Source organism: Nostoc sp. CMAA1605 (genome assembly GCF_021596505.1).
Lineage (GTDB): Bacteria > Cyanobacteriota > Cyanobacteriia > Cyanobacteriales > Nostocaceae > Trichormus.
Genome location: NZ_PJIZ01000064.1, coordinates 1 through 51,609, shown reverse-complemented (window position 1 = coordinate 51,609; position 51,609 = coordinate 1). Strand labels below are relative to the sequence as shown.

32 protein-coding genes and 1 pseudogene are annotated in these 51,609 nt (G+C 41.6%); 15 read left to right on the top strand and 18 right to left on the bottom strand.

The genetic code is table 11. From position 1 onward, the window contains the following. The first annotated feature begins 195 nt into the window (after positions 1 to 195). Positions 196 to 6,081, top strand: coding sequence for a translocation/assembly module TamB domain-containing protein (locus CV014_RS19935; RefSeq protein WP_236143615.1), 5,886 nt, complete (start codon positions 196 to 198; stop codon positions 6,079 to 6,081). A 272-nt stretch (positions 6,082 to 6,353) separates the two neighbouring features. On the opposite strand, the gene CV014_RS19930 is transcribed toward CV014_RS19935, so the two are convergent. Next, positions 6,354 to 8,372: a vWA domain-containing protein gene (locus tag CV014_RS19930; protein WP_236143614.1), complete on the bottom strand. Its 2,019-nt coding sequence runs from the start codon at positions 8,370 to 8,372 to the stop codon at positions 6,354 to 6,356. A gap of 204 nt (positions 8,373 to 8,576) precedes the next feature. On the opposite strand from CV014_RS19930, the gene CV014_RS19925 reads away from it, so the two are divergent. Then, the gene (locus CV014_RS19925; protein WP_236143613.1) at positions 8,577 to 10,079 is read left to right on the top strand and encodes a bifunctional metallophosphatase/5'-nucleotidase; all 1,503 of its coding nucleotides are present in this window, start codon (positions 8,577 to 8,579) and stop codon (positions 10,077 to 10,079) included. A gap of 18 nt (positions 10,080 to 10,097) precedes the next feature. Here CV014_RS19925 and CV014_RS19920 read toward each other — a convergent pair whose 3' ends face one another. Both CV014_RS19920 and CV014_RS19915 read right to left on the bottom strand, forming a co-directional pair. After that, a complete protein-coding gene (locus CV014_RS19920; RefSeq protein ID WP_236143612.1) occupies positions 10,098 to 10,622 on the bottom strand; it encodes a GAF domain-containing protein in 525 nt (174 codons plus the stop codon). Positions 10,623 to 10,806: 184 nt separating this feature from the next. Beyond that, the gene (locus tag CV014_RS19915; protein WP_236143611.1) at positions 10,807 to 11,007 is read right to left on the bottom strand and encodes a hypothetical protein; all 201 of its coding nucleotides are present in this window, start codon (positions 11,005 to 11,007) and stop codon (positions 10,807 to 10,809) included. Positions 11,008 to 11,222: 215 nt separating this feature from the next. On the opposite strand from CV014_RS19915, the gene CV014_RS19910 reads away from it, so the two are divergent. Next, complete coding sequence (locus CV014_RS19910) at positions 11,223 to 11,480, top strand: hypothetical protein (RefSeq protein WP_103138755.1); 258 nt, start codon at positions 11,223 to 11,225, stop codon at positions 11,478 to 11,480. A gap of 265 nt (positions 11,481 to 11,745) precedes the next feature. On the opposite strand, the gene mgtE is transcribed toward CV014_RS19910, so the two are convergent. Beyond that, a complete protein-coding gene (mgtE, locus tag CV014_RS19905) occupies positions 11,746 to 13,146 on the bottom strand; it encodes a magnesium transporter (RefSeq protein WP_236143610.1) in 1,401 nt (466 codons plus the stop codon). A gap of 1,098 nt (positions 13,147 to 14,244) precedes the next feature. Between mgtE and CV014_RS19900 the strand changes: the two genes are divergently transcribed. The 3 genes from CV014_RS19900 (at position 14,245) to sppA (ending at position 17,936) form a co-directional block, all read left to right on the top strand. Further along, positions 14,245 to 14,844, top strand: coding sequence for a hypothetical protein (locus CV014_RS19900; protein ID WP_236143609.1), 600 nt, complete (start codon positions 14,245 to 14,247; stop codon positions 14,842 to 14,844). Positions 14,845 to 14,946: 102 nt separating this feature from the next. Next, positions 14,947 to 15,999: a type 2 isopentenyl-diphosphate Delta-isomerase gene (gene fni, locus CV014_RS19895; RefSeq protein WP_236143619.1), complete on the top strand. Its 1,053-nt coding sequence runs from the start codon at positions 14,947 to 14,949 to the stop codon at positions 15,997 to 15,999. Between the two features lie 101 nt (positions 16,000 to 16,100). Beyond that, positions 16,101 to 17,936 carry a signal peptide peptidase SppA gene (gene sppA / locus CV014_RS19890; RefSeq protein ID WP_236143608.1) on the top strand — a complete coding sequence of 612 codons (1,836 nt, stop codon included), beginning with the start codon at positions 16,101 to 16,103 and terminating at the stop codon, positions 17,934 to 17,936. 123 nt (positions 17,937 to 18,059) lie between these two features. On the opposite strand, the gene CV014_RS19885 is transcribed toward sppA, so the two are convergent. Together CV014_RS19885 and CV014_RS19880 are read right to left on the bottom strand one after the other, a co-directional pair. Next, positions 18,060 to 18,686, bottom strand: a complete 627-nt coding sequence (locus CV014_RS19885) for an FkbM family methyltransferase (RefSeq protein WP_442946927.1) — start codon at positions 18,684 to 18,686, stop codon at positions 18,060 to 18,062. Between the two features lie 229 nt (positions 18,687 to 18,915). Next, positions 18,916 to 19,467, bottom strand: a complete 552-nt coding sequence (locus CV014_RS19880) for a cupin domain-containing protein (RefSeq protein ID WP_236143607.1) — start codon at positions 19,465 to 19,467, stop codon at positions 18,916 to 18,918. Between the two features lie 177 nt (positions 19,468 to 19,644). Here CV014_RS19880 and CV014_RS19875 point away from each other — a divergent pair, with 177 nt between their 5' ends. Continuing rightward, positions 19,645 to 21,090, top strand: coding sequence for a deoxyribodipyrimidine photo-lyase, 8-HDF type (locus CV014_RS19875; RefSeq protein ID WP_236143606.1), 1,446 nt, complete (start codon positions 19,645 to 19,647; stop codon positions 21,088 to 21,090). A gap of 138 nt (positions 21,091 to 21,228) precedes the next feature. Here the strand turns inward: CV014_RS19875 and CV014_RS19870 are convergent, their stop codons facing one another. Beyond that, positions 21,229 to 21,906, bottom strand: coding sequence for a sterol desaturase family protein (locus CV014_RS19870; protein WP_236143605.1), 678 nt, complete (start codon positions 21,904 to 21,906; stop codon positions 21,229 to 21,231). Positions 21,907 to 22,405: 499 nt separating this feature from the next. Beyond that, positions 22,406 to 23,389, bottom strand: a complete 984-nt coding sequence (locus tag CV014_RS19865) for a class I SAM-dependent methyltransferase (protein ID WP_236143604.1) — start codon at positions 23,387 to 23,389, stop codon at positions 22,406 to 22,408. A gap of 412 nt (positions 23,390 to 23,801) precedes the next feature. Here CV014_RS19865 and CV014_RS19860 point away from each other — a divergent pair, with 412 nt between their 5' ends. Beyond that, positions 23,802 to 27,872, top strand: a complete 4,071-nt coding sequence (locus tag CV014_RS19860; RefSeq protein WP_236143603.1) for a DUF2157 domain-containing protein — start codon at positions 23,802 to 23,804, stop codon at positions 27,870 to 27,872. Between the two features lie 276 nt (positions 27,873 to 28,148). Here CV014_RS19860 and CV014_RS19855 read toward each other — a convergent pair whose 3' ends face one another. After that, complete coding sequence (locus tag CV014_RS19855) at positions 28,149 to 30,803, bottom strand: two-partner secretion domain-containing protein (RefSeq protein ID WP_236143602.1); 2,655 nt, start codon at positions 30,801 to 30,803, stop codon at positions 28,149 to 28,151. A gap of 192 nt (positions 30,804 to 30,995) precedes the next feature. Here CV014_RS19855 and CV014_RS19850 point away from each other — a divergent pair, with 192 nt between their 5' ends. Then, positions 30,996 to 31,319, top strand: a complete 324-nt coding sequence (locus CV014_RS19850) for a low molecular weight protein tyrosine phosphatase family protein (RefSeq protein WP_236143601.1) — start codon at positions 30,996 to 30,998, stop codon at positions 31,317 to 31,319. 146 nt (positions 31,320 to 31,465) lie between these two features. Here the strand turns inward: CV014_RS19850 and CV014_RS19845 are convergent, their stop codons facing one another. Then, the gene (locus CV014_RS19845) at positions 31,466 to 31,909 is read right to left on the bottom strand and encodes a hypothetical protein (RefSeq protein WP_236143600.1); all 444 of its coding nucleotides are present in this window, start codon (positions 31,907 to 31,909) and stop codon (positions 31,466 to 31,468) included. Positions 31,910 to 32,143: 234 nt separating this feature from the next. Continuing rightward, positions 32,144 to 34,702, bottom strand: coding sequence for a penicillin acylase family protein (locus tag CV014_RS19840; protein ID WP_442946926.1), 2,559 nt, complete (start codon positions 34,700 to 34,702; stop codon positions 32,144 to 32,146). Positions 34,703 to 35,177: 475 nt separating this feature from the next. On the opposite strand from CV014_RS19840, the gene CV014_RS19835 reads away from it, so the two are divergent. After that, entirely contained in the window at positions 35,178 to 38,285 is a 3,108-nt protein-coding gene (locus CV014_RS19835) for a plasmid replication protein, CyRepA1 family (protein ID WP_236143599.1), read from the top strand. Positions 38,286 to 38,515: 230 nt separating this feature from the next. Continuing rightward, positions 38,516 to 39,191 (top strand): annotated as a pseudogene (locus tag CV014_RS19830) (rhomboid family intramembrane serine protease). Positions 39,192 to 39,489: 298 nt separating this feature from the next. Here CV014_RS19830 and CV014_RS19825 read toward each other — a convergent pair. The 3 genes from CV014_RS19825 to CV014_RS19815 form a co-directional block, all read right to left on the bottom strand. After that, on the bottom strand, positions 39,490 to 41,667 hold the full coding sequence (locus CV014_RS19825) for a GumC family protein (RefSeq protein WP_236143598.1): 2,178 nt from the start codon (positions 41,665 to 41,667) through the stop codon (positions 39,490 to 39,492). 159 nt (positions 41,668 to 41,826) lie between these two features. Beyond that, positions 41,827 to 43,158 (bottom strand): polysaccharide biosynthesis/export family protein, encoded by a 1,332-nt coding sequence (locus CV014_RS19820; RefSeq protein WP_236143597.1) that lies wholly within the window; start codon positions 43,156 to 43,158, stop codon positions 41,827 to 41,829. Between the two features lie 61 nt (positions 43,159 to 43,219). Next, positions 43,220 to 43,951: a cyanoexosortase B system-associated protein gene (locus CV014_RS19815; RefSeq protein WP_236143596.1), complete on the bottom strand. Its 732-nt coding sequence runs from the start codon at positions 43,949 to 43,951 to the stop codon at positions 43,220 to 43,222. A 75-nt stretch (positions 43,952 to 44,026) separates the two neighbouring features. On the opposite strand from CV014_RS19815, the gene CV014_RS19810 reads away from it, so the two are divergent. Next, complete coding sequence (locus tag CV014_RS19810; RefSeq protein WP_236143595.1) at positions 44,027 to 44,188, top strand: hypothetical protein; 162 nt, start codon at positions 44,027 to 44,029, stop codon at positions 44,186 to 44,188. A 21-nt stretch (positions 44,189 to 44,209) separates the two neighbouring features. Here CV014_RS19810 and crtB read toward each other — a convergent pair whose 3' ends face one another. Further along, positions 44,210 to 45,118: a cyanoexosortase B gene (crtB, locus tag CV014_RS19805; RefSeq protein WP_236143594.1), complete on the bottom strand. Its 909-nt coding sequence runs from the start codon at positions 45,116 to 45,118 to the stop codon at positions 44,210 to 44,212. Positions 45,119 to 45,265: 147 nt separating this feature from the next. Then, positions 45,266 to 46,423 (bottom strand): DegT/DnrJ/EryC1/StrS family aminotransferase, encoded by a 1,158-nt coding sequence (locus CV014_RS19800; RefSeq protein ID WP_236143593.1) that lies wholly within the window; start codon positions 46,421 to 46,423, stop codon positions 45,266 to 45,268. A gap of 750 nt (positions 46,424 to 47,173) precedes the next feature. On the opposite strand from CV014_RS19800, the gene CV014_RS19795 reads away from it, so the two are divergent. The 3 genes from CV014_RS19795 to CV014_RS19785 all read left to right on the top strand — a co-directional run bounded on the left by CV014_RS19795 (position 47,174) and on the right by CV014_RS19785 (position 50,751). Further along, positions 47,174 to 48,730, top strand: coding sequence for a GAF domain-containing sensor histidine kinase (locus tag CV014_RS19795; RefSeq protein ID WP_236143616.1), 1,557 nt, complete (start codon positions 47,174 to 47,176; stop codon positions 48,728 to 48,730). Positions 48,731 to 48,977: 247 nt separating this feature from the next. Next, positions 48,978 to 50,399, top strand: a complete 1,422-nt coding sequence (locus CV014_RS19790) for an IctB family putative bicarbonate transporter (protein ID WP_236143592.1) — start codon at positions 48,978 to 48,980, stop codon at positions 50,397 to 50,399. Positions 50,400 to 50,589: 190 nt separating this feature from the next. Next, the gene (locus CV014_RS19785; protein ID WP_236143591.1) at positions 50,590 to 50,751 is read left to right on the top strand and encodes a hypothetical protein; all 162 of its coding nucleotides are present in this window, start codon (positions 50,590 to 50,592) and stop codon (positions 50,749 to 50,751) included. On the opposite strand, the gene CV014_RS19780 is transcribed toward CV014_RS19785, so the two are convergent. Beyond that, positions 50,735 to 51,019 (bottom strand): WGxxGxxG family protein, encoded by a 285-nt coding sequence (locus CV014_RS19780; protein WP_236143590.1) that lies wholly within the window; start codon positions 51,017 to 51,019, stop codon positions 50,735 to 50,737. The genes CV014_RS19785 and CV014_RS19780 overlap by 17 nt on opposite strands. A 322-nt stretch (positions 51,020 to 51,341) precedes the next feature. After that, on the bottom strand, positions 51,342 to 51,609 hold a 268-nt coding region (gene smpB, locus CV014_RS19775), incomplete at its 5' end, for an SsrA-binding protein (protein WP_236143589.1).

The following is a 51,609-nucleotide window of genomic DNA, read 5'->3' as shown; positions in this document are numbered from 1 at the left end:
GACTAATGACTAATGACTAATGACTAATGACTAATGACTAATGACTAATGACTAATGACTAATGACTAATGACTACTACGCATTCATCCGAATGCCAAAGGATGAGATTGGTTTGTATCTTGGTATTGGCGTAGTAATATGCCCATAGTGCTAGTAGTGTGCCTACCACGTTCAGGAAAAGAGAAGTGAAGCCACATGAGTAATTCTTCCCATCAAGATCATCAGTCCGGTAATTCTGACCGCCAGCGTCTATGGCTGCGGGTTTTGAAACGTGGTGGTATTACCTTGGGCGGTATCTTACTGCTAGGTTTAGTCGGCGGTGCTTGGCGATTATGGGTTTTTGTACAGAATGAATTAACGCCTTTAGCAGAAAAAAGTCTGACCAATACGCTAAACCGTCCCGTAAAATTGGGTAAAGTTAGTCAATTTTCCCTGACAGGTGTAAATTTTGCGGCTTCTTCTATCCCCCCTACAGCCACAGACCCCGATAAGGCGGAAGTCGATGCGGTGGAAGTTACTTTTAATCCTTGGCTGTTAATTTTTAATCGTCAACTAAAACTAGATGTTACCTTAGTTAGTCCTGATGCTTACATTGAACAGGATAATCAAGGGCGTTGGATTACTACAACCTTAGCTCCTCCAGGAGAGGCGGGAGCAATTAAAACTGAATTAAGTACATTGCGTCTGCGGAATGGCAATTTGGTACTGTTACCCCAGAAGAAAGAAGCAGGGGAGCAGGGGAGCAGGGGAGCAGGGGAGAATGTTTCTATTTCTCCCATCGCTTTTTCGCAACTTTTGGGATCTGCCCAATTTTTAGAAAATAACCAATTGGTGAAATTTGCAGTCCAAGGTCAGGCGGAGACTGGCGGTAACATTACCTTGGCTGGGGATGTGCGTCCTAAGACTTTGGTGGCGAATATACAGGTGCAAGCAGAAAAAATGCTGGCTGCACACGTTACCCAATTGATAAAATTACCCCTGGAATTACAAACAGGTCGGGTGAATGGTGATTTAAAAGTTCAACTCGCGCCAGAACAGAAGCCTTTACTGTATGGTAGTGCTGATTTAGAAGGGGTGACGCTGCAAATTCCCCGCGTACCACAACCGTTTATTAATAGCCAAGGTAGTATTTATTTTCAGGGAACAGAAATTAAACTCGAAAATCTCACTACTAACTACGGCAAAATTCCCCTAGTGGCGGCGGGAATTATTGATAGTATTAAAGGCTTTAAGTTAGCTGGGCGCATTAATGGGGTGAGTGTCGCTACAGCCCAAGAAACTTTAAAATTAAAACTGCCTGTACCTGTGGCTGGACAATTACAGGCGAAATTACAGGTGGTGGGGGATGTTGATAACCCCGTTCTTTTAGGTAGTGTCACCACTGTGAAAACTGCCCAAATTGATAAGATTAATTTTAAAAGAGTTAGTAGTAACTTTGCATTCAACACCCAGGATGCTTTGATCAAGTTGGAAGACGTTCTGGGAGAAACTACAGTCGGTGGTGAGATTAGAGGTGGTGGGATTATTCAGTTAGGAAAAAATCCCCAACTCGATTTGAGTTTTGCTGCCAATCAAGTAGCTGGAGACGCGATCGCTAAACTCTATAATCCTAATGTGGCTATAAAAATCGGCAGTGTTAACGCTACAGCCAGGGTGACGGGTACACCTACAAATACCCAAACTTTCGTCCAATTTGCCGCACCACAGGCAGTTTATCCTACCACGGGGGAAGTGATAGTTGGTGCTAATCGTAACATTAATTTTCGCAATGTGGTGGCGCGGGTAGGTGGGGGGACAATTCAAGGGAGTGGGAGTTTTGTCAATCAGCGTTGGCAAGCTGTCGCCCAAGCTTCCAGGGTGAGTTTACAACCCTTCGTCAACCCCAATCAATTGCAAAATATCTCTTTGGCGGGGACAGAATTAAACGGTCGTTTCCTTCTGGCGGGGACGGCTGAACCTTTCCAAATCGTCAATATTCGTTCCCAAGATGCGGGGGTGCAGATTGGTGGTGGTAGGATTGCGATCGCGAGTATTCAATTACAAGACAAAAACTTCACCGCCCGTTTCATCGCTAATAATGTCCGTCTGGGTAACGTCCTCAAAAATTCTCCCCCAGCTTTAGCTAACCCCCTAGATGGCACATTTCAAATCGCCGGCAATCGAGAAAATTTGAATCTGAAAACTTTCCAAGGCAGTGGGGAAGCCCGTTTACGCGTAGGTAATGGCACAATTACCGCCGCCAATATTCAACTTGCTAACGGTCGTTATCAAACCCAAGTGCAAGCGAATAATGTTCCTGTGCAACGTTTAGCGGCTGTACCCCTACAAGGTAATTTAACCGGACAATTAAATGTCGCCGGTAGTATAGATTCCTTCAGTCCCAATACCATCCAAGCCAGTGGACAAGCCAAAATTAATGTCGGTAACGGTACAATTACCGCCGCTAACATTCAACTGGCTAACGGTCGTTATCAAACCCAAATCCAAGCCAACAGCGTCCCTGTGCAACGTTTGGCAAAAGTGCCACTCCAAGGCGATTTAACAGGACAGTTAAACGTCTCTGGCAGTGTCAATTCCTTCAGTCCTAAAACCATCCAAGCCAGTGGACAAGCCAGCATCAATGTTGGTCAAGGTAAAATTACCGCCGCTAATATCCAACTGGCTAACGGTCGTTATCAAACCCAAATCCAAGCTGATAACGTCCCTGTGCAACGCTTGGCTACTGTCCCGCCCCAATTTCAAGGTAATTTAACTGGTCAATTAAATGTTGCTGGTAGTGTAGATTCCTTCAGTCTCAACAGCATCCAAGCCAGAGGTCAAGGACAGTTAAATGTCGCAGGTGGTCAAGTTACAGCGTCTAATATTCAACTGACTAATGGTCGTTATCAAACCGTAGTTGCAGCGACAGGTGTACAGTTAAACCGCTTTAATCAACAACTGCGGGGACAATTAGGAGGACAACTGCAATTAGCAGGAAATCTCGGTTCCACGAGATTAGCAGATATCGAAGCTGCGGGTCAGGTGCAGTTATCCCAAGGTTTACCAGGACTAGAACGCCCCTTAGTCGCTTCCCTGGCTTGGAATGGCGAACAGTTGACAATTCAGCAAGCCACTGCGCCAGGCTTAAATGTGAGTGGACAAATAGCCGCCAACGCCAATAGACCAGGTATCCCAGAAATTACCGCCTTAAATCTCAACGTCCAAGCCCAAGACTTTAATTTACAACAGTTACCTGTGACTTTACCCAATCAGGTAGCGGTGGCAGGTAGGTTAGATTTTAACGGTCGGGTGACTGGGAAATTACCGTTACCGAATGTAGCCGGACAACTGGCCTTAAAAGATTTAGCAGTCCAGGGTATTGCCTTTGAACCTGTACTTAAGGGTAGTGTGCAGTCAGCCCAGGGACAGGGTTTAAATTTAGACTTGAGAGGCAATAATGACCGCATCGCTTTAAATCTCAACGGCAATAATCGCCCCGAATCCTTCCTGGTAAAATGGCAGCAAGCCTCAGCCCAAGGTCAAGTTAAAGGGGATAACTGGAGTGTGCAAGTGGCTAGCTTCCCCTTACAAATCTTGAATGTATCACCGCCGCCAAATCTGCGTTTGGGTGCAGGGAAACTGGCAGGCAATTTAACAGGAGATATCCAATTTAATCAAAGCACATTTGCGACTAGTGCCAACTTAGCGATCGCCAAACCAGAAATCGGCAGAATTAAAGGCGATCGCTTGGCAGCTCAATTCCGTTATAGTGATGGCACAGCTAGCATTACCAGTAGTGAATTTATTAAAGGCAATAGTCGTTACGCCCTCACTGGCAATATTGCCCCAACTGCCCAAGGGCCAAGAATCCAAGGTAAACTCAACGTTAGCCAAGGCAATATCCAAGACGTACTCACTGTAGCCCAAATTTTTGACATCCAAGATTTGCAAAACAACGGTTCGCCGCCTAGTTACGGTAGTGCAGCCGACCTCAATACCGCACCCCAAGGCTTACCTAATCGTCCTTTACTTGACCAAATCGAACGCCTAGCCCAAATTAATCGCCTCATAGCTGACCGAGAAGAACAACGCACCGCTTCCCCAGTTCCCGAATTAGCAGATTTACAGGGAACCTTTAGCGGCGATGTGGCTTTAGATACGGGTACGCCAGAAGGTTTATCAGTTCAATTCAATTTAAATGGACAGAACTTTACTTGGGGTAAAGAAGACGAAGAGAACCGTTTCTATCGTGCTGACAAAATTATTGCCGAAGGTAGCTTTGCCAATGGGGTATTACAAGTACGACCATTACGCATTGAATCAGCTAATAGTCTTGTGGCCTTTGCTGGTAACATTGGCGGCTCAGACCAGTCAGGACAATTACGGGTGAATAATTTCCCCATAGAGGTGCTGAATAACTTTGTCAGACTGCCCATTGGCATCACTGGCAATCTGAGTGGTACGGCAGCTTTAGCAGGTAGTATTGGCAACCCCCAAGCTAGGGGAGAACTGCAAATTACAGAAGGTAAACTCAACGACAAAGCCATAGAATCAGCCAACGCCAGTTTTAGTTATGCCAACGGTCGCCTGAATTTTGGTAGTATCGTTGCCATCGCGGGGCCGCAACCAGTGAACATCAATGGCAGTATCCCCTATAAATTGCCCTTCGCCACCACAAATCCCGATAGTGACCAAATTAGCTTAGATGTGAAGGTGCAGAACGAAGGATTGGCACTATTAAACCTGTTAACCAACCAAATCGCCTTTGAAGAAGGCGCAGGTGAAATTGATTTAACAGTCAGAGGAACTAGACAAAAACCCATATTAAATGGGATTGCCACCGTCAATGATGCCACTTTCTCAGCTCAAGCTTTACCAGGGAAAGTCAGACGTGTCACCGGTAAAATTCAATTCGATTTTGACCGTGTTTTAGTAGAAAGTCTCCAAGGTCGATTTAGCCGTGGCCAAGTCGCCGCCGCAGGGGAAATACCCATTTTTAACACCGAACTGGCAATTAATAATCCCCTCACCGTAGAACTAGAGCAATTAAACTTAAACCTGAAGGGATTGTATCAAGGCGGGGCTAGTGGCAACTTACAAATTACAGGTTCAGCCCTCAAACCAGCGATTGGCGGTAAAATCAGCCTCTATGATGGTCAAGTCTTGCTAGCAGAATCTACCAACGCCCAGCAGCAGCAAAATAATAACGCTGGTATATCACTCACCAAACTCAACAAGCAAGACAAACAAGAAGTAAATAGTGCAGGGGCGATCGCGCGCTTTAATAATTTAGAACTAGAATTAGGCAAAAACCTGCAAATTACCCGTCCACCTATCTTAAGTTTCCGCGCCACAGGTAACTTGATTGTCAGTGGTACTTTCGCTGATCCCATTCCCGTAGGCACTATCCAATTAAAAGACGGTGGCGTAAACCTATTCACCACCCAATTTAAACTAGCTAGCGGTTATAAACATACCGCCACCTTTAGAGCCAATCAACCCCGCGACCCCGATTTAGATGTACAACTATTTGCGAAAGTTCTGGATGTCGTCCAAGACAGTAACTTTAGTGATAGTAGATTAAGTCCCACCGGTTTAGCGGCATTAGAAACCGTGCGGGTAGAAGCTAACGTCAAAGGACAAGCCAGCAAACTCGACCAAAGCCTAGAATTAAGAAGCAGTCCCTCCCGCAGCGAAAACGAAATTGTCGCCTTATTGGGTGGTGGATTTGTCACCGCCCAAGGAGGCGGTGATAGTACCCTGGGTATTATTAATATTGCCGGTTCAGCAGTATTTAATAATTTCCAGTCTGCCTTTAACCAAATCGGTACAGCCTTCGGGTTAAGTGAACTGAGGATATTCCCCACAGTCATTTCTGATAATCCCGAAGCCGGTAAAAGTGGTTCTTCTATTGAATTAGCAGCCGAAGCCGGCGTGGATCTTTCCACCAAATTGTCAATTTCTAGTATTAAGATTTTGACAGCCAATGACCCCTTCCAATGGGGGATTAATTACCGCATTAACGATAAAATTCGGGTGCGTGCTTCCACTAATTTAGAAGATGATAGCCGGGCTGTAATTGAGTATCAAAATAGGTTTTGATGGGCATTGGGAATAGGGCATGGGGCATTGGGCATTGGAGTAAAATCTACCTTGTTACCCAGTCCCCAATCCTCAGTTATACCAATTCACTAAAATTCTGATACAGATCCAAACCCAGAAACTCTTGTCAAGTCGGGATTTATCAATTGCGTTAGCGTACCACTCCGTGGAAGCAAGCTACGTGTAGCGTCTCGTAGAGAAGCGGGACGAAGTCCATTGCGAATTGCGAATTGCGTTAGCGTAGCGGGACGTTAGTCCATTGCGAATTGGTATTACTTCTCCAGCGCAATAGTATTAGCTTGTTCCACTAAACGAATAAACTCACGCCGATAGCCTTCCTTATCTTCTCCGACTGCTGGTGTGGCTAATTTCATCACCAAATTATAGTTAGCATTCCCTTTATACTCAGAGTCACGCAACACCATACCAAAGGCAGCTATGGCAGATGCAAATCTGAAGTTGGTAGACGGTGTTTGAGTGCTTTGCAAATCACTATCTTGGATAGTTTGGGTGATTAATTGACTGGTGTTGGCTTGGGGCAATTTATAGCGCAGTTTCACTTGCATTAATTCATTCGCGCCAATATCAGGGGTAGTTGCACCAGGACGCTGATATCGTAGGGGGTCTATTTGTGGTAATTTCACATCGCTGGTGATGCCTGTGGGAATGATTTCATAAAGTGCGGTGACAGAATGCCCAGCCCCAATTTCTCCTGCATCTTTGCGGTCGTCGTTAAAGTCTTGGTTTTGCAAAAGGCGGTTTTCATAACCAATTAAGCGATAGGCCTGCACTTTTGCGGGATTGAACTCTACTTGAATTTTCACATCCTTGGCAATGGTAAACAAAGTTTGCCGCAGATCATTGACTAAAACTTTTTTGGCTTCTAATAAAGTATCAATGTAGGCATAGTTGCCGTTACCCCGATCCGCTAACTGCTCCATTTTTGAGTCTTTATAGTTACCAGTACCAAATCCCAATACCGTGAGATAAATTCCCTGGTCTCGTTTCTGTTCAATTAATCGTGTGAGTTCGGCATCACTAGAAACCCCGACGTTAAAATCGCCATCGGTAGCTAAAATTACTCTGTTATTTCCTGATTTGAGGAAGTTCTGTTTGGCTATCTTGTATGCCAACTCAATACCTTGACCCCCAGCAGTAGAACCTCCAGCTTGCAAACGGTCAATTGCTGCCAAAATTTTGGCTTTTTGACTGCCAGGAGTAGCTGGTAAGACTAATCCAGCATTGCCAGCGTAGACTACTAAACTGACTTTATCTTCAGGGCGCAGTTGATTCACAAGCAATTTCAGGGACTGCTGTACCAAGGGTAATTTGTCTGGTTGATCCATCGAACCGGAGACATCAATCAAAAATACTAAGTTGCTGGGTGGTAAAGTGGCACTGGTATGGCGTTTACCTTGCAAACCCACTAGTACCAACTTGTGCTGAGAATTCCAGGGGGCATTAGCCACTTCCGTAGTCACAGAAAAAGGGCGATCGCCTTGCGGTTGGGGATAATTATAAGGAAAATAATTAATTAGTTCCTCAACTCGCACTGCATCTTTAGGTGGTAATGTCCCCTGGGTAAGAAATCGACGGATATTGCTGTAGGATGCTGTATCTACATCAATGGAAAAGGTGGAAAGGGGTTCATTATTGACGCGATGAAAGGGATTATCATCAATGCGGTTGTAACTTTCTGTGTTGAATTGGCTATTGGGCTGAGATTCAGCAGTAACTGTGCCGGAATAGGATGTATTGGAACGGTTAACAGGTTGATTTTGAGGAGGCACACTAGGAAGTGCCAACTTTGGTTTGCTAGCTGGAGTCAGCTTTCTAGTTGTTGGACTTGGGGTAATGCTATGATCTTCTACTAATTCATCTGGCTTAACTTTGAGAACTGCTAACTCTGGTGCGAATTGTGCCTGTAAGCGTTGTAGGGTTTGGATATCGACTGGGCTAACGGCGTTGGGGTTATTTGCAGTCAACTCTTGGCTGCGATTTATACAGGCATTTAAGACTGTGGCAAATTCTGTGCGAGTTATAGCAACTTTGCCAAAGTTTTGTACAGAGACAACACAACTATACTTTTGAACTAATGCCTTGAGTGCTTGATAGTCGGGGTGACGCGGAAGAATCGAGGTATTTGAGCTAATTCTGGGAGGAGTTAGATTTGCTGGTAGGGCGACAGTAACAGACTGACGAGCGATCGCCATTCCTACTGATGGTATTAATAATAATAGTGTAGCAATACTAACTTTTTGCCAAACTGGAGACGGAATGCGGCTAGACATGACTAACTCCTCACACTGAATTTTTGCTGTTACATCTGCTGTTGTTCATTACTTAGAATATTCCTCAGCAGCCTCTACTGTGGTCGTCGTTACAGTTTTGGTAACTATCACTGATACAAAAATCAACATTCTTTTCTGATGGCAAGAGCTAGACGAATTATGAGTACAATCAATTCCGTAGATTAATGGTTTTGCAAGCTAAATATGAAACTTATTTATTTTGGTTGCAGTGTAGTTTTACAAATATTGACGACAGTAACTTTAGCTACCCCAGGGCTGGCGGAAATTGTCAAAATTAACCTGTTGCAACTTAACGATGTCTACGAAATTACGCCAGTGGAAGGAGGAACGCGCGGAGGTTTAGCCCGTGTCGCCACCTTGAGACAACAACTTTACCAAGATAACCCCCGCACCTACACAGTCTTAGCCGGAGATTTTCTGAGTCCTTCGGCTTTGGGAACTGCGAAAATCAACGGTACGCCCCTAGCAGGTCAGCAAATGGTGGCTGTGATGAATACCTTGGGTGTGGATTATGTGACTTTTGGTAATCACGAATTTGACCTACCAGAAAACCTGTTTTATCAAAGATTGCGAGAGTCACGGTTTCGTTGGGTATCGAGTAATGTTTCTGATAGCGCAGGCCGACCCTTTAAAGGTGTTCCCCGGACAATAGTATTTAATGTCAAAGGCGATCGCGGGGCTGTAGTTAGGGTAGGATTAATCGGTGTTACCCTCAACAGCAATCAACCAAAGTACGTCAGTTATACAGATCCCATTGCCACAGCTAAACAGCAGGTAAATAGCCTCAAAGGTAAAGTTGATATTATCGTAGCTTTGACCCATCTATCAATTGCCAGCGATCGCCAACTAGCGGAAACTGTACCAGAAATAGACGTAATTCTGGGTGGTCATGAACATGAAAATATTCAACAATGGCGGGGTCGAGATTTTACACCGATTTTTAAAGCCGATGCCAATGCACGTACAGTTTATGTTCATCAATTGAATTACGATACTGTCAAAAAAAGTCTGGTAATTAACTCTCGCTTAGTCCCTATCACAGATCAGATTCCTGAAGAACCAAAAACAGCAAAGGTAGTGCAAGGGTGGCTAGAAAAAGGTTATCAAGCCTTTATTGCCAATGGCTTTGACCCCAGTCAAGTAATTACTCAACTCACATTTGCTTTAGATGGATTAGAATCCAGTGTTCGTAATAAATCGACGAATTTGACAGAGTTAATTGCTGAGGCGATGTTAAAAGAAGTACCTGACGCAGATTTAGCCGTGTTTAATGGCGGTTCAATTCGCATTGATGATGTCATACCACCAGGCCCCATCACCCAATACGACATAATTCGCATCTTGCCTTTTGGCGGTAAAGTTGTGGCTGTAGAGATGAATGGCGAACTTTTACAAAAAGTATTAAATCAAGGAAAAGCTAATCAAGGGACTGGTGGTTATTTGCAAACAGCTAAAATTAGTCAGGAAGCAAATTCCAATAATTGGTTAATTCAAGGTCAACCACTTGACCCCAAACGCACCTACAAAATCGCCATTACTGACTTTTTAATTAGTGGTAAAGAAAAAGGATTAGACTTTTTAAATCTCAAGCAGCCAGGAATAAAATTAATTGCAGAAAAGCGCGATATTCGTTTTGCTGTAATTGACCAATTAAAACTTCCAAAGGCAACAGAAACATCACCATAGATAAATTTAGAGTGATTTTTATTTTGTCATATAGGTGATGACTAAGGGTGTTAATTCATTTTCCAATTGAGTCATAATAGCATGGTCAAAATCTGACCAAATTCGCTTGTGACCGAAGACACTAGGCTGTAAAATCCCCCAAAGTTGACCATCTTGGCACAGGTGAGCATGAATTAACGCCCGATGTCCCAGATTTTCCCGCTCAAACTCTTTATTTACCACTTTCGGACTAGCAGTTTCTACATCTTCAACGTAAATGGAAGCCTCATTCCGCAGTGCTGCGGCAAACAAAGGGTCTTCTTGGGGTAATGATGACGGCTCTAACTTCCATGCCGATTCTGTAATATCGGGAATATTTTGATGTTTTCGCCAGCAATAGGCGATTTTAGCAAATCGAGTTTGAGGATTTCTCAAGTACAAAAAACAGCGATCGCATTCTAACACTTCTCCAATCACTGGCAAGATTGCCGGAAAAATAGCCTCTGGCTCAGTGTATTTTTCTAAAATATTTTGTATGCTTCTTGGCAAGGCTAAGTCAGTCATGACAAGGCACGCCTTAAGGGACTCACAACTTAAAAAATATACTATCACTGTGTAGGCAGAGGGGCAGGGAGCAGGGGGAAAAATAACAATGTCTTATATCGGAAATTGGATAATTTATTTTCTGGAAGTCCCTAAATTAGTATTTTCTTGTTCTGATGAAGTGTTCTTTGAACTTTGAGACATATTAATGATCATCTCTTTTCGTTTCAGTTGGCGGATGTGTAATCTCTCCCTCACTGTAACCAAGGTCATACATACTAGCAGCTTGAGCATCTTGTTCTGGTGGTACTTTAGACTTGCCCGCCCAAGCATCAGATTTCCCTACGTTAAACCAATCTTCATCAGTCATCCCAGATATCAATCTGTTTTTTGTTGTTTTGTTCATAATTTATAATCTTCGCACCAAGTTTGAATAACATCCTGTATCCAGGGAAAGAACATCACAGAAATAAAATATGATTCCTATAGCTTCATCAAGAAAACTCAAGATTAATACACCTAAAGATGGTATTTTTGTCTGTCAACAGAAGGATGATTTCATTTTGTTGTGTTGCTAACTTAACTAAAAGACAACACAAACAAAGTTAACGAAAAAAGTCTATGGCATCTGCAAAACCATTGCATGGAACCGACTTAGTAGATTGTGCTAGGGCAAATGCCAAGCAAGGAATTGAGACTGCGGCCTATCAATGCGGTTACGGGGAAGATATTAACACCTTCGCACGCGAACTTCGACAAGCCTGCGAGCAAATGAATTTACAAGTTAAAGAATTGAGCGAATTAATTACCGAACAAGACAAAATCCTGAAAATGGGTACCGGTGAAATTATCGCTCCAGATACACCCTCGGAACTGTAGAAGTTGAGGTGACATGGAACAGGTAACGGAGGCAGGGGGAGCAGGGGGAGCAGGGGAGGCAGGGGAGGCAGGGGAGGCAGGGGAGGCAGGGGGAGCAGGGGAGGCAGGGGAGGCAGGGGAGGCAGGGGAGGCAGGGGAGGCAGGGGGAGCAGGGGAGGCAGGGGAGGCAGGGGAGGCAGGGGAGGCAGAGAAGAAACACTAATGACTCAGCACCGGCTAAACGCCGCGCTACCGCTAACAGCACTCAGCACTCACCACTCACCACTCACAACTGTAAAATTACTCGTGCCAAGTTGAAGTAAATTAACACACCCAAAACGTCAACTGCTGTAGTAATAAACGGTGCAGACATCAAGGCTGGATCTAAACGCAAGAAGCGAAACAAAAATGGCAGTGCTGAACCGGAAACAGAAGCTAAAACAGAAATAGCTACTAAACTACTACCAACAGCGATCGCAACTTCTAATCGTCCTTGTAAAAAGTAAGCCCAGATTGTAGCAATACTACCTAACATAACACCCAGCAATGCACCGGCGATCGCTTCCCGCCCAATCACTTGCAAAGTCCCTAAGCTTCTGATTTCGTCAGTGTTCATCCCCCGAATTACCACTGTTGAAGATTGCGCGCCGACGTTACCACCAGTACCAGTCAGTAGGGGAATAAACGCCGTTAATGTGACAACTTTAGTCAAAATATCTTCTTGAGATTTAATAATCGTACCTGTAACTGTATTGGTAATTAATAAGACAAATAACCATAAAACTCGCTTACGGGCTACTTGCATTAAATCCATCTGAAAATAGTTATCACCACTAGATTGCACACCACCACCCACAGCGTAGATATCTTCCGTAGTTTCTTGTTGCAAAATATCAATGACATCATCAACCGTGACGATACCTACTAAACGTTCTTCCTTGTCTACTACTGGTACAGCTAAAAAATCATATCTTTGAATTAATCTAGCTACTTCTTCTTGGTCTGTATCAGTGTGAATACTAATGACATCACGAGTCATGATATCGCCAATCATCTGTTCTGGTTGAGAGGTGACTAACTCCCGCAAAGACACAATCCCCGTTAAACTTCTGGCTGCATCAGTCACGTAGAGATAGTAAATCATCTCACTGGCATTAGCGAGACTGCGTATCCGTTCTAAGGCTTGAGATACCGTAAAATTATCTTTCAGGGCGATAAATTCCAGAGTCATGATGCGTCCAGCCGTACCAGATTCATAACCCAAAAGTAAAGCCGTAGCTTGGCGTTCAACGGGACTGAGTTGTTCTAATAGCCGATTGACTACTTTCGCTGGTAACTCATCAAATAACCTAGCACGGTCATCGGAGGACATCTGATCAACAATATCGCGGACTTCTTGGCTTTTCAATTCCTCAATTAATCGTTCTTGAACGCTGTAGTCCAGATATTCATAAACTTCTATCGCCTCACTCTTTGAAAGTAGACGAAACGCCAAAGCGTGCATCGCTTCTGGTAAACCTTCAATCGCCTCGGCTATATCCGCAGGCTGCACAGGTATGAGAATAGATTTAGCTGCTTGCAAATCTCCTGCTTCCAATAGCATTCGCAGCTGAGTCCTGACTAAATCGCGCAATTCTCTACGTGAAACGTCCTGAAGAGCAGAGTTTAAGTTGTTCGTTTCCGTCACTTTCCACTTTCCTCGACCAATATTAACAAAGTTGCTGCCCCTAGTCTAAGGGATAGTAGGAGGCGTAGAGTTAAACTTGTTGTGATTTTTTCTACTTTCACCAACGCACAGATCAAACCATATCGCCAACACCAATTTGAGTTTCTAGGATTAGTAACTATAATTACTTTAAGACTAGGTTAAGAATCAGATTTAATTTGGTTATATTTAATGATTATTAAATTTTCTGATAGTAGAAATCATATTTGGTTTTTGCGAAGTTAGGTATACCTTTATTTCTTATTCCTTAACTACGCCATTAACATATGTGAATTCAATTGGCATCGCTAGTATTTTAATTCAGAGAAAATGCTGTTCCGGCAGTCCCTAAATAATTCGTGAGCTACAAGACACCCGACTTCTTTGAGAAGTCGAGGATCTGGACAACAAAATCATCATCGTTCAGGAAAAATGTATTACACCATAGATGGATGACTTTATATTTTAGAAAGGTAAAGATATAAAGTTACGTCATATTTTGGGTGAAATAAGTCTACGGTGTCAACATGAATCATTTAACTCACTAAATCTGATTGAAGAATGGAGACTTTAATAAATAATGCTCTTCAAAAATTATCTATCATCAGGATATAAATAACCAGAAAATAACTAATTATTAGAATTCAAATACTAATTTGAAGCCTCTGATTTATCTTGTCTAGATAAAAATTAACCCTAACATAAAGATGCTCATAGACAGTTAAGTACATCCTATTTTATGGTGTATAATATTATTGGCAGTCAAAATGTACCTTTGTTGTTAAATCAGTAAAATTTCTGAACAATACAGGGAGAGCAAACAAATAATATGGTCTAAAAATAACGATTACGGGAATATACCAATTTTCTCAAGCTCACCAGTGCAGTCATGATTCAAGAAAAACACAAACTTTAATATAGCGAATTGTACTTATCTAAAAGGTCAGCGATGAAATAAGTATATTGCGGTGGAACTTTTAATTACTCTCTAGAAACTACGTCAGTATATCAAACGCATTTTTTGAAAAATTTGTGTCGTCAAATCGGACTTATATACCCACATAACTAGTTTTAGATGTCATGAACACTTCCAATCATCAGCTTGTCAATTTATCGTCAAAATCACCGGAGCAAATCATGACGGAAGAACGTATTCATGATGTACTTCTCTTGCTAGAAAACTTATCATATAGAGAAGAAACAACGGTTAAATTGATATTAGATTGTTTATATGATGTAGGAGCAACTAACCTCATTAATCAAAAAGTTCGCTCCCATAGTGTGAATAGCCTCTTAAAAATGATGGCGAAATTTTCTAAACCTGTATTTCGGATGATTGCTTGGCAATGGTTTAAGAAGAACTGTCCCCAACTAATTACCAACTGGCTATATGATCAGGTTAAATTTGCCAGTATTGCGCCACAACCAGCCACAAGAATAGTAGAAAATTCCCAAATTCAACCGCCATCATCTATAAGTCTGCTGGAGCAAACACAAGAAATTAAATCTCTACGTTCTCAAGTGAGACTATTAATAACTATTTGTCTCATTACCATTACTTCTTTTGGTAGCAGCTTTGTTTGGCTCAATTACAAGTTGGAACAAGCACACCTGCAAACTAGAGAAGCAATGTCAACTCAAATTAAAGTGAAAAAAACTACGGCTAATGATGCTAACTGATATTGGCTTTTGCAGTTTAGCGTGTCGGAAATTTGCGATCGCCTGTACAACTTAGCAGACCCACTTACAATAGTAATCGCAAGCTATCAATCATACCTATCCGTGAATCTCCCTACCGATAACACATCCATCCCCATTCAGTCACGTAAAGCAGATCACATCCGCATCTGTTTAGAAGAAGATGTCCAGTGTCAGGAAATCACTAACGGTTTAGAACGCTATCGTTTCACTCATTGTTGCTTACCAGAATTAGATCGGGAAGACATTGATATCAAAACGCGATTTTTCGGTAAAATCCTCAACGCACCTTTGCTGATCTCCTCTATGACTGGGGGAACAGAACAAGCAAAAATGATTAACCAGCGTTTAGCCGCAGTCGCGCAAACCTATAAATTAGCGATGGGTGTCGGTTCGCAACGGGTAGCAGTAGAAAAACCCCAAGTCGCTGATACCTTTGCAGTGCGTCAATTTGCACCCGATATTCTGTTGTTTGCTAACGTTGGTGCTGTACAGCTTAACTACAAATACGGCTTAGATCAATGTCTGCAAATCATTGATATGTTAGAAGCCGACGCGTTGATTTTGCATATTAATCCTCTACAAGAGTTTATTCAACCTAGAGGCGATACTAATTTTCGGGGCTTGCTTGACAAAATAGATAAATTATGCTCTAAATTACCAGTACCAGTAATTGCCAAAGAAGTAGGTAACGGTATTTCCGCCACAATGGCCGAAAAGCTATTAGCAGTAGGAGTGAGAGCCATTGATGTAGCGGGTGCAGGCGGGACTTCTTGGGCAAAAGTCGAAGGAGAAAGGGCAGAAAATGCGCTACAAAGACGTTTAGGGTTGACCTTTGCCGATTGGGGAATACCTACAGCCGATTGTATTACCAGTATTAGAGCGATCGCACCCCATGTTCCCCTCATCGCTTCCGGTGGTTTGCGTCATGGCTTAGATGTCGCCAAAGCGATCGCCTTGGGAGCAGATATCGCAGGCTTGGCGATGCCTTTCCTCAAAGCCGCCGTAGAATCAGAAACAGCACTCCAAGATTTAGCCGAGGTATTAATTGCAGAAATCACCACAGTATTATTCTGCACAGGTAACACCAACCTATCTGAGTTAAAACACTCAAATAGTTTACAAATAATACAATAGGGAATAGGGCATTGGGCATTGGGCATTGAACATGAATATTAATCTGTTCCCTGTTCCCTGTTCCCCGTTCCCTAATGACTAATGCTATTGACTATTAACTAATGAATAACTTTTTAAAACAAACTGCTGCTAGCTTACTTGGGACTGTATTAGGACTAATTGTTTTCTCTGGAATTAGTACAGTAGGACTTTTATTTTTATTATTTGCTGTGGCGGGTTCTAAAGATACAGGGCCTATAGTCAAAGATAAGTCCGTCTTAGTTTTTGACTTATCAATGACTATCACCGACAGAGAACCAAGTTCTGGTGAAGTCTTTCAAAACACTCTATCCGGCGTGAAACCAGAACGGATGACACTCCGTAGCGTTTTGGATTCCATTGCCAAAGCTAAGAGTGATCAGCGAATTGTGGGTATTTACTTAGATGCTACCCGTACAGGTGGAGCGAGTAACTTGGGTTTTGCTTCTCTTAAAGAAATTCGCAAAGCCTTAGAAGACTTCCGCGCCAGTGGTAAAAAGGTAATCGCCTATGGAATGGAATGGGGAGAAAAGGAATATTATCTCAGTTCCGCAGCCGATACCATTGCACTTAACCCTTTTGGCGCAATGGAAATGAACGGTTTTAGTAGCCAACCTGTTTTCCTGGCGGGAGCATTACAAAAGTATGGTATCGGGGTGCAAATTGTCCGAGTGGGTAAATTTAAAGGTGCAGTCGAACCCTTGGTACTCAATAAACTGAGTCCAGAAAACCGTGAACAAACCCAAAAATTGCTCAATGATATTTGGGGAGAGTGGCGTGCGACAGTAGGTAACAGCCGGAAAATTAACCCGCAAAAACTCCAAGCGATCGCCGATACTCAAGCCATACTAGAAGCCAATACAGCCAAAAGTAACGGCTTAATCGACCAGATAGCCTACAGCGATCAGATAGTAACTGATTTAAAAAAATTAACCAATAGCAAAGAAAGTGATAAAAACTTCAAGCACATAGATTTAATGGAGTACGCACAAGTACCCGATAAATCTTTACCAGTAGAACGCCAAGCCAAAAATAAAATTGCTGTGGTTTATGCTGAAGGCGAAATCGTCGATGGTAAAGGCGAGGAAGGACAAATAGGAGGAGATCATTTTGCGGCGATTTTCAACAAAATCCGTCAAGATAAAGATATTAAGGCGGTTGTATTAAGAATTAACAGTCCAGGAGGAAGTGCGATCGCCTCCGAAGTTATGCAGCGAGAAATCAAACTCACTCGCCAAGTTAAACCCGTCATCGTCTCTATGGGTGATGTCGCCGCCTCTGGTGGTTACTGGATAGCTAGTGATTCCAACCGCATTTTCGCCGAACCCAACACGATTACAGGTTCAATTGGTGTATTTGGAATTTTAATCAACGGTCAAAAACTAGCGAATGATAATGGTATCACCTGGGATGCTGTCAAAACAGCCCGTTATGCTGACAGCCAAACCGTTGCGCGTCCTAAATCACCTGAAGAATTAGCAATTTATCAACGCAGCGTTAACCGCATTTACAACATATTCTTAAGTAAAGTCGCCCAAGGACGCAAACTACCAGCACAAAAAGTAGCAGAAATTGCTCAAGGTAGAGTTTGGTCTGGAGTAGCAGCGAAACAAATTGGTTTAGTCGATGAAATTGGTGGCTTAAATGCAGCCGTTGAATATGCAGCTAAAGAGGCTAAATTAGGTAAAAATTGGCAGTTACAAGAATATCCCAAAGAAAGCACATTTGGAGAGCGTTTGTTTGGACAAACCGTTGAAGATATCAGCACTACCTTTGGGTTACAAAAAGTAAATATTCAGCCAAGTAATCCCTTAAATGCTGAACTCCAAAAAATTCAAAAAGAATTAGCAATTATGCAAAATATGAATGACCCCCAAGGAGTTTATGCCAGATTGCCATTTAATTTAATCATTGAGTAGTTTCACTAATTTGAGATTTTGGATGACCAACAAGATACCCGAATTTTCCAAGAAATCGGGTATCTAGAAATCGCAAAATTTCAATACATTATATGTGTAATCCAAAATCCACATTGCCTAGATTTAGCGGATGGCATATAAAGTGTATGTATCCACAAAGTTAGACGGTAGTAACTCTCTCTTTTCTAAAATGATATGAAAACCTTGATGAGTGAGAATTGTTTTAACTTTTTCTAGTCTGCCTTTCTTATCATGAAATTCGCCGACAATCTGCTTAATTTTCGGCCAGTCTTTATCTTCTATCCCTTGTAAAACCTCGTATTCTTCACCTTCTACATCAATCTTGAGTAAATCTATGGTATCAATTCCTAATTCATCAATTAAAGATGAAAGCGTTCTGACTTGACACTTAACTTGGGTTTGTTCCACAAATAAATCTGCAAATAAATCAGTGATTTCTTCTGCGTCTGGCTGAGATTTTATTTCATCTGTATCAGCGATGATATCATTGGGTTTAGTGGTTGAGTTCCCTGCCATATTGGGATAAAAAGTAAATATTTTATCGGGATTATTTTCGGAACTCAACCCACAATTAAATAAACGCACCTTTTCTAGAGAGTGCAAGCGAATATTATCTTCTAATACCGCAAAAGTTGACGCAATTGGTTCAAAGGCATAAATTTGTATATTTTTTTGCATTTGACTAGCAAATATTGTAAATAAACCAATATTTGCGCCAACATCAAATATACAATCACCTTCATTAACGACAATACCGTTTTTGTCATACTGTTTTTCGGCAAATATCTCAGAATAAATATATTCAGTTTCTTCAATGCTGCTGCTGTAGTAGCAGTCTAAGCCATTAGCAAAGGTAATTTTTTTTTACTCATTTTTGACTCTACATCCTGTGTCTGAATCCAACCACAAGAGGACATTTTAGCTCAAATTGATGCCCTGTGCCTTTTACCTTTTTAACCTAGCCTTGGTACCAAGCATCACTCAAGCGAGTACCTGTGTAATTAGGCAGCCAACCATCTGCCGCACTAAAGTAACGTACCGCTTTGAACTGTAACAACGCCGTGGGACTACACCAATGTTCCACACCCGACGGAATACTCAGGTAATCTTGAGACTCTACCAAAAGCTGTATCTGACTACCATCAGGCTTCACAAAACCAAAAATCATTTCCCCAGCCAGGACATACAAAGCTTCAGGCGCGGTGTGAGTATGATATTGGCTGTAGGTAGCAAACAATGTTTGTAGACTTGGTGATCCTGGATGTACATTTAACAAATCACACCACAAATAACCGTTTTCTTGTTGCAGGAATTCAAACACACTATTGTGCAAATCTACAACATGACGCTTTTCTTCATCTGTCAACACCTCTTGTTGTAAGAGGTGGGGAAATAGCAACGCTGTTCCTGGGTCGTAATGTTTGAGATAAATACCAATAGATGCAAGTTCACGAACTATTTCTTGTATATCGCTTTCTATCGTGCCGTCTGCCAGTAACAATGCTGCCATGATGAAAAATTTAATTCGCTATTAATCACAAGTATACTGGACTTTGACGTAACAAGCCACTATCACCGATAGAGTTACTGGAGTTGTATTTGGTTCCAGAAAATATCAATTTTGCCAATAGTTAAATGCTCCTACTAGGGTTTAAGCTAGTACGAGTGAACTATATAAACTGCTCAAATGTCTGACTTAATTTTATTTTGGCATCGCCGTGATTTACGCATTGCTGATAATACCGGATTAGCTTTAGCCAGAGAACAAACTGCTAAAGTGGTGGGTGTATTTTGCCTAGATCCTAATATTCTCGAACGAGATGATGTTGCACCAGCCAGGGTAACTTACATGATTGGCTGTTTGCAAGCATTACAACAGCGATACTTACAAGCGGGAAGTCAGTTATTAATTTTGCGTGGTGATCCTGTAGAGGCTATTCCTCATTTAGCTGAGACATTGCAAGCTAAAGCGGTGTTTTGGAATTGGGATGTAGAACCATATTCTCAGGTACGCGATCGCGCTATCATAGAAGCCTTAAAAGCCAAAGGTATAGAATTTCTCACCCCCAACTGGGATCAAATTCTCCATTCCCCACAAGAAATTTTTTCAGGTAGTAATGCACCTTACACTGTCTACACTCCCTTTTGGAAAAATTGGATTACTAAACCCAAGGCTAAACCAGTCCCAACCCTAGAAAACGCTACAGGTTTAACACCAGCAGAACAAGAACTGGCGACACAAGCAGGCGTAACAAACTTACCCACAGCCAAAGACTTAGGATTTATTTGGGATACAGATTTGGTAATTCCTCCAGGGGAAGCAGCCGCACAAGCCAAACTAGAAGAATTTACCGCCAAAGCCATCACAGAATATCAAGAACAGCGTAACTTTCCCGCCGTTGACGGCACATCACAACTCAGTGCTGCTTTAAAATTTGGTGTAATTGGTATTCGTACAGTTTGGCAAGCCACAACAGCAGCATTAGAAAATTACACCAGTGAAGAAGCTAGCACCAGTATCCGTACATGGCAACAAGAACTCGCTTGGCGGGAATTTTATCAACACGCTATGTATCACTTTCCTGAATTAGCTGATGGTGCTTATCGTGACACTTTTAAAACTTTCCCTTGGGAGAATAACGAGGAACTCTTTCAAGCTTGGTGTGAAGGTAAAACAGGCTACCCCATCGTAGATGCAGCCATGCGCCAGTTGAATGAACTAGGTTGGATGCACAACCGTTGTCGGATGATAGTTGCCAGTTTCCTCACCAAAGACTTACTAATTAATCCCCAGTGGGGAGAAAAATACTTTATGCAGAAGCTAATTGACGGTGATTTATCTGCGAATAATGGCGGTTGGCAATGGAGTGCTTCGAGTGGAATGGACCCTAAACCAGTACGAATTTTTAACCCAGCCAGTCAAGCACAAAAGTTTGATGCTGACGCTGAGTATATCCGTTTCTGGTTGCCAGAATTGCGGTCTTTAGATACAGAATATTTGGTGACAGGGAAAATTACACCCTTAGAACGTCGTGCTGTCGGCTATCCTGACCCGATTGTAGACCATAAAAAACAGCAACAACTATTTAAACAACGCTATCAACAGCAGAAGGAATTGGTTGTTAGTCATTAGTCATTAGTCATTAGAAAATAAAATTCTCTCCGAGACGTTATTGCAACCTCTCGGAGAGAATACAGCGTGGCTTGTTTTCCCAAAGGGATACTTGCTGCTACGATAAAGTTATTCGTAATTTTTGGTTTTAATCACGAATTATTTGAATGCAGGTTCAAAATCTTGAATCAAAACAGTCTGACGTTGCAGCGCGACTTGATTACGCCATTTCTTCAGTCTCAATTCTGTTCTGGCTGTTCTGGGTTTCAGGTATCCTAAACGTAGTAGTTCCCTTAAATCTCTCATTCTGGGTTTTATTTTTGTTCCCAAAATATAGTCAGCCAAAGGAAACACAATATTGTAATTTTTATTAGTAAATTGGTGATGTAAATAATGATGAGTGGCTAGCCATCTAAAAACACCCCAATCAGCAAAAAAGGTGTCGCTTGGTTGGTGCATTTGAGTGTGGATGGTATTCCAAGTGAAGGCATGAATTAGTAACATGACAACAAATGTCACACCAGCTAAGGGTGAAATCATCCAAAATAGTAAATCTATGGGCAAGAAAAGAACTAACGCGGTGATAATTTCCACAGCCCGAAATCTAATATTGTCATCACTACCTTCAGGATGAGGCTCAAAGTCAAATTGACGATACCAAATGCCATGATGTCTGATGGCATGACCTTCATAAACTTCTTTAAATACGTTGGGATATTTTTTATAAAACCATTCAGATAAAACCTTTTTGTGCATGAAATTTTGGTGCGTTTGATGTTCAGCAAAGGAAAAGATAATCTCAGACAACAGAATGTATACAACCAGAGATAACAACATAATTTTTCTGACTAAAAGAATCCATTCAACCTAACTATCATTTAACACAAAAACCTAATAGGTGCTTACTTAATGAACCGCCTTATGACTCTTTGCAAAAGGCGTGGACACCATTAATAATAGGTTTCTGACTACAAACACAACAAATCAAAATTTGTAGATCATCACTGGTAATACATTAAGTAATATATTTTGTGTTTCATGCTATTTGATGCTGGCAAAAAGTTGTGATTTTGCTTGCCAACATATACTTTATCTCTTCGATGAATTTTGTCAATACTTTAGTTGATTCATCGTAATATTACATCATAAAAAATTTGATTCCTGAAACAATGGTTAAAAGAGGGAAAGGGAGACAGAGATAAGTCTGAGCGCAGGAACAGTTAATAAGCATCTGCTTAGAAGTTTTGTCAAAAATCAAATATAAATCATAAATATTTTCTTAATTTAGCAAGACTCTTTGTGTAGTTTGATGTGGAATTATGAAGCCGTAGGTAAGTTAGTTTGGGGAATTTTTGACTTGTGACTTTTGCTGTTTTTGATTTGCGATCGCCTGTCTGAAAATCTTGGGTAGCCAAAACGAATAATCATACCCTTGTTGCACTTGACTGTAAAGTGAAAATAGCTGTGCTTTACTTAGAAAAATATAGGGTTGAATGGCTTTAAGCATTGATAAAAATTTATCTGTGGCTATGGCGGGAGTGACACCACTGACAAGATAATCATGTAAATGGGGTGGTAATTGCCAATTAATTGTCGGATCTGGCTGATGGATAACAGGCTCAACATTTCCTCGCCATGCAACGCCCATAATTTGCATAGTTTGATAGACCATTGTATTCCAGCCTTTCGCCTTTAAATAATCCAAACCTGCGCCCACATCAGGAGAGGCTAAATCATGAAATAAAATTAACGCATCTGGTTCTGCAAATTGTTCACAAATCATCGCATCATTTAGTGGTGCAGGTGTTTCATGATGACCATCGATAAATATTAATGACCATTTACGTTGTAATTTATTGGCTATTTCTTCCACCTTTTGGGGGCTATAACCTGGTATGAGATTTACTAATTCTTGGACATCTGCTTTCTTAAGTGAATCTGTCACACTTTCAGAGAATAACTCTTGAGATAGCATCGGGTCAATTACATCTAACTCAACTCCCCCTAAAGCCAAATGACAAGCCGACCAACCCATCCAACACCCTATCTCTAAAGCCTTTTTTCCCTGAAATTTTAAAGCTGTGTTGTAGAGAATATGTGCTTCATCTCGACTCACAAAGCCTACACCAGTCCGTCGTTTATCCACATAAAAGTTATGAGGAATATTCCGCCGTAAGTAAAACCAAGAAGAATCATATTTATTACCTAAAATCATATTAGGAAAACATGAATCTGGTTTAACTGTGGCTAATCCAGGCGAAACATAATCTCCTTTGGGAAAGATGTTAGATGCAATTGATTTTACTATTATTTCACTCATATATTCATCTATTTTAATATTTTAATTTGCTTATATATAGCAACCAAAAACAATAATCCATACCTGGAAGCTATGCCAAGTATCACACAAATAATTTAATAATTATCGGTATGAATCTGCAAATGACCAATGCTCAAGGTTAACAGGACTTACGCAAAAATAACGTAACTCCGTCATTACGAGCGATAGGGAGGTAACTCCCCTAACGCTTTACTCATTACTCAGCACCAGCTAAACGCCGCGCTACGCTAACGTTACTCAGCACTCGTCACTCAACACTCAGCACTCATTACTCAGCACTCAGCCCTATCTTAGTCAGTAAAATAACTGGCATAGCGATCGCGTAACTATACCCGAAGCCTATGATGATTGAGGTATATACTGTGCTACCTACGACTTATATCACCCCATCATGCGTGAGAGTCCACCTCAAAAAATCGACTTAAAAATATCCTCCAACCACCCCGAACTACTGACGGGGTTGGATATGTGGTTATGCTTGGGTTTAATCTCCGATACCCAAGTCAAACAAATTTGTCGGGAATATCTCTCCTGTCGCGTCAACTTACAGCCTGTAGTTGAACCTGAACCACAGCGAGTCCCCGTATCCACGACAAGACTAGAAAAATCATTAATTGCTTATCTTCCAGAAGAACCAGAAGAACCAAAACCACCAAAACCACCAGCACGCCCCAGTGTGGTTAACCAAATGTTGCAATCCTTGGGCGCAGAGTTAAGTGTGCGGTGGCTGCTGTTTTTGGGTGTATTTTTAGTTGTCCTCTCTTCTGGAGTCTTGGCTGCTAGCCAGTGGGAGAGATTCCCCGCTTCTGGACAGTATGGAGTTTTATTTGCTTATACTTTAAGTTTTTGGGGTTTAAGCTTTTGGGCTGGTAAACAAAATAACCTGAGACTGACAGCACAGACTTTGCTGATTGTGACTCTGTTGTTAGTGCCGGTCAACTTTTGGGCTATGGATAGCTTTGGTTTGTGGCGTAATCCTCTCGATTGGTTGACCGTGGCGATCGCTGCTCCTATTCTAACGGTAATTACGGTTCTGCTTTGTAAAAATCGCACATTTTTAACAAATCAACCCAGAAGCAATCTATCTCTCGTCAATATTCTGGGACTAATTTACCTGCATTGGGGTTGGCAATTACCATTATTTCCCCTAGCGGCAATTTATGTGGCAATGGTAGGTACCACTATCTTGACGTTGTATCAGCATCGTCGCCAGCAACCCACACCCCAACAAGCATCAGGATTAGGAATTAATTTATATGCAACTGTCATTATTTATGCTTTATTACTTCTATTAACACGAGGCATCTTTGTTGCTAGGGTGGATGTCACCCAATTAGGTTTAGCAATTGGAATTTGTGGTTGGTTAGGAACTTGGTTAGCACAGCAGAGGAGCAAGGAAGCCACTCAGGAGCAAGGAGAAAATAGCGCGCCTGTAATTAAATTAGATGTAATTTGGGCAATAATTGGGGAAATTTTAGTATTTTTGGGTTGGTTGGTGGCGGTATTTAATCATCCAGCCCAAGCTATAGCAGTGAGTGGACTGGCTTTGTGGGTGGTGACAGCCCGACTGTACAGATACAGTTTACAGATTGATTTATTTTTACTGTTCGTTATTGGTTTACAGGCGATTTGGTTGGGTTGGCGGTTAATTCCCTCTGGGTTACAGCAGTTGGCTATCACCGTGGGAACACAACTTACCCAGGCGCAAAATGAACCTTGGGCTTTATTGAGTGTGGTGTTATTTCCCTACCTCCTGTTCATGGTAGTAGTGACAGAGACTTTACACACAGCCCAAAAGCGCGATTTAGCCAAATTTAGCGAATTTCTCAGTCTGGTATTCGGAGCTTGTTTAACTACGATCGCTACCGTTAATCCTACCTTGCGATCGCTAAATTTCCTGTGTTCTACCATTACTCTGGCAGTAGTCAGCAAGCGGCGTTCTCCTGTTCCCGTCCCCTTGGTGTATCTAACACACACAATGGGAATGCTGACATTCTGTTCAGTCATTAATTGGCTACTACCGAATTTAGCATTGCATTTGTGGGCAAGTATTTTATTGATACTGATGCTAGGAGAGTGGGGATTTTGTCTGCTTAATACAGAACCAGCCAATATTCCCCCTTCCCTCACAGGGAAGGGGGTTAGGGGGTTAGGTCAAAACATCTGGCGACAAAGCGCATGGCACATGGGATTTTTCCTGGCGGCGGTGAGTTTCTTGATGTTGTGGACAAATGCTCAACTAGTCATAGAAGCCTTAGAGGGTATACCTTCCCTACTACTGCAATGGCTGATATTCGGCACAGACAGCACCCCAAACTTTCAATCTCAAGACTATTGGGGAGTCATTTGGTTAACTACACCCATCGCCCTCACGGTTTTAGCTAGTCGCACAACCCAAAACCGGACTACAAATAGCTTATCGGCTGTCATCACTATATTTGTGGCACAGTTACTCACCCTACCCTTACCAGGAATACAACTAATTGGTTTAGCGGTGGGAACTGGTGTGATGTATGTCAACACCCGCCATCTACGCCAGCAAAAATTTGCCGTTATTAACATTGGTTTTGGCTTAAGTCTCATCGCGGCGTTACTGTGGGAAGGTATTCCTGGTGTGCCACGCCTAGCTAGACCAGGATGGTTGATTGTATGTGCGATCGCTATTTTAAGCTTATGGTTGGGGCATCGGGCATTGGGCATTGGGCATGGGGCATGGGGCATGGGGCATGGGGAAGTCAATACAGATGATGATTTGCCTCCGACTTTAGGGGGAATTTATGCCGCCGCTTGTGACCAATGGGCGATCTCCTTGTGTACTGTAGAGTTATTATTCCTGACTCTCTACTCATCCTCTGTTTATGTAGGTTTCACCCCTGGATTTTGGTATTTAGTCGCCACAGCCATTACATTAGTCGCCATTATTTATCGCAGTTGGCGACAACCGACAAACTGGGCATTTTATGGGATTGGTTGGTGCGTAGAATTATTAGTTACCCAGGTGTTAAGCTTCGGCGGACACTCGATTATTCGGGTTGCCATTGCTAACATTGCCTTGGGTTTATTCTCCCAACTTTTTGGCGAATGGTGGCGGCGTAAACACCAACTGACCAAGCTTCCTAGCAGTTTCCACGTTTTACCAGTCATTTATGGTGTATTTAGCGTCCTGCTGAGGGTAAATGTCTTTACTAATTGGTCTGGGTTGTGTTCTTTAGGTGTAGCGTTAATTTTCGTAGGTGTTGGACGACGCAACCGTGAGTTAAAACCCCTGCTGTATTTAGGGATTATTGGGATTTCTGTTTCCGCCTATGAATTGCTGTTCTACCAAATGTTACAAGCCTCCGGCGGTGGCTTGGGCGATGGTTTAATTGCAATGGCTACCCTGGGAACTGGAATCATGTCCCTCTATCGGGTTTTGACTCCGTGGTTAGTAACGTGGTTGCGCCTTAGTCGGCGTGAACTCCAAGGAATTGCCCATTTACATTGGGTTTGGAGTAGTTGCTTACTGATGGCTGCAATTTCCCAACCAATTGTCGTTAACCGACTAGTGGGTTTAGGAACAGGGGCATTTTTAATTGCCTACGCCATATTACAAGGCAAACAAACCGCTAATGCTAATCAACCCCCCGTATTTGGTCGTATTCCTGTTACTGACTTGTGGGTTTACCTTGGCTTCCTCTTAGTGGCGGGGATGAGAGTTTATTGGCGAGAAACCGCCGTCGGACAATGGTTAACTGGCCCCTTAGTGCCTTGGAATGGGGCGATCGCCTGCGTATTTGCCTACTTTTTATACCTGCTGCCCTGGGAACGTTGGGGCTGGAATCAAAAACCTTGGCGGTTAGCTGCTTATATTTTCCCCTTAGTGATTCTCACGGAAACTAGGCTGGCAGTTTACCCCATTACCTTAGTGATAGCGGCTGGGTATTATCTTTTACTTGCCAAGCTCAGGGAAAATATCCGCTTTACATACATTAGTGTGGTGTTGATAGACTGGGCGTTATTTTCGTGGTTACATAGTTTACGCCTGTATGATTCCCTATGGTATGTGACAGTGATTGGTTTATCACTGCTGTATCTCGCTCAATTTGATCCTGCACTGCGACAACCAGAAAATAAACTCGCCCGTCACACCTTCAGAGTCATTGGTAGTGGTGTAATTTGTGGTTGGGCGATCGTATTTTATCAACACACACCTCTCATAGCAGGAGCCTCTGCATTAGCTTTCATCTTTGTGGGGTTAGCTTTGCGGATACGAGCATTCCTTTACGTTGGGACAATTAGCTTCCTATTCACCAGTATTTATCAACTAGTAATATTTAGCTTGCGCTACCCCTTCCTAAAATGGGTTGTCGGTTTGCTAGTCGGTATTGCTTTGATTTCCATCGCCGCTAACTTTGAAACCCACCGTACTCAAATCACCTCGTTGTTACGTAATACCAATCATGAACTTGATGAGTGGGAATAATACCAATTCGCAATGGACTTCGTCCCGCTACGCTAACGCAATTCGCAATTCGCAATTAAGAAAGTCAGATACCACCTGGGTTTCAAGCTTTGCATCTGTTGCTTAATTTTGGAGAATTGGTATAAGCTCCGAATTCAAAATTAAATACCTCACGGATAAATCTAGGGGCTTGTGACCTATGTGCTAGCGTTCAGCCCGTGCAATTAATCTTACTTTTTACTCAGCACTTAGCACCGACTAAACGCCGCGCTACCGCTAACAGCACTCTTTTGGTCTTTAGTGTGAGTGCAAGCTTGTCTTCGAGACTTCCGCACAAGTTAGTGATGGTGGCGAATTCATCGAAGATTTATCGGCAATTAATTCAATTTTGCCTTGGTGATTACGATGCCAAGATGTAGCTTGCACCGGAACTTCTGTTGATTTGGCAATTGGAGCTTCTACTTGTTGTCTTGTGCGGAATCGAGAGATATCACGCGTATCAGACCAAGTGCGATCGCTCCTAATATCCTCACTAGGATTTTTGGGAACACCACCCCTTCCTATGGCCACAAAACTACTATCAGTGCTAGCAGCACAACCACTAGTGATTTTTTGGGACGGATCGGTGAAATTTTCTGGTAGTTCTATTACACCAAAGTTCGAGTCAACACCAGTATTATGAATTTGCACAGTACCATTGACGTTAAACTGAGAGCTAGCGGTAATGTCATTTGTGACAACTTCTCTAGGATTCAACAGATTGCGATATTGCAAGCCAATGATTCCCTGAGTTGTAATCTGAATATTGCCACCCCTTCCTTTCACTGCATTGGCAATAATGTCACTGTTTTCTAAACCGACAATATTAGGAGCGTTAATTGTAATATTACCCCCATTACCACCTGCTTCTGCACTGATGTAACTGCCATTACGCATCAGTAAGAGATCACGGACTTGCAGGTCAATATTACCGCCTTCCCCTGTATTGGCTTCAGAATAAAGTTTGCTGGCTTGATCTAGATTCAGATAATTAGCCCGGATGAGCATATTACCAGCGTCTCCTGTCCCTTTGCCGCTAACTACAATTTCGCCGCGATCGCCAAGACTCAATTTCTCTGTGGTCAGATTTACCGAACCCGCAACACCAGGGCCTGTAGAAGAAGCATACAACCCACTAGGGCCAGTAGCATCCAGGGAGTAGAGCAATTGACCACTCGGCAGTTGACTGACACCTGCAATATTAATGGAATTAGCTTGAATGGAAATATTTCCGGCTTGACCGTAGGTTTCAGTTGAGGTAGAAATTCTGCCTCCGTCAAGTAAGTTGAGCTTACCAACATTAAAAGTAATGTTGCCACCTTGTCCCTTACCCAGACTAATCAGTTGTTCAGTCGTAAAATCATAGTTACCATTGGTGGAGGCAAAAAATCTGCTAGACACACCAGTCGAAGAACTACCAGCCACGGTTACTTCATCAGCATTCACAATAATGTCCCCCGATATACCCTCGCCATAAGTACCTGTACGAATACCAGGGCCATTTAAAACCTCTAATTTACCGACATTGAGAATGATATCTCCACCCCTACCTGTGGCGTATTCACGGATGCTGGTACTCATCCCTGTCAAAAATGCAGGTTCACCTGTGGCAGTCTCACCTGTGATACTCAAGTTATTGGCTGTCACGATAATATTGCCACCATCACCAGTACCTCTAGCGGTAGCACGCAATTCAGCCCCGTCTCGAATGTTGACTTGTGCGGCATCAATGACGACATCACCCCCCCGACCTTGGGAACCATTCATTGTATTTGCCGCTAAGGTACTCACACTAAATCGCTGTTTTGTCGGTGTATAGATGGCTTCCCCAATCACGTTGACAACTGTACTCTTGACTGTAATATTGCCCGAATCACCTATTCCATAAGCACGGGTGTTAATTTGCGCGCCATTCAAAACATTGAGAATGGGTGTTTCAATGGTCACATCACCGCCCCTTCCCCTAGCTGTTGGTTGGGAGTAAGCTGCAATTGTAGTGTTAGAGAGGGCTGGCTGACCGATTAATTCCAAGGATTCGGAAGCTTTGATGAGAATACCTTGCCCTGAGCTTGTGCCTAAAGTGTGGGACGTGATACTTGAAGAACCAGACAGAGTAATTTTTTGTCCGTGGAGAGCGATCGCACCACCTTGGTTTCCACTCGTATCAACCCTGGCTGCATTACTAAAGTTGATATTTTGGAACTGATTCACACCATTCAAATTTAAGCTAAATCCAGTAGTGTTTGTTGACAGTCCTACGAGATTATTTGCTGCGACACTGGCTAATTCTACTCTGCCATCGCGAGCAGTAATGCTACTCTGATCAAAAGTTAAGTTGTTCCCTACCAGTGTAAATGTATTTTTTGCTGGGACTGCTAATTTTGCCCCATAAACGTTAATTGAGGCAGGATTACTGCCCATTTGCAAGCCAATTGGCACGCTGATAGTTAACAATGTGTTGGCATTGGGATTCACTACACTAAACTCAGCACCATCAGCAAATTTGATGCTATTAGCAGTTGTGCCAAAAAATGAACCACCAATGTTTAAGCTGGCCTTGGCATCAAAAATAATTCCGGCTGGGTTGAGTAAAAATAAATTGGCAGTACCATTAGCCCTAATTACACCATTAATTTGAGAAACATTCCCGCCAGTTACCCGACTAAAAATATTTTGAATATCAGTAGCATTGTCGAATAATACAGAGCCGTTGCTGGGAATAGAGAATTGGCTGAAGCTATGAAATAAATTATTGCCAACACGAGTGCCATTAGTAATTGTGTAATTATCAATACCTTTAACAGTAGTTCCGAGAGTATTATCAGAATTGACTTGAGCTTGAACACTAACGTTGTAACTGACAGATATGAAAATTGCGCCAATGAAGCTAAATCCAGCAAAACTTACTTTCATCAACCTACCTCTAATTTTCTACCCTGTATATATTTTTCCCAATTAAGTATTTTTTTAAACATTGCTATAGCCAGTAGTTTAAGTTTTAGGAAAAACTTCACAGTTAAACCGTTCCGCTTCAATTACCTGCGTAATATAAGGTTGATGCCAGTATGTTTAATCATCGAATCAAATTCCTATATAATTTAATTAATGAAAAAACTGTTATTTATTTGTAGTCAAAATCGATTGCGAAGCCCTACGGCGGAAGCTGTATTTGCTGAGTACGAAGGCATAGAAACAGATTCCGCAGGTTTGGATCACTATGCAGAAGTACCACTATCTACAGAGGCTATTGAGTGGGCTGATATTATTTTTGTCATGGAAAAATCACATAAAATTAAACTAGCACAAAAATTTCAGCCATTCTTAAAAAATAAGAGAGTTATCTGTTTAGATATCCCAGACGAATTTGAATATATGGATGCTAAATTAATTGAGATTTTGAAGAAGAAGGTAATAAAAATAATCACGTGATACAGTGATTATGGGGTAAAAGAATATTTTCAAATTTCCCCAATCCCCAATCCCCAATCCCCAATCCCTAATCCCTAACTAATAAAAACACCCCAGTCTCTCTAAGAAACTGGGGATGAGAAGTATTATAAAGACGAATACAATGTCTATTTAGCACCGCAGTAGGTATTAATTTCTTTGACAATTGTACTTTCGTCAACACTACTCTTTTGTAAGCTGACTAAAAAGCGATTAGCATCACGGATATTCTTTTTATCTATAGCCGCAGCAGCATCATTTAAACCTTTGCTGATATCTTGATAGAGTGTGAGAAAGCGTCCCTGAAAACCTTTTAATTGTTCATCACTAACTGTCACAGCTTTCATTTCTGTGCCAATCCCATCTATCTTAGTAGCAAGTTCAGTTAAGCCTTTAGACCCCTTGGAAGAATTGGGATTTTTGCCAAATTGTTGACCTAATGTTGCTGCTTTGTTAGCTACTGTGATCACTTTATTACATTGGGCAACTTTGCTTTCTCCGCATCCCGCAAATAATACTGCGATCGCAGCTACAAGAGAAAGCGTAGCAGTTTTTTTCAGCGTAAGTGACATATGTTGTGATTTCTCCAGCAATATTTCCGTAAAAATGGGCATATAAAACAATGAGTTTACAAAAATATAAGTCAACGCTAGTTTAGCTTCTGACTTTTTTAGCCCTGTTACTTTATACTTCATTCTTTTTCAGAGGTGTATGGAATTACACTGAAATCGAAAAAAGTTAAATTAGATATACATCTTCCGAGATGGTTTTTCCGTAGATGAGAGAAAAAACTTTACTCACGGAAATTAATCGCTGGATTTTGGTGTTAATCTTAATGTTGCTGTCACTTGGGTTGCAATGGTTTTTTGCTCCCAAAGCATGGGGTGATATTTGAGATTGCGCCAAGGCTCAATCATATCAGCATAGTGTTTATGGAAAGCGTGACCAGACTGTCCAGGTGTATGAATAGCTAAAGAATTATCCAAATTACTTAAATCGACAATCATGCGTAGTGAAGGAATATCAGTCACTTCAAATGATTCATTTGCTCGCCAACGGTTAGCATTCACTGTTTCGCCGTTTCCGGCTGTACTGAAAGCACCGCGATTAAATATAGATTCAATCAAAGCCACACCAGATTTTCCCAAGGTGGCGTTACGAAATGTAATGCTGTGTAACTCACCCCAATTCCAAGCTTGCGGGTTTTTCCCTTGAATAGTTTCTAATTCCTCCACAGCTGCTGTAAAAGCTTGCTGGAAAATTTGATCGCGGGTTTCTACCTGGGCAGTTTTAGTATTATCCCACCATTTACTATTAGGCTGTTGGATGAGATTTTGCAAAACAGCATACCAGCGATCGCCCCCACTCGGAAAGTAGTCTAGAGGTAATTGATCATGAAATGTTGCAGCTAGCAAATGTTTATAAAATACTTCAAATAAAGCCGCCGCCGATGATGTCATGTCTAGTTGAAAATTCCAGTCTTGTATCAGTTTTTGAGCAGCTTTTAATCTAGAATCATCAAAAGTCAGATTTTGCAGCAATGGCACTAAATTACGGGCATTTAAATTGAGATTGTCACCCTGAATTTTCTCCACATCTTTTACAGCTATCGGCTGATTTTGTTTTTCGATCATCTCTACAATGCGCTGGGCGCGATAGCCATAAACCCAATCTGTAGTAATTACATAAGGATATTCTTGAGCAACTAAATTATTAGCAGTAGCTATATAACCTTGGGGTGGATTAAAGCTATAAGGTAACTTTTCAAAGTCTATATAACCTTGCCATTCATATTCATCAGTCCAACCAGGAACAGGGTAGCGTCCATTTCCTTGAGTGCGAATCGGGAATTTTCCTGGCATTTGATAACCGATATTACCATCAACATCGGCATAGACTAAATTTTGTGCAGGCACATCAAAATTAATAGCAGCAGCGCGGAATTCTTGCCAATTTTGAGCGCGATTCATTTGCGGAATTGAGTAGACTAATTTTGTCGGTTCTAATGCTGTCCACCGCAAAGCTACAACATAGTTTTGGGGTAATTTGATTGCTTGATGAAACTGTTTTAAATTAGGTGCAACGTCAGAAAGAATCGGCCCATGTCTAGTGTAGCGGACTGTATGGACAAGGGGTTGACTACCAGCAATTTGAATAGTCTCTGGCACGAGTTTCATGTCTACCCACTTACCATTAACTTCATATTGATTGGGGTTATCGGGATTGATTTTCTCTATATATAGATCCATCACATCGGATTGTACATTAGTCACACCCCACGCAATGCGATCGCTATGTCCAACAATTACTCCCAACATCCCTGCAAAGGAAAACCCCGTCACATTGTAAGGACATTCAGTATTTTTGGTGGTGCAATGTAAACCCACCTCATACCAAATTGAAGGCATTTGCACCGCTAAATGGGGATCATTCGCCAATATCGGTTTACCTGTAGCTGTACGTTTACCCCCAATTACCCAATTATTTGAACCAATACCAACTCCAGTTTCCCCAATGAGTTTTTCTAATGCCAACATGGGTTGAGTCATAGCTTCTAAAGTCGGCGCAATTTCTGAGACATCAGTAATTACAGGTTTGTGAGTTACTTTTGGGGTGGTTTTTCCTGTTTGCCACTCCGGCAAAATCACAGGCAAATCTTGGGGGTAGGCGGGAAAAAGTTCTTCGACTTGTTCAGGTGTGAGGGTTTTTAGTAAGATAGTACGTTCAATTTCACTTTGAAAATTTCTGCCCAAATCGTAAGCCATCACCTTACCCCAAGTCAGGGAATGGAGAATTTCCCAAGGTGCGACTTGATAGCCAGGATTGAGTAATTTTAATACCGCATATTCTAGACTTAATGCACTGCCTTGATGGGTTTGCAGATAGGCCTTTACACCATCAGCATAGGCTTGCAAATCAGCTTTCATCTGTGCATCCATTGACTGGATTTCTTGTTGCGCCACCCTTGCCCAGCCTAAAGTTCGCAGATATTTATCGGTATCTAATTGCGAAGCACCAAACATTTCTGCTAATCTACCAGAACCAATATGCCGCCATAAATCCATTTGCCAAAATCTGTCTTGGGCATGGATGTAACCCTGCGCCATAAATAAGTCGTGGGAGTTAGCTGCATAAATATGAGGTACACCCCATTGATCCCGTTGCACTCTCACTTCTGCTTTTATACCAGAAATGGCGATCGCTCCATTTTCTACAGGAAAAGAACGCCGAATTGTATAACCCAAAAAAGATACTAACAATAACCCCAGCACTAACACTAAAACAACAAATATTTTCAGTAATTTAGATAACCGACGTTTGCGGATGTTTTTCATGTCTGGGTTGTTAGTAAAATCCTGCGACATTATACCGTTTGTCGCGGCTCATTTTTTCTGTTGATTTTTGAGTAAGATATATGACTTAGCTAATTTACTAATACTGACAATAAAATCGTTTTCTGATATCAATTCCTGTTGGATTATCTGATTTTTCCTCAGTATATTGATATATTTTCCTGTATCTGAAGAATATATATAGGGATTGCGATCGCTTATCTAAATATCTTGACAAACTTTGATTGACAAAGCTTATAAGTTCGTGGTACTCAAACTCTTAATGTAATAATACTGAAAAATATAATTTAATAGTAATAATTAATACAATACAAGCTTATTACTTCAGCACCACATTCTCATAAAATGCCTCAGTATGGGAATCACCGATGTATTTCGGGCAACGAAGTAATAAAAATATCATCAAATACTTATGAAAATCGCTAAGAAAAAACAAGAAAGGCGTGCTAAGTTTTAAATCCATCCTTATTCCGTTCGCGGTTGCCCCATGTATCTGCCAGACTTACATCCACAACACCTTGAAGAATTAGTCAAGCGTAGTGGTATAGATTTAGACTTGACACAACTAAATTTCCAGTCTCTCCAAGGCGCAGCAGCCTACGAATATCTCTTAATTTCCGAACATCTCCCCCGCACTAACACAGGAATGGTGACAAGTGGTTGGTTACAACGCTACAGTCATGTCACCGCAGGTGGTTGGTGGTGTTCGGGTTTAGATCCTCTCCATCATTGGAAAGCAATGGAGTGGGGTTGTTTTAAACCCAACCAACCACGCACCAATCAAAATGGTAAAACCATCAAATACGAACATCCCCCCAGCACACCTACAAGGATATTTTGCCTGCGGGTGACGGGGAATATTTGGCAGCAAGTCGCCCAACGTTACAATATTCTCATGCCTAGCCATACCACCAGCAATGAACAAGGTGAAGCCGTCGGGTTTTGGCAATGGGTATTAGAAAATCAAATACCCATCATCATCTGTGAGGGAGTCAAAAAAGCCGCCACCCTCTTAACGCAAGGCTATGCAGCCATAGCTGTACCAGGAATTACCAGTGGCTATCGGGTTGTCAAAGATAAATTTGGCAAAGTTATCAACCGTCAACTGATTCCCGATTTAGCTGTATTTGCACAGATGCAACGAACTGTATATATTTGTTTTGATTTTGAAACTCAACCGCAAAAAGTAGCAGCCGTTAGCAATGCAATTACCCAATTGGGTTGTTTATTCCAAGAACAAAAATGTCCCGTTAAAGTTATTACCCTACCGGGGCCAGAAAAAGGCGTTGATGATTTGATCATAGCTAAAGGTGCGATCGCCTTTGAAAAAGCCTATCGTCGGAGTCTAGATTTAGAAATTTATCTCGCTGAAATTAAACCCCATACAGAACTAACTATTCCCCCGACATTAACTATCAACCGTCCCTACTTAGGCGAAATAGCTTTTCCTACCTCTGGACTAGTGGGAGTCAAATCAGCTAAAGGTACAGGTAAAACTACTGCGCTACAAACAGTAGTCCAACAAGCTAAAACTAGAAATCAGCCCGTATTATTAATCACCCATCGGATTCAATTAGGCAAATTCCTCTGTGAAAAAGTCGGGATCAAGTGGGGATTAGGTAATCATGAAAATCTCGCAAGTAATGATGATGATTTATCTCCTCAAAATCATTCTCTAGGTTTATGTATTGATTCTATTTGGAAGCTTGACCCAGAAAACTGGCAAGGTGGCATCATAATTTTAGATGAAGTAGAGCAATCTTTATGGCATTTGCTCAATAGCAGCACTTGCAAACATAAGCGTGTCAAAATTTTAAAGTTATTCCAGGAATTAATTGCTACCGTAGTATCAACTGGCGGTTTAGTGATTGCCCAAGATGCTGATTTATCAGATGTTTCCTTAGATTATTTACAAAGTTTAGCAGGCTGTAAAATCACACCGTGGATATTAGTCAATCAATGGCAACCCCAACGTGGTTGGGATGTGACATTTTATGATTCTCCTAACCCCATACCATTAATTCAGCAATTAGAGTTAGATTTATTAGCAGGGCGTAAATGTTACGTTACCACCGATAGCCGTGCTGGTAGATATAGTTGCGAAACTATTGAGCGTTATCTGAAAGAACGTTTAGAAAAACTCCGTTATCAGTTTCCTAAAACTTTAGTAATTAATAGTCAAACAACTAACACTCCAGGTCATGCGGCTGTTGATTTTGTCCCAGCCATCAATCAAAAAATTACTGAATATGCAACTGTATTTGTTACCCCCAGTTTAGGCACAGGTATTAGTATTGATGTCCAACACTTTGATAGAGTCTATGGCATTTTTCAAGGAGTAATTCCTGATGCAGAAGCACGACAAGCATTAGCTAGAGTTAGAGATAATGTACCGCGCATTGTTTGGTGTGCTAAACGGGGAATTGGTTTAATTGGTAGCGGTAGCACCAACTATCGTTTATTGTCTAATTGGTATCAAGAAAATCAAAAAGAAAACCTCGCCTTACTTAGCCCTTTACATAAAATAGATGTTGATTTACCTCTGGTTTATGACCCTGTGCATTTGCGTACCTGGGCTAAATTATCAGCCAGAGTCAATGCTTCTCTTCGTCTCTATCGCCAAGCCATGCAAGAAGGCTTAACTAACGATGGTCATCAAATCCGGCTCAGGAGTAATGCAATACATAATAATATAGTTAGAGATTTAAGATTAGCTTTCTTAGCAACCGATCCTCAAGATTTAGCAACTCGGAGAAGATTAGTTTTAGAAATTGTTAAAGTTCAAAAAGAATGGTCAGAAAAACGCCAAAAAGGTAAAGAAATTAAGCGGCAAATTAGAAAAATTAAACAAGAGAATCAACTAGCAGGCGCAATTAATGTTGCTAATGCTAAAGATATTGATTATGTAGAGCATGAGCAGCTAGCTTCCCAACATTCTCTCACTGATGCCGAACGCTATCAAATTCAAAAATATCATCTCAAACAACGCTACGGTATTCCTATCACCCCATTACTAAAAGTTAAGGATGATCAAGGATACTATTCTCAATTATTAATTCACTATTATCTAACCCATGAAAGTGAATACTTCCATCTGAGAGATCAACAAGAATGGTATCAACAATTGTCGTTAGGTGATGGCAAAGTTTTTCTCCCAGATTTAAAAACCTACACCGTGAAAATAGAGGCGATGAGAGCCTTGGGGATATTGCAATTTCTTGAAAGTGATGCCAAATTTACAGAGGATGACCCGAAGTTAATCTGGTTGAGGGACATAGTATTTCAACACAGTAAACACATTAAAAGAGTGTTAGGTATTGACTTCATCAGAGTCAAAAATAGTATAACAGGGATAAAAATCCTCAGTCGGTTGTTAAACTTATTAGGGTTGAAATTGCAGCGTATCCATGATTTTTACCAAATTGATGTAGATACCCTGAATGATGGTAGAGAGCAAATATTTACTATCTGGCATCAGAGAGACGAATTGATATTAGCTCACACCAGACAAATAGGAAATAACCACACCGATAATTTCGCTAATTGGCAACAATCAAAAATCGTAAGTTCTCCTGTTTCGGTGATGTATAAGTAGAACAAGGTAAATAATGACAGGTTTGTAGTGTACCCCTCTGGAGAAGCAAGCTACGCGAACAGAAAAGGACTAAAGTCCTTACTACGAACTTAATCCTAATTGTGGTGTAGGAGTTGCAAGCATTTTCACCTATGTGTATTTATCTGGAAAATGCGTTAATGATAGTGTGGTAATACATAGGCTCTGAATTCGAGTTATATTGCAATTAGTAACCATTAGGAAAAACACCTGTGTTTCCACTCTACGACGACAACCCGACCCGCATCACACCGTATTTTACTTACGGTTTAATTGGGATGAACGTTCTAATTTTCCTGCATGAATTGAGTTTGTCGAATGAGCAGTTGAATCTTTTTTTTTAATCAATATGCAGTAGTCCCACAAGAATTAACCACTAATTTAGCTGGGGAGTGGACAACTTTATTTACCTCCCAATTTTTACACGGGGGGTGGTGGCACTTAATTTCTAATATGGTTTTTCTTTGGGTATTTGGTAATAATATCGAAGACCGTCTTGGTCATTTCAAATACCTCATTTTTTATTTAACTTGTGGTGCTTTAGCTGCTGCGTCTCAGTGGTTCATTGGGATGTCTTCAACTATCCCTTCCTTGGGGGCTAGCGGTGCAATTTCGGGAGTATTAGGTGCGTATCTCATCCGCTTTCCCCATGCTAGAGTAACAACTTTGCTTTTCTTAGGTTTTTTCGTAACTACAATCAGCATTCCAGCCATGATATTGATTGGGGTTTTCTTCGTTCAAAATGTCATCTCTGGATTAGTTAGCCTACAAACTGCTGCTAATATGAGTGTTGAAACAGGTGGAGTTGCCTACTGGGCGCACATTGGCGGCTTTGTGTTTGGGATGATTCTCGCACCTTTATTTGGGCTATTTAAACGTGATTATTGAGAAAAAGGCAAAAGGCAAAAGTAAAAAGTTAAAAGATAAGAGTTTCTTACTTTTTACTTTCGCCTTTTTTTAATTCCTATTGACTATTGACTATTGACCTTTTTTGAATTCAAAATGCAAAATTTAAGATTCAACATGAACAATAAAAATAATTTTGAATTAATTAATTTTGGGTTTAAAGATCCCCCTAAATTGAAAATTTAGCGGTCTTCAATGAGTGGTGGCTTGAACCCACCACTCATTGTCTTTAATTTTGAATTTTGAATTTTGAATTTTGAATTGGAGCGAAGCGACTTGACTATTGACTATTTGCACCAACAGAAACTTCTGTTGCTTCATCTTGAATTTCAGGTTCTTCTGTAGATACAGACTCCACTGAAGGAGGTAGGGAAATAGTGATGTCAGCACCGTTGATAATAGTTCCTACTAAACCCAGTTCAGCTTCTACTAATTGATCAACTGCTTCACCTAACATATTTTCTTGGGTGTAGTTAGGTCTTGCTACTAAGACCATGCCATCACTATAGGGTTGAATTAAGAGGGCATCATTAGATAAACTCAGGGGATGAGTGTCTAAGATAACCAAATCGTAGCGTTCCCTTACATCCTCCATCAGCCGCCGGATTTCACTCGATTCTAAGACAGCCGCAGATTGGCGTACAGGGCCAGGACTAGGAATAATGTAGAGGTTTTCCACATCGGGGACTAGGCGGATACATTCGCTTAAGCTGCCGTAATAACGCAGGGGTTCTAGATTAGCATCGGGGTCTGGGTTGACTCTGAGTGATAAACAGCGTGAAGGCGATCGCAAATCTGTTTCAATGATCAAAGTTCTCTTTCCTGCGCGAGCTGCCGCAATCCCCAGGTTATAAGCACTAGTAGTTTTACCCTCATTGCTGCTGGTGCTAGTAATTAATACTACTTTTAACTTTTGCCCACCAAAGCGGCGCAGGTTACTACGTAGCTTTTCATAAAACTCTAAATACACAGACTCAGCAGATAACACTACGGGTATACCTTCTGGTGGTAAATCATCCACAGGCATTAAAGGTATTTCTCCCAACAAAGCAACTTCCCGTTGTTTGAGGCTGTCGCGGATATCTTCTCTGGTGCGGAATGTGCCTTCGAGAGAACCCAATAAGAAAATGATCCCCCCACCAACTACAAAACCCAAGAACCCACCCACTGCCAAAGTTAAGACTACACTCTTAGGTTTCTTGGCATCAGCAATCACGGTGATGGCTCTGGCAACACTAAAACTACTGACTGTTTCCGCTTCGGCTGTTCTAGCATCAGTCAGTTTAGCCTGCATTTGATCAAACACAGCCTTTTTAAGTGCCACTTCCTGTTCTAAACGCGATCGCTCTAGCTGTTTGTTGGGTATTTGGGAATACTCCTGACGCAGTTGCAGTTCTTCCCGGACTTGTTGTGCTAATTGTTGCTGTAGGGTTTCCCGTTGGGTTTGCAAAGCCACCATCTGGTTTGCTAACTGTTGTCTGGCCGGATCGAGGTTACTTTGAGCGCGGATACCTGTGATATTTCCCGCCAAAGGTGCGGCTGTACCACCCCCACCAACCACCTCTGCGGCGCGTTGTTGCAGTAATTCCTCAGTGGCTTGTTTTTGTCGCGTTAACTGGATCATGGTGGGATGTTCCGGCCGCAGATCCTTACGCAGCAGAGCTATTTGTGATTCAGTTTGATAAAGTTGTGTCCGTAAATCACCGATAATCGGGTCAGCACTTAAAGCCGAAGAAACGTAAGCCTGATTAACATTTAACCCTAACTTCTCTTGGAGACTACGAAGTTGGGCATCAATCCCAGTAATGGTTTGTTGAATGATTCTTTGTTGGTTTTGACTGTTGGTGACAGCACTTAATAAACTGCCATTTTCTGCTGCCAATATGGCGGGACGTTCCCGACGGTCATATATTTCTAGTTTCTTTTCAGCCGCTTGTAGTTCTCCTTTAGCTTGTGGGATGCGTTCATTAACTTTTTCAATAATGGCTCTTAAACGCGTTGTATTGACATCGCTACTGTACTGGATCATCCCATCCATCAAAGCCTTGACAATTTCTTGAGCGCGTTTAGGGTCAGTATCTCGATATTTGAGTTCAATGATATTCGAGTCTAATTTCCCAGTTCTAGCGTTTCTTTTTGGTAACTTGAGGTCTACGCTACTAGCCAAAACTTTAGGTTTGATACCCACCGTTGTCGAGACGCTTTCAATTAGCTGGTCTGAGAGCAGAGATGTTGCATCTAGTTCTTTACCCTGTTCTTGAATTTCGCTACCAGTTGTAGAAAAAGACACAGGCGGGCCGGAATAGGTTAATGCGCTGTCAGCTATGTAGTTTGGTGGTGGCTCCGGCTGGATAGCCACTACTGTTGACCCCGCCACAATTAAGGCAAAACTGGCTAGTCCAACCCATTTGTATTTTTCAAAAGCAATAATGTAACGCTTAACAATTGGTGGGGTCATAACAGAAACATAGGTAAACAGACGATAGTTAATTGAATCGGCGATCGCTAGTTGTCATTGTAGTTACTAGTTATTATTCATGATGAATGATTCATTAGTCACCCCCGTGTTTCATTTTGCTACATTCTTGACAAACTAAACATATTAAACAACGTCTTCCTAATTACCACCACCAAAATTATTAAAGAAATTGAGGAACGAACGCACGTTGAAAAATGGCTGAGTAATAGTGCTAAGGAAGTTAGTAATACGTCCAATCAGGTTGCGTCCTACAACAATCACATCATTATCTTGCAGTGGCACATTTTGAGAAACATCACCACTCAAGGCTTTTTTCGCATCTAATGATTGAGTGACAGCTCTACCTCGTTCTGGGTCAAAGCGAATTAAAGCCATATCCCGCAGATTTGCCGTATCCAGGTTAATTCCACCCAAAGCATCTACAAAGTTACTACCATTAGGCAGAGTTTGTGTCACAAGTCCCCCAGCCGCATAATTTAAGACTCTGACTCTAATTTGTGGTGTAGCTAAGGAAGAACGAGAGACTAAAAGGCGGTCATAACCATCATCTGTACCAATTTCTCGTTTCGGCACAATAATTGCATCCCCATCTTGCAGACGTAAACTAGGTAATGAACCATCGTTTTGCAATGTGCCGTATAAATCAATATTTTGTGCGATCGTTGAACCATCTGTCAGGCGACGACGCACCTGTATTTGACGCAAGTCAGCAGCAATACTAGAACCACCAGCCAATAACAAAGCATCAGCTACACGGGGTAAAGCAGCAGAAACATTGTAAATACCTGGACGAAATACTTCCCCACTAATAGTCACCTGTACAGGACGAGGAGTAGCCAAGGATACTACTAATGAAGGATCGACTATAATGCGGCTCAAACTCAAACGAATCTTTTCCTGTGCTTCTTCTAAACTTAAGCCTTGCACAGAAACCGTACCAATTTGCGGCACTACAATATTGCCTTCTGGACTAACTTGAGCTTGAAAACTCAAATCTGGACGCGCCGACGCTAAAGATAAAACTACAACAGGATTAATTACATAACGATTGAGTAAAGAACGAATTCTCTCTTGTGCCTCTTGTAGAGTTAAACCTTGCAGTGGCACTGTTTCTAATAGTGGAACAATGATATTACCTTCTGGGTTAATTGCTGCTTGAAAGCTTAAATCTGGGAAACGTTGCACAATTACACTGACTACATCTCCACTTCCCAAACGATAGGGGCCAGGAGGACGTTCAAAGGTCACGTTAATGACATCCCCAGGCCCCAACAAATAACGATTGAATTGAGGTGCAATTTCATTACTACTGCTAGCTGGTGTTGTCTCCCTATCTGGTGGTGGAGAAGGGAATTTAAATGGTAACTCCTCTGAAGGTGGTGTTGGTGCTTGAGCAAAAACAGGCTGAAAAATATTTAAGAAAACCCATACTTGAAAAGTTAAACAAAATAGGGCGTTAAATACACGCATATCACCGATATTAAAAATGAACGTTACTGACTTGAGAGTAGATTGCCAGGAGTAATTATACTTACTTGGTAGTATTGAAAACCCCAGTCATTAGTGTAGATTGTACTGTTTCACCAATAGACTGCGCTAAAGGCCAAGTAGTTTCCACCTGACCCAAAGGTTCCATCGGCACAAGAATACTGACAGCAACCCAAGGTTGACGCTGCTTTTGCCATTGTGCTAACTGATCTGCTAAAAACCAACGAAACGGAGTGTAATATCCACTCTGCGGTAAAGCATACCATTGTAAAACCGCAAAGGTATCTTGATTGGTAGAAACGCGGAAAAACTGAGCCTCTACTGTCGTTTCTGTATTTCCCCCTGGAGATGATTTTTTCACAACAAACCTAGCCGAACGTTCTTGTGCTATGTCCCATTTTCCCCAGCGTCCCTTACCCCAGCCGTTAACATCTGTCCATTCAATTTCCGGTTGGTCTTTGGGGCCATTTTGTGGCAATAACAACAAAATGGCCTTACTTTGTGTACTTTCTTGTTGAAGTACCTGTAAAGACCATTTATGTTCACCTATTTGCTGTTCTACTTGTTCAACGGTTTTCCACCCAGGCAAAGTTAAACCCTGACTACGTATCTTTTTGATTAAGTTGAGATTAGTAACAGGTGGAGGTTCTTTCCATTGCCATTTGCCTGTGATGTAACCTGGTACTGCTCCTGTTACTAGTAGTAGAAGCAACAGTAACAGCACCATAAAATGAGGCAAATACTTGTATTTGAAAAGTTTAGATAAGGAAAGCATCAGTAAAAATTGCTATATTCAAGCAAAATTTTACCTGAAAGAATGACACTGTAGGTTCAGTGGAATTAAGGGTTAATGGGGATTGGGGACTGGGGACTGGGGATTGGGTATTGGGTATTGGGGACTGGGAAAGCAGGGGAAGAAAAACTTCAATCATTACTCATTACTCATTACTCATTACTCATTACTCATTACTCATTACTCAGCACTCCCTTGTCTCCCTTCCCTGATCTTTAAACTTAGACAATGAAATATTTCTTAATCAGAAGTCGCTGACTCTTCTAATTCTGGTTGAATTTCCGGTGGTGGTGAGAGTAATTGATCTAGCCAATTCAACAGAGGTACTAGAGAAAGTAACATGAGAGCTGAATATAGGTCGCCTCCCCAACTATCATGCAGCCATGTAAAAGCACCTTCTTTGCCAGTGCCGTGAAAGAAACTGAGTAAGGTGTTACGAATAATATTGGCAATGACACTGATCACCATTGCCATTGATAAAAACCAAACTGTTACCCGACGTGAAGCTAAAGCCCCTGTCCAATACAACAACATCAAACTGACATAGATTGTTGTAAAGAGCATTTTCAAGCCTGCACAGTAGGGCGCAACCTCTACAATTTTGCCGCCAACGTAAATGTTAATACCGTCTACAACTACTTCCATACCAAATTGATTGAGAATGAAACCTGCTGTAGTAGCGATAAAACTCTGTAGAGGAAAGGTGTAAGGTGCTATTAGGTAAGGTACTGCTGTAGGAGTTGCTAGTAATACGAGAATTAAAGAAAATCCCTGCAATCTGATGCCAGAAAAACCTTTAAACCATAAACATAGACCTGCAAGTATGGTGGGTAAAGATAAATTCACCCACTCTGTTACTCCACTTAAGTAAAAAATTCCGCCAATTACTAATAAAAATATACCCAAAGGATGAGATTTATTAGTTAAGCGTTGCCATTGTTTTCGCTTTTGCCAAGTCAAATAAGCAGCAAATGGTAGACCAATTAAACCATGACTAAAATATTCATGTTCAATACTGATAGTTTTGTGTAACCATCCATCTACCCAATGCAGTAGGATAGGCGCGTATAGCAACACCAATATCCCAAAAATTCCTATACCTAGTAATAGGTTTGCGTCTCTGTTTTTAATTTGTTGTTGAAGTGCCATAATTATCAGCAATTCAATTGATACTTTCTTTCTCAGTATCCTAACTTGAAAGTCAAGAAATGGGAAATGGGAAATGGGAAATGGGCATGGGGCATTGGGCATCGGGCATGAAGATTAATCTTTTCCCTAATGACTAATGACTAATGACTATTGACTATTGACTTTATTCTCAATTGTGACGAACTTGTTAATAGCTGCTACCACTTCTCTGGCTTGACTATGACTCAAGCCTGGATACATCGGTAAGGATAATATTTGTTGTGCTAGTTTTTCCGCCTGGGGAAAGTCTCCTTTTTGATAGCCTAGATAAGTAAAAGCTGGTTGGAGATGACAAGGAATTGGGTAGTGAATACCTGTTTGAATTCCTGCTTGGGTGAGTTCTGTTTGGAGTTGCTGACGGTCTACAGGGCAATTATCATCAACCTTGACGACGTAAAGATGATAAATATGACCGTCGCCACCTTGGTTGTGCATAGGAACAATACCAGCTGCCGCTAAGGATGCTAGTTCTAAATCATATTGTTGGGCAATGGTGAGGCGATCGCGATTCCATTGTGATAAATGTGGTAACTTCGCTAGTAAAATAGCCGCTTGGATGGTGTCTAAACGGCTATTTGTACCCATTTCAATATGCACGTACTTTTGCGATGAACCATAATTTCTGATTCGAGCCGCTTTTTTGGCTATTTCTGCATCGCGTGTCACCAGCATTCCCCCATCTCCCAACGCCCCTAAGTTCTTGCTGGGGTAAAAACTAAAGGCTGCGGCTGTACCTACGGAACCCGCTTGATATCCATCTCTATGGGCTAGATGTGCTTGGGCTGCATCTTCAAAAATTAATACCTTGTATGTTTCAGCAAAATCTAATAGCTGCTTGGGTGATACCATCTGACCATACAAATGAACGGGGATAATGGCTTTAGTCTGAGGTGTGACGGCTTTGGCTGCTGCTTCTAAGTCAATTAAAGCTGTTTGGGGATCACAATCTACAAGTACGGGTTTTGCTCCCGCCTGTAGAACTCCTATCAGGGTGGCGACAAAGGTATTGACTGGTAAGAGGACTTCATCCCCTGATTTGATGTTACAGGCTTGCAAACCTAGAGCGATCGCATCAGTCCCCGATGCTACTCCTACCCCATATTCTGCCCCTGATGCTTGGGCAAATGCTTTTTCAAATTCTGTGACAGCTTTTCCTAAGATAAAATCGCCTTGCTGCAAGATTGTCTCAACTGCTTGCTGGATTTCCTGTTTAACCACATCATGCTGCCATTTTAAATCCACAAAGGGGATGATCTGATCAGTCATTGTTAGTTCACCTCTCCATCAAATGTAACGGTTTTTTTAAAGATTTACAGACATCACAGTAAAAATACTTGCTTACTATATAGTTTACTGGTGATTTTTTACTATAACAGTTGTCGCATACAGAGATCACCTGAGACTTTGAGCAGCAATTTATCCTGCTGGGGAATGGTGATTTACAGTTGCCAAATATCTCGTGTCAATACTTATAATTAAGCAGATTTTATTCCAGCTTTAATCTGTTATTTCACCGAGAAGAGTTATGATGACTATTTATGGTAATTCACGCGAAATTTATATAAGTAGCAATTTACTAATTCATCCAAAATTTTTTCTCAAGATAAAAAACGCTTTACTACCCTAATTGACCAGTCATCTTTATGAGTCACTATTCATACTTTAGTCTTGATTCAAAATGGTTTGCAGCCACTAGAAGTCATATCAATGAGTTTGGTATCATCACCATATTGATGATGAGAAAACTGATTCAATTGTGAATTATTTACCCTCTCTGTATTCCTACGGTTAGGATACCCTGATTAAACTGTAAACTAACGCTACCTGCTAGTTGTAACTTCACAATAGATGAGTTACACAATTACGTAGATGATTTTACAGCCGAATAAAAAATTTTTGTCTTTAGTTTGTTTGTCGGCAGCTAAATTGGGGAATGCTTAAGAATAGTAAATCATAACCCAGCAAAAGTGGTTATATAAATTACAGTATCGAGCAATGATTAAGGTAGCGGTGGGAATGGTAGAGCCGGATAACAAATTATTAGTCCCTAGAGATGGTTGGGCTGCTCAAGACACAAGAGAACAGCAACGTCTCAAAGCGTTGTCAGAATTAGGTTTAAGACAACCAGAAACCATACCAGTTTTTGAAGAAGCCACTCAAACGGCAGCACATTTTTTAGAAGCACCAATTTCTGTTTTAGGATTTATCGATCAAGAACGTCATTGGTTCAAATCTGCCGTCGGCTTATCCAGACTAGGTTTAATGAATAGTTTGGCGCAGAATCGTCAGTTGTTGCGGGGCGAGTCTTTTTGTACCCAGGTGGTAGACACTCTGCAAACTATTGTGATTAATGATACGCAAAATATTACGGACACTGCACTGTTAAACAGCAAGTTAGTGCAGGAATATGGTATCCGTGCTTATCTGGGCGCGCCATTGATTGATGCTACTGGTAATTGCTTGGGTGCATTAGCAGTCATGGATCTATTGCCACGTAATTTTACGCATCGCGATGTTGAATTTTTACAGATTATTGCTCGTTGGAGCATGAGTGAATTTGAGCGTAACCGACTCCTATTCTTGGGACAAACAGAAAAATCACTCTCAAATACTGCCAGTTCTTTGTCACTGACTCAAGAGAATAATACGGTATCTAAAGTTACAATTACCAGTTTAGAAAAAGAACCTCACGAAACTAAGCAGATCAAATTAGAACTTTTAGCCCAATTAACCCAAGAATTACGCACGCCTTTGACATCTGTATTAGGCATGGCTAGTGTTTTAGGGCGAGAGATTTACGGGCCCTTAACAAATAAACAAAGAGAATATGTAGATATCATTCAACACAGTGGTCGTTACTTACTGTCTTTAGTGAATGAAATTACCGAATTAGGAGCGATGGATGAAAACGCTACTACCATCAATTTAGCTCCTGTAGATATAGAAATGCTCTGTCAACAGGCGATTAATACTTTAGAAGAAGTAGCTAATCGTCGTGATCAAGATATCCGTTTGTCAATTGAACCAGGACGCGGACGGATTTGGCCTTTAGACAAAGATAAAGTCCGGCAAATATTATATCACCTGATTTTTAGTGTGATTCAAATGTCTGCTACTGGGAGTATTGTTCGTATTCATGTGTCTTACAAAGAAAATACGCTCAATATTACTGTGTGGGCTTCTCATCCCTGGCTAGGAGATGGGATTACGGAAGTCGATCCTTATTTCCGCCTCAATTCACTGTCTCTGATGGAGTTGACTGGAGAAGCCGCACCCTACGGACTGCATCTAGAAAATCATGAGGAAATGACCAGTTTACCCGTGACACTGGAGAAATTGCAAACCCTAGAGAGCGATCGCAATGATATTTTGGGTATAGATTCCGAGGAGAATGTCATCCCAGGAAAAAGTAATTTATCGCGGGAAAGTTTAGGTTTATTACTGAGTCGCCAGTTAGCAGAGTTACACGGTGGACAAATTGCCATCCAAGGCTCACCCCAATCAGGCCATCGTTATGTACTAACTGTACCCTTGCAAATGAATAGTTCTGCGGAAAACAACGATATTGCCTAAAAGATTATTTTGGATTTTAGATTGACAGCCAAGATACTAAGCTATTGTAGAAGCACAAAATCATAGTACCTATCCCCATTTGGTATAATATGACGGCAAAAGCAGAAAGAAAGTTTTTCTGGCGTTTGTCGATGCTGAAGAATTAACAATAGTTAATTATTGATGGCTAAATGACTCATCACCTAAGCCGCATTATGATCAAGTCCTAAGTGTTAATATGGCTTGCTAATTGATCATAGTGGATTTTATGAATTTAGTCTGGCAAAGGTTGACTTTATCGTATTTACCACCAAAACAATATCTTTCCACTAGTTATATACATCGGTTGTTAGTGGGATTGTTGTTTTCTTGGCGGGAAGCTAGTGTGTTACTTCAGTGGGGCGATGTGATTGCAGCCGCCTTGTTGAGTCTTGTGTATGCACTTGCGCCTTTTGTGTCTAGCACTCTTGTTGGTGTATTGTTAATAGCCTGCGTAGGTTTTTGGCTATTGATGACTTTAGCTGATCAACCAACATCGTTAGCTAATTCCCTAGTGACTCCAATTCATCTGTTGGTCTTGCTTTATTGGGGAGTTGCCGTAGTGGCTACAGCACTATCACCCGTCAAAAAAGCCGCAATAACGGATTTAGCGACCTTAACGCTTTATTTGTTACTATTCGCCTTATGTGCTAGGGTATTGCGATCGCCTCGAATCAGGTCTGTAATTATTACCATCTACTTACACGCAGCACTGATTGTGAGTGTATATGGTTTGCGGCAATGGCGCTATGGTGCAGCCCAACTAGCCACTTGGGTAGATCCAGAGTCCCCCCTATCTAAAACCACTAGGGTTTATAGTTACTTAGGTAATCCTAACTTATTAGCTGGTTATCTTGTCCCATCTGTAGTTTTTAGTCTGGTAGCTATTTTTGTTTGGCAAGGCTGGGTTAGAAAATCTCTAGCATTAACTATGCTAATTGTCAATACACTCTGCCTCGTTTTAACTTATAGCCGTGGTGGTTGGATTGGGTTACTGGTGGCAATTTTGGCGACGAGTGCTTTGTTGGTCTACTGGTGGAGTGTACAAATGCCCCCCTTTTGGCGTACATGGTCACTGGTCATACTCTTCGGAAGTTTGTTTTTTCTATTGTTATTCGCAGTTGTGTTTGTAGAACCAGTCCGCCTGCGGGTGTTTAGCATTTTTGCCGATCGCCAAGATAGCAGTAATAACTTCCGTCGTAATGTTTGGGATGCTGTATTTGAAATGATCGGCGATCGCCCGATCATTGGTATTGGCCCAGGTCACAATTCCTTTAACAAAATCTATCCTCTCTACCAACGCCCTCGCTATAGTGCTTTGAGTGCCTATTCCATTTTCCTAGAGGTAGCTGTAGAAACTGGTTTTGTCGGTCTTGCCTGTTTTCTCTGGCTAATCATTGTCACCTTTAATACAGCCTTATTACAATTACGTCGCTTAAGGCAATCTAGTAATTTAGAAGGATTTTGGTTAATTGGAGCATTTGCCACTCTTTTAGGAATGTTGGCGCACGGCACAGTAGACACAATTTGGTTTCGTCCTGAAGTCAATACTCTCTGGTGGTTGATGGTCGCCTTAATTGCTAGCTACTGGACACCATTAACCCAAGACCAAACTCTAGCAGCTAATTCGCCTCAAGCAACTGCCGACTAAGGGACTTCCAACTAAAAAAATATACAATCGCTTTAGCGAGCAGGGGGAGCAGGGGAAGCAGGGGAAGCAGGGGGAGAAAGAATCTTCTCATCGTCTTTGCTATCAACATTGGATAATTTATTTTCTGGAAGTCCCTAAAAAATATCTCAGGAGTTGGGTGAACAGAGGAGGGTGGAGAGGAAGAATATCATTGATTATCTCCGCTCTCAGTTCATCAAAATCAGTGCTGTTAGTGGAAGTGCGCCGTTTAGTCGGTGCTGAGTATTTTTCTGACTCAATCATTTTGAAACATGAGTGGGTGGTGTTTGAACTCAGCACTCAGCACTCAGCACTTTTCATTCTCTATAGCTAGTAGCTCCTGGAGCATTAGGATCACGATAGCGAGTTGGCTCATCGTGCTGTTTTCTTCCTGCTAACCCAGCTAAACCCAACAAACCAATTAAACCCAACCAACCCCAATCAAAATCGTTACGGTCATTGTAAGTTGTGGTTCTGGGAACATTATCCACTCTCGGATTAGTAGTATTAACTTGAGCTTGAGCAGGTAGACTTAAAGGCAAAATAGCCATACTAAGGGTTAGAAAGCCAGCCCCAACAACTGCGGTAAAATCACGTTTCATATACACCAGTCCCTCATAGCTTCTAAAGTTACCCACCACTGTAACGATTCCTCCATTTCCCAAAATCAATCTACAGCTATAAACAGGTGTTTGTAGCACTCACGCTGAAGACGTATGGAAGAGGGATTGGGGATTGGGGACTTATCAATTCAAAATTCAAAATTCAAAATTCAAAATTAAAGAAGGATTGGGGACTGGGGACAAGTAGACAAGGTAGACAAGGTAGACAAGGTAGGAGATGAGAAAAACTGTTCCCTGTTCCCTGTTCCCTGTTCCCTGTTCTCTAATGACTATTGACTATTGACTATTGACTATTGACTCCCTAATAATTTTTCATCGCCCTTTGTATATCACGCTGATCTTGTCGGCGTTTGAGGTCTTCTCGCTTGTCGTGGAGCTTTTTACCTTTACCAAGGGCAATACTAATTTTGACCCAACCCCTTTTGAGGTACATTTTTAAAGGTACTAACGTCAAACCCTGTTGTTCTACTTTACCGATGAGTTTGCGAATTTCTTGGCGATGGAGTAACAACTTGCGGGTACGTCGCGGCTCATGGTTAAAATACTGACCACTGGCGGTATAAGGAGAA

Bases quoted from the DNA above. Each gene is read 5' to 3' on its own strand.
- CV014_RS19935 (WP_236143615.1), top strand. From the start codon at position 196: ATGAGTAATTCTTCCCATCAAGATCATCAGTCCGGTAATTCTGACCGC.
- CV014_RS19930 (WP_236143614.1), bottom strand. From the start codon at position 8,372: ATGTCTAGCCGCATTCCGTCTCCAGTTTGGCAAAAAGTTAGTATTGCT.
- CV014_RS19925 (WP_236143613.1), top strand. From the start codon at position 8,577: ATGAAACTTATTTATTTTGGTTGCAGTGTAGTTTTACAAATATTGACG.
- CV014_RS19920 (WP_236143612.1), bottom strand. From the start codon at position 10,622: ATGACTGACTTAGCCTTGCCAAGAAGCATACAAAATATTTTAGAAAAA.
- CV014_RS19915 (WP_236143611.1), bottom strand. From the start codon at position 11,007: ATGAACAAAACAACAAAAAACAGATTGATATCTGGGATGACTGATGAA.
- CV014_RS19910 (WP_103138755.1), top strand. From the start codon at position 11,223: ATGGCATCTGCAAAACCATTGCATGGAACCGACTTAGTAGATTGTGCT.
- CV014_RS19900 (WP_236143609.1), top strand. From the start codon at position 14,245: ATGAACACTTCCAATCATCAGCTTGTCAATTTATCGTCAAAATCACCG.
- sppA (WP_236143608.1), top strand. From the start codon at position 16,101: ATGAATAACTTTTTAAAACAAACTGCTGCTAGCTTACTTGGGACTGTA.
- CV014_RS19880 (WP_236143607.1), bottom strand. From the start codon at position 19,467: ATGGCAGCATTGTTACTGGCAGACGGCACGATAGAAAGCGATATACAA.
- CV014_RS19875 (WP_236143606.1), top strand. From the start codon at position 19,645: ATGTCTGACTTAATTTTATTTTGGCATCGCCGTGATTTACGCATTGCT.
- CV014_RS19870 (WP_236143605.1), bottom strand. From the start codon at position 21,906: ATGTTGTTATCTCTGGTTGTATACATTCTGTTGTCTGAGATTATCTTT.
- CV014_RS19865 (WP_236143604.1), bottom strand. From the start codon at position 23,389: ATGAGTGAAATAATAGTAAAATCAATTGCATCTAACATCTTTCCCAAA.
- CV014_RS19860 (WP_236143603.1), top strand. From the start codon at position 23,802: ATGCGTGAGAGTCCACCTCAAAAAATCGACTTAAAAATATCCTCCAAC.
- CV014_RS19855 (WP_236143602.1), bottom strand. From the start codon at position 30,803: ATGAAAGTAAGTTTTGCTGGATTTAGCTTCATTGGCGCAATTTTCATA.
- CV014_RS19850 (WP_236143601.1), top strand. From the start codon at position 30,996: ATGAAAAAACTGTTATTTATTTGTAGTCAAAATCGATTGCGAAGCCCT.
- CV014_RS19845 (WP_236143600.1), bottom strand. From the start codon at position 31,909: ATGTCACTTACGCTGAAAAAAACTGCTACGCTTTCTCTTGTAGCTGCG.
- CV014_RS19840 (WP_442946926.1), bottom strand. From the start codon at position 34,702: ATGTCGCAGGATTTTACTAACAACCCAGACATGAAAAACATCCGCAAA.
- CV014_RS19835 (WP_236143599.1), top strand. From the start codon at position 35,178: ATGTATCTGCCAGACTTACATCCACAACACCTTGAAGAATTAGTCAAG.
- CV014_RS19825 (WP_236143598.1), bottom strand. From the start codon at position 41,667: ATGACCCCACCAATTGTTAAGCGTTACATTATTGCTTTTGAAAAATAC.
- CV014_RS19820 (WP_236143597.1), bottom strand. From the start codon at position 43,158: ATGCGTGTATTTAACGCCCTATTTTGTTTAACTTTTCAAGTATGGGTT.
- CV014_RS19815 (WP_236143596.1), bottom strand. From the start codon at position 43,951: ATGCTTTCCTTATCTAAACTTTTCAAATACAAGTATTTGCCTCATTTT.
- CV014_RS19810 (WP_236143595.1), top strand. From the start codon at position 44,027: ATGGGGATTGGGGACTGGGGACTGGGGATTGGGTATTGGGTATTGGGG.
- crtB (WP_236143594.1), bottom strand. From the start codon at position 45,118: ATGGCACTTCAACAACAAATTAAAAACAGAGACGCAAACCTATTACTA.
- CV014_RS19800 (WP_236143593.1), bottom strand. From the start codon at position 46,423: ATGACTGATCAGATCATCCCCTTTGTGGATTTAAAATGGCAGCATGAT.
- CV014_RS19795 (WP_236143616.1), top strand. From the start codon at position 47,174: ATGGTAGAGCCGGATAACAAATTATTAGTCCCTAGAGATGGTTGGGCT.
- CV014_RS19790 (WP_236143592.1), top strand. From the start codon at position 48,978: ATGAATTTAGTCTGGCAAAGGTTGACTTTATCGTATTTACCACCAAAA.
- CV014_RS19780 (WP_236143590.1), bottom strand. From the start codon at position 51,019: ATGAAACGTGATTTTACCGCAGTTGTTGGGGCTGGCTTTCTAACCCTT.